Source organism: Streptococcus pseudopneumoniae IS7493 (assembly GCF_000221985.1).
Taxonomy (GTDB): Bacteria; Bacillota; Bacilli; order Lactobacillales; family Streptococcaceae; genus Streptococcus; species Streptococcus pseudopneumoniae.
The window spans coordinates 1,025,414-1,083,084 of record NC_015875.1; the positions used below are offsets into that span (position 1 = coordinate 1,025,414).

The 57,671-nt window shown below is 39.5% G+C and carries 43 protein-coding genes, 5 pseudogenes and 1 other annotated feature (2 of these 49 running past the window's edge); of the genes and pseudogenes, 32 read left to right on the plus strand and 16 right to left on the minus strand.

Features of this window, described 5'->3' with window-relative positions; genetic code table 11:
• Positions 1 to 494: the 3' portion of an RluA family pseudouridine synthase gene (locus SPPN_RS05405; RefSeq protein WP_001209994.1), read on the plus strand. It extends 403 nt beyond the left edge of the window; only the last 494 of its 897 coding nucleotides appear in the window; the start codon falls outside the window, past its left edge; its stop codon occupies positions 492 to 494.
• 43 nt (positions 495 to 537) lie between these two features.
• The gene (pta, locus tag SPPN_RS05410) at positions 538 to 1,509 is read left to right on the plus strand and encodes a phosphate acetyltransferase (protein WP_000451578.1); all 972 of its coding nucleotides are present in this window, start codon (positions 538 to 540) and stop codon (positions 1,507 to 1,509) included.
• 344 nt (positions 1,510 to 1,853) lie between these two features.
• Here the strand turns inward: pta and SPPN_RS05415 are convergent, their stop codons facing one another.
• Positions 1,854 to 2,153 (minus strand): YbaB/EbfC family nucleoid-associated protein, encoded by a 300-nt coding sequence (locus tag SPPN_RS05415; RefSeq protein WP_000981523.1) that lies wholly within the window; start codon positions 2,151 to 2,153, stop codon positions 1,854 to 1,856.
• A gap of 410 nt (positions 2,154 to 2,563) precedes the next feature.
• Between SPPN_RS05415 and SPPN_RS05420 the strand changes: the two genes are divergently transcribed.
• The 4 genes from SPPN_RS05420 to rpmA all read left to right on the plus strand — a co-directional run bounded on the left by SPPN_RS05420 (position 2,564) and on the right by rpmA (position 4,422).
• Positions 2,564 to 3,256, plus strand: coding sequence for a YoaK family protein (locus SPPN_RS05420; protein ID WP_044012402.1), 693 nt, complete (start codon positions 2,564 to 2,566; stop codon positions 3,254 to 3,256).
• Positions 3,257 to 3,314: 58 nt separating this feature from the next.
• Positions 3,315 to 3,402 (plus strand) — a sequence feature (ribosomal protein L21 leader region).
• 35 nt (positions 3,403 to 3,437) lie between these two features.
• Positions 3,438 to 3,752: a 50S ribosomal protein L21 gene (gene rplU, locus SPPN_RS05425; protein WP_000109141.1), complete on the plus strand. Its 315-nt coding sequence runs from the start codon at positions 3,438 to 3,440 to the stop codon at positions 3,750 to 3,752.
• Between the two features lie 15 nt (positions 3,753 to 3,767).
• Positions 3,768 to 4,112 (plus strand): ribosomal-processing cysteine protease Prp, encoded by a 345-nt coding sequence (locus tag SPPN_RS05430; RefSeq protein WP_000613699.1) that lies wholly within the window; start codon positions 3,768 to 3,770, stop codon positions 4,110 to 4,112.
• Between the two features lie 16 nt (positions 4,113 to 4,128).
• A complete protein-coding gene (gene rpmA / locus SPPN_RS05435; protein ID WP_000916509.1) occupies positions 4,129 to 4,422 on the plus strand; it encodes a 50S ribosomal protein L27 in 294 nt (97 codons plus the stop codon).
• Positions 4,423 to 4,688: 266 nt separating this feature from the next.
• Here the strand turns inward: rpmA and SPPN_RS14305 are convergent.
• A pseudogene (locus tag SPPN_RS14305) lies at positions 4,689 to 4,778 on the minus strand (TIGR03943 family putative permease subunit); the annotation flags it as partial.
• Positions 4,779 to 4,828: 50 nt separating this feature from the next.
• Positions 4,829 to 4,966: an SPJ_0845 family protein gene (locus tag SPPN_RS13425; protein ID WP_000268693.1), complete on the minus strand. Its 138-nt coding sequence runs from the start codon at positions 4,964 to 4,966 to the stop codon at positions 4,829 to 4,831.
• 307 nt (positions 4,967 to 5,273) lie between these two features.
• Here SPPN_RS13425 and SPPN_RS05450 point away from each other — a divergent pair, with 307 nt between their 5' ends.
• Positions 5,274 to 6,191: a bifunctional riboflavin kinase/FAD synthetase gene (locus SPPN_RS05450; RefSeq protein ID WP_000587436.1), complete on the plus strand. Its 918-nt coding sequence runs from the start codon at positions 5,274 to 5,276 to the stop codon at positions 6,189 to 6,191.
• An 87-nt stretch (positions 6,192 to 6,278) separates the two neighbouring features.
• On the opposite strand, the gene SPPN_RS05455 is transcribed toward SPPN_RS05450, so the two are convergent.
• Positions 6,279 to 7,127, minus strand: coding sequence for a YitT family protein (locus tag SPPN_RS05455; protein ID WP_000592068.1), 849 nt, complete (start codon positions 7,125 to 7,127; stop codon positions 6,279 to 6,281).
• A gap of 141 nt (positions 7,128 to 7,268) precedes the next feature.
• Between SPPN_RS05455 and SPPN_RS05460 the strand changes: the two genes are divergently transcribed.
• From SPPN_RS05460 to SPPN_RS05525, 14 genes and pseudogenes are all read left to right on the plus strand, one after another.
• Positions 7,269 to 8,108: a DegV family protein gene (locus SPPN_RS05460; protein ID WP_000161385.1), complete on the plus strand. Its 840-nt coding sequence runs from the start codon at positions 7,269 to 7,271 to the stop codon at positions 8,106 to 8,108.
• Between the two features lie 106 nt (positions 8,109 to 8,214).
• Positions 8,215 to 8,490 carry an HU family DNA-binding protein gene (locus SPPN_RS05465; RefSeq protein ID WP_001284639.1) on the plus strand — a complete coding sequence of 92 codons (276 nt, stop codon included), beginning with the start codon at positions 8,215 to 8,217 and terminating at the stop codon, positions 8,488 to 8,490.
• A gap of 421 nt (positions 8,491 to 8,911) precedes the next feature.
• Positions 8,912 to 10,813 (plus strand): ABC-F family ATP-binding cassette domain-containing protein, encoded by a 1,902-nt coding sequence (locus SPPN_RS05470; protein ID WP_000584859.1) that lies wholly within the window; start codon positions 8,912 to 8,914, stop codon positions 10,811 to 10,813.
• Between the two features lie 2 nt (positions 10,814 to 10,815).
• On the plus strand, positions 10,816 to 11,679 hold the full coding sequence (locus SPPN_RS05475) for an Rgg family transcriptional regulator (protein WP_000440277.1): 864 nt from the start codon (positions 10,816 to 10,818) through the stop codon (positions 11,677 to 11,679).
• A gap of 79 nt (positions 11,680 to 11,758) precedes the next feature.
• A complete protein-coding gene (locus tag SPPN_RS05480) occupies positions 11,759 to 12,937 on the plus strand; it encodes an MFS transporter (protein ID WP_001083042.1) in 1,179 nt (392 codons plus the stop codon).
• A gap of 92 nt (positions 12,938 to 13,029) precedes the next feature.
• Positions 13,030 to 14,988, plus strand: a complete 1,959-nt coding sequence (gene ligA, locus SPPN_RS05485) for an NAD-dependent DNA ligase LigA (RefSeq protein WP_001042579.1) — start codon at positions 13,030 to 13,032, stop codon at positions 14,986 to 14,988.
• Between the two features lie 2 nt (positions 14,989 to 14,990).
• Positions 14,991 to 15,950 carry a diacylglycerol kinase family lipid kinase gene (locus SPPN_RS05490; RefSeq protein WP_000134183.1) on the plus strand — a complete coding sequence of 320 codons (960 nt, stop codon included), beginning with the start codon at positions 14,991 to 14,993 and terminating at the stop codon, positions 15,948 to 15,950.
• A 22-nt stretch (positions 15,951 to 15,972) separates the two neighbouring features.
• Complete coding sequence (gene pulA / locus SPPN_RS05495) at positions 15,973 to 18,252, plus strand: type I pullulanase (RefSeq protein WP_000283051.1); 2,280 nt, start codon at positions 15,973 to 15,975, stop codon at positions 18,250 to 18,252.
• 381 nt (positions 18,253 to 18,633) lie between these two features.
• On the plus strand, positions 18,634 to 20,562 hold the full coding sequence (glgB, locus tag SPPN_RS05500) for a 1,4-alpha-glucan branching protein GlgB (protein WP_000375891.1): 1,929 nt from the start codon (positions 18,634 to 18,636) through the stop codon (positions 20,560 to 20,562).
• Complete coding sequence (locus SPPN_RS05505; RefSeq protein WP_000787253.1) at positions 20,552 to 21,694, plus strand: glucose-1-phosphate adenylyltransferase; 1,143 nt, start codon at positions 20,552 to 20,554, stop codon at positions 21,692 to 21,694. Before glgB ends, SPPN_RS05505 begins: the two co-directional genes overlap by 11 nt.
• Positions 21,684 to 22,823, plus strand: a complete 1,140-nt coding sequence (glgD, locus tag SPPN_RS05510) for a glucose-1-phosphate adenylyltransferase subunit GlgD (RefSeq protein WP_000687036.1) — start codon at positions 21,684 to 21,686, stop codon at positions 22,821 to 22,823. The genes SPPN_RS05505 and glgD overlap by 11 nt, the downstream gene beginning before the upstream one ends.
• Complete coding sequence (gene glgA, locus SPPN_RS05515) at positions 22,820 to 24,253, plus strand: glycogen synthase GlgA (protein WP_000697309.1); 1,434 nt, start codon at positions 22,820 to 22,822, stop codon at positions 24,251 to 24,253. The genes glgD and glgA overlap by 4 nt, the downstream gene beginning before the upstream one ends.
• A gap of 58 nt (positions 24,254 to 24,311) precedes the next feature.
• A complete protein-coding gene (gene serB, locus SPPN_RS05520) occupies positions 24,312 to 24,956 on the plus strand; it encodes a phosphoserine phosphatase SerB (RefSeq protein WP_000084487.1) in 645 nt (214 codons plus the stop codon).
• A gap of 8 nt (positions 24,957 to 24,964) precedes the next feature.
• Positions 24,965 to 26,080 (plus strand): annotated as a pseudogene (locus tag SPPN_RS05525) (glycerate kinase).
• On the opposite strand, the gene SPPN_RS05530 reads toward SPPN_RS05525, so the two are convergent.
• Complete coding sequence (locus SPPN_RS05530) at positions 26,077 to 26,523, minus strand: YueI family protein (protein WP_000131108.1); 447 nt, start codon at positions 26,521 to 26,523, stop codon at positions 26,077 to 26,079. The pseudogene SPPN_RS05525 and the gene SPPN_RS05530 sit on opposite strands and share 4 nt — an antisense overlap.
• A 163-nt stretch (positions 26,524 to 26,686) precedes the next feature.
• Here SPPN_RS05530 and eno point away from each other — a divergent pair, with 163 nt between their 5' ends.
• A complete protein-coding gene (gene eno, locus SPPN_RS05535) occupies positions 26,687 to 27,991 on the plus strand; it encodes a surface-displayed alpha-enolase (RefSeq protein ID WP_000022822.1) in 1,305 nt (434 codons plus the stop codon).
• Positions 27,992 to 28,835: 844 nt separating this feature from the next.
• Positions 28,836 to 29,298, plus strand: a pseudogene (locus SPPN_RS05540) (group II intron reverse transcriptase/maturase); the annotation flags it as partial.
• A 14-nt stretch (positions 29,299 to 29,312) separates the two neighbouring features.
• Here SPPN_RS05540 and SPPN_RS05545 read toward each other — a convergent pair.
• Positions 29,313 to 29,672 (minus strand): tyrosine-type recombinase/integrase, encoded by a 360-nt coding sequence (locus SPPN_RS05545; protein ID WP_078929799.1) that lies wholly within the window; start codon positions 29,670 to 29,672, stop codon positions 29,313 to 29,315.
• 105 nt (positions 29,673 to 29,777) lie between these two features.
• On the opposite strand from SPPN_RS05545, the pseudogene SPPN_RS12025 reads away from it, so the two are divergent.
• From SPPN_RS12025 to SPPN_RS12030, 5 genes and pseudogenes are all read left to right on the plus strand, one after another.
• Positions 29,778 to 29,933, plus strand: a pseudogene (locus SPPN_RS12025) (diacylglycerol/lipid kinase family protein); the annotation flags it as partial.
• Between the two features lie 200 nt (positions 29,934 to 30,133).
• On the plus strand, positions 30,134 to 33,409 hold the full coding sequence (gene rexB, locus SPPN_RS05550) for an ATP-dependent nuclease subunit B (RefSeq protein WP_014017256.1): 3,276 nt from the start codon (positions 30,134 to 30,136) through the stop codon (positions 33,407 to 33,409).
• Positions 33,406 to 37,056, plus strand: coding sequence for a helicase-exonuclease AddAB subunit AddA (addA, locus tag SPPN_RS05555; protein WP_000802637.1), 3,651 nt, complete (start codon positions 33,406 to 33,408; stop codon positions 37,054 to 37,056). Before rexB ends, addA begins: the two co-directional genes overlap by 4 nt.
• Before the next feature lie 17 nt (positions 37,057 to 37,073).
• A complete protein-coding gene (locus tag SPPN_RS05560; RefSeq protein WP_000174783.1) occupies positions 37,074 to 38,252 on the plus strand; it encodes a hypothetical protein in 1,179 nt (392 codons plus the stop codon).
• Between the two features lie 238 nt (positions 38,253 to 38,490).
• Entirely contained in the window at positions 38,491 to 45,126 is a 6,636-nt protein-coding gene (locus SPPN_RS12030) for a ZmpA/ZmpB/ZmpC family metallo-endopeptidase (RefSeq protein WP_014017257.1), read from the plus strand.
• A 209-nt stretch (positions 45,127 to 45,335) separates the two neighbouring features.
• On the opposite strand, the pseudogene SPPN_RS05570 reads toward SPPN_RS12030, so the two are convergent.
• Positions 45,336 to 45,551: pseudogene (locus SPPN_RS05570) on the minus strand (transposase domain-containing protein); the annotation flags it as partial.
• Between the two features lie 454 nt (positions 45,552 to 46,005).
• Here SPPN_RS05570 and ylqF point away from each other — a divergent pair.
• The 4 genes from ylqF (at position 46,006) to xerS (ending at position 50,825) form a co-directional block, all read left to right on the plus strand.
• Positions 46,006 to 46,857, plus strand: coding sequence for a ribosome biogenesis GTPase YlqF (ylqF, locus tag SPPN_RS05575; protein ID WP_000201328.1), 852 nt, complete (start codon positions 46,006 to 46,008; stop codon positions 46,855 to 46,857).
• Positions 46,844 to 47,623: a ribonuclease HII gene (locus SPPN_RS05580; RefSeq protein WP_000201103.1), complete on the plus strand. Its 780-nt coding sequence runs from the start codon at positions 46,844 to 46,846 to the stop codon at positions 47,621 to 47,623. The genes ylqF and SPPN_RS05580 overlap by 14 nt, the downstream gene beginning before the upstream one ends.
• 15 nt (positions 47,624 to 47,638) lie before the next feature.
• A complete protein-coding gene (locus SPPN_RS05585) occupies positions 47,639 to 49,201 on the plus strand; it encodes a ClC family H(+)/Cl(-) exchange transporter (RefSeq protein ID WP_000392563.1) in 1,563 nt (520 codons plus the stop codon).
• 553 nt (positions 49,202 to 49,754) lie between these two features.
• Entirely contained in the window at positions 49,755 to 50,825 is a 1,071-nt protein-coding gene (gene xerS / locus SPPN_RS05595) for a tyrosine recombinase XerS (RefSeq protein WP_000817848.1), read from the plus strand.
• Between the two features lie 214 nt (positions 50,826 to 51,039).
• Here the strand turns inward: xerS and pdrM are convergent, their stop codons facing one another.
• The 9 genes from pdrM to dhaL form a co-directional block, all read right to left on the minus strand.
• On the minus strand, positions 51,040 to 52,392 hold the full coding sequence (gene pdrM, locus SPPN_RS05600; RefSeq protein WP_000278528.1) for a sodium-coupled multidrug efflux MATE transporter PdrM: 1,353 nt from the start codon (positions 52,390 to 52,392) through the stop codon (positions 51,040 to 51,042).
• A gap of 10 nt (positions 52,393 to 52,402) precedes the next feature.
• The gene (locus SPPN_RS05605) at positions 52,403 to 52,663 is read right to left on the minus strand and encodes a hypothetical protein (protein WP_001105921.1); all 261 of its coding nucleotides are present in this window, start codon (positions 52,661 to 52,663) and stop codon (positions 52,403 to 52,405) included.
• Positions 52,664 to 52,676: 13 nt separating this feature from the next.
• Positions 52,677 to 53,945, minus strand: coding sequence for a dihydroorotase (locus SPPN_RS05610; RefSeq protein WP_000924496.1), 1,269 nt, complete (start codon positions 53,943 to 53,945; stop codon positions 52,677 to 52,679).
• 12 nt (positions 53,946 to 53,957) lie between these two features.
• On the minus strand, positions 53,958 to 54,422 hold the full coding sequence (locus tag SPPN_RS05615; RefSeq protein ID WP_001135773.1) for an NUDIX hydrolase: 465 nt from the start codon (positions 54,420 to 54,422) through the stop codon (positions 53,958 to 53,960).
• A gap of 9 nt (positions 54,423 to 54,431) precedes the next feature.
• Positions 54,432 to 55,085, minus strand: coding sequence for a uracil-DNA glycosylase (locus SPPN_RS05620; protein ID WP_000401332.1), 654 nt, complete (start codon positions 55,083 to 55,085; stop codon positions 54,432 to 54,434).
• A 137-nt stretch (positions 55,086 to 55,222) separates the two neighbouring features.
• Positions 55,223 to 55,870: a hypothetical protein gene (locus tag SPPN_RS05625; protein WP_049779887.1), complete on the minus strand. Its 648-nt coding sequence runs from the start codon at positions 55,868 to 55,870 to the stop codon at positions 55,223 to 55,225.
• Positions 55,871 to 55,883: 13 nt separating this feature from the next.
• Positions 55,884 to 56,597, minus strand: a complete 714-nt coding sequence (pynA, locus tag SPPN_RS05630) for a pyrimidine 5'-nucleotidase PynA (RefSeq protein WP_000120615.1) — start codon at positions 56,595 to 56,597, stop codon at positions 55,884 to 55,886.
• A gap of 562 nt (positions 56,598 to 57,159) precedes the next feature.
• Entirely contained in the window at positions 57,160 to 57,534 is a 375-nt protein-coding gene (gene dhaM, locus SPPN_RS05635; RefSeq protein WP_000534745.1) for a dihydroxyacetone kinase phosphoryl donor subunit DhaM, read from the minus strand.
• On the minus strand, positions 57,534 to 57,671 hold the end of the coding sequence (gene dhaL, locus SPPN_RS05640; RefSeq protein WP_001100265.1) for a dihydroxyacetone kinase subunit DhaL. Its footprint extends 438 nt past the window's final position; the window shows 138 of its 576 coding nt (coding positions 439-576); its start codon lies beyond the right edge, outside the window; the stop codon is at positions 57,534 to 57,536. Before dhaL ends, dhaM begins: the two co-directional genes overlap by 1 nt.

The following is a 57,671-nucleotide window of genomic DNA, read 5'->3' on the forward strand; positions in this document are numbered from 1 at the left end:
CTGGCTTGATGCTCTTCGCCAAGCACGGCTATGCCCACGCACGATTAGACAAGCAGTTGCAGAAGAAGTCCATTGAAAAACGCTACTTTGCCCTCGTTAAAGGAGATGGATATTTGGAGTCAGAGGGGGAAATTATTGCTCCGATTGCGCGTGATGAAGACTCTATTATCACTAGAAGAGTAGCTAAAGGTGGAAAGTATGCCCATACATCATATAAGATTGTCGCTTCCTATGGAAATATTCACTTGGTCGATATTCGCTTGCATACTGGTCGAACCCACCAAATCCGAGTCCATTTTTCTCATATTGGTTTTCCTTTGTTGGGAGATGACTTGTATGGTGGTAGTCTGGACGACGGCATCCAACGTCAGGCTCTGCATTGCCATTACCTATCCTTTTATCATCCATTTTTAGAGCAAGATTTGCAGTTAGAAAGTCCCTTGCCGGATGATTTTAGCAACCTTATTACCCAGTTATCAACTAATACTCTATAAAAACTGATTCAGAGTATAATTATTATTTTAAAGGAGAAAACTCATGGAAGTTTTTGAAAGTCTCAAAGCCAACCTAGTTGGCAAAAATGCTCGTATCGTTCTCCCTGAAGGGGAAGAGCCTCGTATTCTTCAAGCAACTAAACGCTTGGTAAAAGAAACAGAAGTGATTCCTGTTTTGCTTGGAAATCCTGAAAAAATTAAAATTTATCTTGAAATTGAAGGGATCATGGATGGTTATGAAGTCATTGACCCTCAACATTATCCTCAATTTGAAGAAATGGTTGCTGCCCTAGTGGAGCGTCGCAAGGGCAAAATGTCTGAAGAAGATGCACGCAAGGTTTTGGTTGAAGATGTAAACTACTTTGGTGTTATGTTGGTTTACTTGGGCTTGGTTGATGGAATGGTGTCAGGTGCGATTCATTCAACTGCTTCAACAGTTCGTCCAGCCCTTCAAATCATCAAAACTCGTCCAAATGTAACTCGTACTTCAGGTGCCTTCCTCATGGTTCGTGGCTCTGAACGTTACCTATTTGGAGACTGTGCTATCAATATCAATCCTGATGCAGAAGCCTTGGCTGAAATTGCCATCAACTCAGCAATCACAGCTAAGATGTTTGGAATCGAGCCTAAAATTGCTATGCTAAGCTATTCTACTAAAGGTTCAGGTTTTGGTGAAAGCGTTGATAAGGTTGTAGAAGCAACTAAAATTGCTCACGACTTGCGTCCTGACCTTGAAATCGATGGTGAGTTGCAATTTGATGCGGCCTTTGTTCCCGAAACTGCAGCTCTGAAAGCTCCGGGAAGTACAGTAGCTGGTCAAGCAAATGTCTTTATCTTCCCAGGTATAGAGGCAGGAAATATTGGCTACAAGATGGCTGAACGTCTTGGTGGTTTTGCGGCTGTAGGACCTGTTTTGCAAGGTTTGAACAAGCCAGTTAACGACCTTTCTCGTGGATGTAATGCAGATGATGTTTACAAGTTAACCCTTATCACAGCAGCCCAAGCTGTTCATTAATAGTGAAAACTATAAAGCGATATACTATGCTATACTGTAGTTATGAAACTATGTACGAAAAGCACTGCCATTAACTCCTGGGAACTAAATTACTGATTGGTGTCAAAAAGGACAACTTCCAAGCGATGATATCCTGTCTATATACGACCTATAGAAATCTGTAATATACATGTCCGTAAAACGATAAATTCCCTTTTTGATTTTAAATGAGTATGAAAAGAGAATTTTTTCATTAGAAAACGCATAATATTGAGTGTTTTGACACCTGCTATTATGCGTTTTTTATAATTTTTGCACCTTTCTTAGCCTTTGTTATCGACAAGTATTGTTCTAGCTCCTTGTTTTTAGAATGGCAATTTCCCAGCGAAAGCACCCAGTTTTTTCTTGGTAGTTTCATCGATTTGTTCAAGAGCAGAGTTGATGGCTTGAACGGTCATATCAGAAAGAGTTTCAAGGTCCTCTGGGTCAATGATAGCTGGATTGAAATCAATGCTGACAACTTTCTTATCTCCAGTTAAGGTCGCTTGGACAAGGTCTTGAGCAGATTTGCCAACAAATTGCATAGCTGCAAGTTCAGCTTGACTTTGTTCCATTTGTTTTTGAAGTTTTTGTGCTTGGCGCATCATGTTTTGCATGTTCATCATAAGATTTCTAAAGTTCCTTTCATCTCAAGGGGATAATCCTTGTTGTTAACAAGTGCCTGATTTTCTATCCTAATTGTTCTTAGTAGCATAGCCATCAAGCCCAAGTATTGATTTTATTATATCATTTTTTTAAGACATAGTCTTTTATTGGTAAGAGTTATTTATGTCAAGGAGTAATTAGAAATAAATTAAAATAATGATTTTTGCTAAGAGGGGCTCTATTCTAGTTTCATGGAAATGATTTTACTAAAGGTTCGTATGCTTTGTTTACCAATATGTTACCTCTATCTATTTTTGGAAAAATAGTTGTTTATTATTTTTATGCTAATAGTAAAATCTAAATGGTAGCCTACGATTTTTTAGAAAGAAAATGGTACAATATTCTAAGAGAAAATACAATGGGAGGGAAAATGAGGTTATTACCTATAAGAAAAATATCACGTCAGTCTAAAAGGTTAGCACTTTTTTTGACGTTTTGTGCTGGATATGTGGATGCTTACACTTTTATTGTTCGTGGGAATACCCTTGTAGCTGGACAAACTGGAAATGTTGTCTTTCTTTCGGTAGAGCTAATACAGAATAATGTTTCGGATGTTAGGGATAAGCTTTTAACCTTAATAGCGTTTATGCTGGGAGTTTTTTTACTAACCATTTATAAGGAAAAATTGAGAATTGTAAAAAAGCCAATTCTGTCACTGATTCCTTTGGCAATCCTATCAATCATTATTGGTTTTGTTCCGCAGACTGTAGATAATATCTATCTAGTGCCGCCCTTGGCCTTCTGTATGGGACTGGTGACAACTGCTTTTGGAGAAGTATCGGGTATTGCCTACAATAACGCTTTTATGACAGGGAATATCAAACGAACCATGCTAGCTTTTGGGGATTATTTCCGAACCAAGCACACACCTTTTTTGCGTGAAGGGTTCATATTTGTTAGCCTGCTTAGTAGTTTTGTCCTTGGTGTTGTCTTTTCAGCTTATTTGACGATTTTCTATCATGAAAAGACCATTCTTGGTGTTCCTATTATGATGAGCATTTTTTATCTCAGTATGCTTTTTGCCTCGTGGCGGAAAAAAGTAAAAGAAAAAGCTTCATTTTAGGTGTTATTACTTGTAAGAAAATAGGAGATATGCTATACTTAGAGAGTTGACTATGCACGTTCCTGTGCAACCGCACGAACATCGTTGCTTGATTATTCAAGTTTAAGTGGTTCGTCCCACGATGCTAGGCGAGTCTTCACAAAAAATCGGGGAAACCCATAAAAATCATAGGAGGTGCATAATGAGCACATACGCAATTATCAAAACTGGCGGAAAACAAGTTAAAGTTGAAGTTGGTCAAGCAGTTTACGTTGAAAAATTGAACGTTGAAGCTGGTCAAGAAGTTACTTTTAACGAAGTTGTTCTTGTTGGTGGTGAAAACACTGTTGTCGGAACTCCACTTGTTGCTGGAGCTACTGTAGTTGGAACTGTTGAAAAACAAGGAAAACAAAAGAAAGTTGTTACTTACAAGTACAAACCTAAAAAAGGTAGCCACCGTAAACAAGGTCACCGTCAACCATATACAAAAGTTGTCATCAACGCAATTAACGCTTAATTTTAAGGAGAACACATGATACAGGCAGTCTTTGAGAGAGCCGAAGATGGCGAGCTGAGGAGTGCGGAAATTACTGGACACGCCGAGAGTGGCGAATACGGCTTAGATGTCGTGTGTGCATCGGTTTCTACGCTTGCCATTAACTTTATCAATTCCATTGAGAAATTTGCAGGCTATGAACCAATCCTAGAATTAAACGAAGATGAAGGTGGCTATCTGATGGTTGAGATTCCAAAAGACCTGCCTTCACACCAGAGAGAAATGACCCAGTTATTCTTTGAATCATTTTTCTTAGGTATGGCAAACTTATCGGAGAACTCTTCTGAGTTCGTCCAAACCAGAGTTATCACAGAAAACTAACACGGAGGAAAACATTATGTTAAAAATGACTCTTAACAACTTGCAACTTTTCGCCCACAAAAAAGGTGGAGGTTCTACATCAAACGGACGTGATTCACAAGCAAAACGTCTTGGAGCTAAAGCAGCTGACGGACAAACTGTAACAGGTGGATCAATCCTTTACCGTCAACGTGGTACACACATCTACCCAGGTGTAAACGTTGGACGTGGTGGAGACGATACTTTGTTCGCTAAAGTTGAAGGCGTAGTACGCTTTGAACGTAAAGGACGCGATAAAAAACAAGTTTCTGTTTACCCAATCGCTAAATAAAAAGGTTCAGTGAACCTTTTTATCCTGAGCCTTGAAATGTAAAGGCGAGGAAGCTAGAAGTAGCATTAAATAAGGCTTTCCGAGTTTTTCGGAGAGCCTGTTTTTTTGTTTTGGTACCCATACTTTTTAATATGTATAGTGGATTGAATCTGGAATAGAACACTGCTAAAAATTGATTTGAGTTTCCTACTCGATTTCTTCAGATTTTATTTCAATTGACTATAAGAACTGGTATCTGGTTTCAAATATTGGCTTGTCGTCCCTTAACTTGTCTGAATGGCTTGAGCCGTTCCTTCTGATAAGGGAAAATGATATTCTTTAACTGAAACTGTCTGAGAATCCAAGCTAACAGACGGAGAGAAAAATAGCTCCAATCTGAAGCACACTGGATGGGAGTTGTTGAAAATCAGTCATCTAGTTTTTCTTTACTGCTTTGGCTTTTTTCTTTGTCATCAGGGAAAGTGACTTGCTTCAAATCAGGGAGTTTAGGAAACTCTTCAAATATCTTGCACAAGTTGTCTCGTTTTGTAAATTTTACAGCCATAGGTGTACCTCGATTCTAAATTCTACCTTTTCGGCACCAATTAGTAATTTAAAGTTCTCAGAAGTTAGTTGCATTGCTTTTTCATACATAAGCATAGTATGACACTTTAAGGTTACCTAACAAGTCTAATCACTCCTTTCAAACTTTTGAAGATGTCCTAAGAGTTTTTGAGAAGAATATTGCAAAGTTCATAGTTGAGCAACGATAGAATGAAGTGCTTTTTGAAAACAGCTACACTTCAGGTGAAAAAAACGACATTTCAGATTTTCTGTTCCAGAAATAGCTATCGCTATGATATAATTATTTTATGATTATTACTATTCCTATAAAAAACCAAAAAGATATTGGCACACCATCTGATTCAGTCGTTGTTCTCGGCTATTTTGATGGTATACACAAGGGGCATCAAGAATTATTTCGTGTTGCCAATAAGGCTGCGAGAAAGGATTTGTTGCCTATCGTGGTTATGACCTTTAATGAATCTCCAAAGATCGCTTTAGAGCCTTATCATCCTGATCTGTTTTTACATATTTTAAATCCTGCTGAACGTGAAAGAAAATTAAAGCGTGAAGGTGTAGAAGAATTATATCTCCTTGATTTTAGTAGTCAATTCGCTAGTCTCACGGCAGAAGAATTTTTTGCAACCTATATCAAGGCTATGAATGCCAAAATTATTGTTGCAGGTTTTGATTATACATTTGGTTCTGACAAAAAAACAGCAGAAGATTTAAAGGATTACTTTGATGGAGAAGTTATCATTGTTCCACCTGTAGAAGATGAGAAAGGAAAGATTAGTTCAACTCGTATCCGTCAAGCTATTTTAGATGGAAATGTGAAAGAAGCAGGAGAACTTTTGGGGGCACCGCTTCCATCAAGAGGTATGGTGGTTCATGGTAATGCTCGTGGTCGCACGATTGGTTATCCAACAGCTAATTTAGTGCTTTTAGACCGTACTTATATGCCAGCAGATGGCGTTTATGTCGTTGATGTTGAGATTCAAAGACAGAAGTATCGTGCTATGGCTAGTGTCGGGAAAAACGTGACCTTTGATGGAGAAGAAGCACGTTTTGAAGTCAATATTTTTGATTTTAATCAAGATATTTATGGGGAAACCGTCATGGTTTATTGGCATGATCGCATTCGAGATATGACCAAATTTGACTCAGTTAATCAATTAGTGGATCAGTTAAAGGCTGATGAAGAAGTAGCTCGGAATTGGTCTTAAGAGCTTGAGTAAACAAAAAAGAGGTTGTTTGTAACCCAAAAGATAGATGATTTAGTCTAACTTTTGAGGTCACGACATTACCTCTTTTTATTCTTTTTCAAAGGTAAATCCTTCTCCAAGGATTTCGTGGGCTTCTGTAATGGTTATAAAGGCTTGCGGATCGATTCGATGAATCATTTCCTTCATTTTCACAATCTCATTTCTGCCGACAATACAGTAGATAATCTTCAAATCTTTTTGACTATAGTAGCCTTGACCGGAAATAAAAGTAACACCTCTTCCTAGGTCATCATTGATCGCCTTAGCAAGTTGGTCAGGACGTTTTGTAATAATCATAAAGCCTTTACCAGCATAGCCACCTTCACCAATCAAATCAATGACACGAGAAACGATAAAATCAAATAAGAGCGTGTAGGAAACCAATCTCAAATCCTTGAAGATTAGGAGAATAAGCATGAGAATACAAAAATCTAAGATAAAAAGTAGTTTCCCCATTGATATATGAGTGTATTTGTTGAGAATACGAGCTAGAATATCAGTTCCGCCAGTTGTACCTCCAGCATTAAAGATAATTCCAAGGCCAATTCCCAATAGAATTCCCGCTATAAGGGCTGTGATTAGTAAATCACCTTGAAGATCAATATGAAGGGGAATACGCTCAAAAAAAGCCAACCAGGCAGACAAAGATAAGGTTCCAAGCAGACTAGAATAGAGAGATTTTGCTCCAAATATTTTCCAAGCTAGGATGAAAAGGGGAATGTTAATCAGCAAGTTCATGAGCGAAACAGGGATTTTAAAAAGATAAAAGGTGATGAGGGTAATACCTGTCGCCCCTCCTTCAAAGAGATGATGAGGAACTACAAAATAAGTCAGACCAAAAGCATAAATAGCAGCACCTAGTAAAATGGTTAAAATGGGGTAAATTTTTTTAATCATAGAACACCTCTTTTCTTATAAGTTGATTATATCAAATTTTTACGGAAAATTTGATTGACTCCATTAGGATTTTTAATCTTTTTTTGATATAATTAAAAGTAAGAAAACCAATCTGAATCCTAAAATAGAAAGATTGATACTATGACAAAAATTAAGATTGTAACCGATTCATCTGTTACTATTGAACCAGAACTCGTAAAACAATTAGATATTACAATTGTTCCATTATCTGTAATGATTGATAATGTTGTTTATTCTGATGCTGATTTGAAAGAAGAAGGTAAATTTCTTCAGTTGATGCAAGCAAGTAAGAATCTTCCTAAGACAAGTCAACCGCCTGTAGGTGTCTTCGCTGAAGTTTTTGAAGACCTATGTAAGGATGGCAGCCAGATTCTTGCTATTCATATGTCCCATGCTCTTTCGGGGACTGTAGAAGCAGCGCGTCAAGGTGCTAGCCTATCTACTGCCGACGTAACAGTTATTGACAGTTCCTTCACTGACCAAGCTTTGAAATTCCAAGTTGTTGAGGCTGCAAAATTAGCGCAAGAAGGCAAAGAGTTGGAGGAAATCTTATCTCATGTAGAAGAGGTTAAAAACCACACAGAACTCTATATTGGCGTTTCAACTTTGGAAAATCTTGTCAAAGGTGGACGAATTGGCCGTGTAACTGGATTGTTGAGCTCCCTTCTCAATATCCGTGTTGTCATGCAAATGAAAGACCATGAATTGCAGCCAATGGTTAAAGGTCGTGGAACTAAAACCTTTAAAAAATGGTTAGATGAGTTGACAACATCTCTCTCTGAACGTTCTGTAGCAGAGATTGGAATTTCATATTCTGGTAGTGCTGATTGGGCAAAAGAGATGAAAGAAAGCTTACAAGCTTATGTTGAAAAGCCAATTTCTGTTTTAGAAACAGGTTCCATTATTCAAACTCACACGGGTGAGAACGCTTGGGCTATTTTGGTACGTTACCACTCCTAAAAAAATAAAGAAAATGGGAAGAAATAGCGTTTTTAACTTGACCTAAAAGGGATTTTAGGATATGATTATATTTGTTAATTAGAAATTATTTGGAGGAATCATTAACATGGCAAACAAACAAGATTTGATCGCTAAAGTAGCAGAAGCTACAGAATTGACTAAGAAAGACTCAGCGGCAGCAGTTGAAGCTGTATTTGCAGCAGTAGCTGACTATCTTGCAGCTGGTGAAAAAGTTCAATTGATCGGTTTTGGTAACTTTGAAGTTCGTGAGCGTGCAGAACGTAAAGGTCGCAACCCACAAACTGGTAAAGAAATGACAATTGCAGCTTCTAAAGTTCCAGCATTCAAAGCTGGTAAAGCTCTTAAAGACGCTGTTAAATAATCAGCCTTTTAAAAGCCTATTGTATCAAGCTTTCTAGCTTGGTCAGTAGGCTTTTTAATTATGAAATCTAGTAATAAATAGAGTTAAAAAGTTGAATGCTCCGAAAATATTGTATATATAGTAGTTGAATCTAAAATAGTACGAAACAATTTCTAAAACATTTATAGAAATTAATTTTACTTCCTCAATCGATTTGTTCTCATCTTATTTCAATCTGCTATACGTACGTATATAATGAAAAGAATTAAATAATAGACTTGTGCGATAACTATTTGAAGCAAGATTGGCTGGTTAGAAAATCCAACAAGATAGCGAAGGAATCTAACATAAAATATACATAATTTATTTTATGTTATAAACCCTTCGCTAAAATACTTACCATTATCTTGAATGCCTTAGGGAAACATGCTATACTACTTGTATGATTATTTTACAAGCTAATAAAATTGAACGTTCTTTTGCAGGAGAGGTTCTTTTCGATAATATTAACCTGCAGGTTGATGAACGAGACCGGATTGCTCTTGTTGGGAAAAATGGAGCAGGTAAGTCTACTCTTTTGAAGATTTTGGTTGGAGAAGAGGAGCCAACTAGTGGAGAAATCAATAAGAAAAAAGATATTTCTCTATCTTACCTAGCCCAAGATAGCCGTTTTGAATCTGAAAACACTATCTACGATGAAATGCTTCATGTCTTTGATGATTTGCGTCGGACTGAGAAACAACTGCGTCAGATGGAGTTGGAGATGGGAGAAAAGTCTGGTGCTGATTTGGATAAACTGATGTCAGATTACGACCGCTTATCTGAGAATTTTCGCCAAGCAGGTGGCTTTACCTATGAAGCTGATATACGAGCGATTTTAAATGGATTCAAGTTTGACGAATCTATGTGGCAGATGAAAATTGCTGAGCTTTCTGGTGGTCAAAACACCCGTCTGGCTCTAGCCAAAATGCTACTTGAAAAGCCCAATCTTTTGGTATTGGACGAACCAACCAACCACTTGGATATTGAAACCATTGCCTGGCTAGAGAATTACTTGGTAAACTATAGCGGTGCCCTCATTATTGTCAGCCACGACCGTTATTTCTTAGACAAGGTTGCGACAATTACGCTAGATTTGACCAAGCATTCCTTGGATCGCTATGTGGGGAATTACTCTCGTTTTGTTGAGTTGAAGGAGCAAAAACTAGCTACTGAGGCAAAAAACTATGAAAAGCAACAGAAGGAAATTGCTGCTCTGGAAGATTTTGTCAATCGCAATTTAGTCCGTGCTTCGACGACCAAACGTGCCCAATCTCGCCGCAAACAACTGGAAAAAATGGAACGTTTGGACAAGCCTGAAGCGGGTAAGAAATCAGCCAATATGACCTTCCAGTCTGAAAAAACGTCGGGCAATGTTGTTTTGACTGTTGAAAATGCGGCTATTGGCTATGATGGGGAAGTCCTGTCACAACCGATTAACCTAGACCTTCGTAAGATGAATGCTGTTGCCATCGTTGGTCCCAATGGTATTGGCAAGTCAACCTTTATCAAATCTATCGTGGATCAGATTCCGTTTATCAAGGGTGAAAAACGCTTTGGCGCTAATGTTGAGGTTGGTTACTATGATCAGACTCAAAGCAAGCTGACACCAAGTAATACTGTACTGGATGAACTTTGGAATGATTTCAAATTGACACCGGAAGTTGAAATCCGTAACCGCCTAGGTGCTTTCCTTTTTTCTGGAGATGATGTCAAAAAATCAGTCGGCATGCTGTCTGGTGGCGAAAAAGCTCGCTTACTTTTAGCTAAACTGTCTATGGAGAACAACAACTTCTTGATTCTGGATGAGCCAACTAACCACTTGGATATTGATAGCAAGGAAGTGCTAGAAAATGTCTTGATTGACTTTGATGGAACTCTTCTATTCGTCAGCCACGACCGTTACTTTATCAATCGTGTGGCAACTCATGTACTGGAATTGTCAGAGAATGGATCAACTCTCTATCTTGGAGATTACGATTACTATGTTGAGAAGAAATCAGAAGTAGAAATGATTCAAACTGAGGAAGCTTCAACCAGCAATCAAGCAACAGAAGCAAGCCCAGTTAATGACTATCAAGCTCAGAAAGAAAGTCAAAAAGAAGTTCGTAAGCTCATGCGACAAATAGAAAGTCTAGAAGCTGAAATTGAAGAGTTAGAAAGTCAAAGTCAAGCCATTTCTGAACAAATGTTGGAAACAAACGATGCCGACAAACTGATGGAATTGCAGGCAGAGCTGGACAAAATCAGCCATCGTCAGGAAGAAGCCATGCTTGAGTGGGAAGAATTATCAGAGCAGGTGTAAAGATGGAACGTCTTGGAAAAGTACTTCGTGAATTTCGGACAAGTGGAAATTATTCTTTAAAGGAGGCTGCAGGCGAGTCCTGCTCTACCTCTCAGTTATCTCGCTTTGAGCTTGGGGAGTCTGACCTAGCAGTCTCACGTTTCTTTGAGATTTTGGATAACATTCATGTCACAATCGAAAATTTCATGGACAAGGCTAGGGATTTTCAAAATCATGAACATGTTGCTATGATGGCGCAGATTATTCCGCTTTACTACTCAAATGATATTGCAGGTTTTCAAAAGCTTCAAAGGGAACAACTTGAAAAGGCTAAGAGTTCGATCAATCCCCTTTATTTTGAGCTGAACTGGATTTTGCTACAAGGTTTGATTTGTCAAAGAGATTCGAGTTATGATATGAAGCAAGATGATTTGGATAAGGTAGCAGATTATCTCTTTAAAACGGAAGAATGGACCATGTATGAGTTGATTCTTTTCGGAAACCTCTATAGTTTCTACGATGTGGACTATGTAACTCGGATTGGTAGAGAAGTTATGGAGAGGGAGGAATTTTACCTAGAGATTGGTCGCCATAAGAGATTAGTATTGATTTTGGCCCTCAATTGTTACCAGCATTGTTTAGAGCATCTTTCTTTTGACAATGCAAGCTATTTTGAGACTTATACAGAGAAGATTATTGGTAAAGGTATTAAGCTTTATGAGCGTAATATTTTCCATTATCTAAATGGTTTTGCCTTATATCAAAAAGGACAGTGTAAAGAAGGTTGTAAGCAGATGCAAGAGGCCATGCATATTTTTGATGTGCTAGATCTCCCAGAGCAAGTAGCCTACTATCAGGAACATTACGAAAAATTTGTCAAAGATTAATTTTCCCAAATAAGGGAAAAAATAAAAAGCACCTTTCAGTTTTGATACAATAGTTTCAAAATTTGAGAGGAGTTTTTATATGAATCGCTATGCCGTACAGTTGATTAGCCGTGGAGCTGTTAACAAGATAGGAAATATGCTCTATGATTATGGAAATAGTGTCTGGTTGGCTTCCATGGGGACTATCGGGCAGACTGTTTTAGGAATGTATCAGATTTCTGAACTCGTCACATCTATTCTCGTAAATCCCTTTGGTGGAGTCATTTCAGACCGTTTTTCTCGTCGCAAAATTTTGATGACGACAGACCTTATTTGTGGGATTCTTTGTCTGGCTATTTCTTTTATAAGGAATGACAGCTGGATGATTGGAGCTTTGATTGTTGCTAACATTGTGCAGGCTATTGCTTTTGCCTTTTCTCGTACAGCCAATAAAGCTATTATAACTGAAGTGGTGGAGAAAGATGAGATTGTGATCTATAACTCTCGCTTAGAGCTGGTTTTGCAGGTTGTAGGTGTTAGCTCTCCTGTTCTTTCCTTCCTTGTTTTACAGTTTGCAAGTCTCCATATGACGCTACTGCTAGACTCGCTGACTTTTTTCATTGCTTTTGTTCTAGTGGCTTTCCTTCCGAAAGAGGAAGCAAAAGTTCAAGAGAAAAAGGCTTTTACTGGGAGAGATATTTTTGTAGATATCAAGGATGGGTTACACTATATCTGGCATCAGCAAGAAATTTTTTTCCTTTTGCTGGTAGCTTCCAGCGTCAATTTCTTTTTTGCAGCTTTTGAATTTCTCCTCCCCTTTTCGAATCAGCTTTACGGGTCAGAAGGAGCCTATGCAAGTATTTTAACTATGGGGGCTATTGGTTCCATCATTGGGGCTCTTCTAGCTAGTAAAATTAAAGCTAATGTTTATAATCTTTTGATTTTACTGGCTTTGACAGGTGTCGGAGTTTTTATGATGGGATTACCACTGCCAACTTTTCTTTCCTTTTCTGGAAATTTAGTTTGTGAATTGTTTATGACGATTTTTAATATTCACTTTTTTACTCAAGTACAAACCAAGGTTGAGAGCGAATTTCTTGGGAGAGTACTAAGTACGATTTTTACCTTAGCTATTCTATTTATGCCTATTGCAAAAGGATTTATGACAGTCTTGCCAAGTGTACATCTCTCTTCTTTCCTGATAATTGGAAGTGGTGTTATCATCTTGTCTTGTATATCGTTTATTTATGTTCGAACTCATTTTGAAAAATTGATATAAGGCTGCTTGAGTTTCAAAAATAATTTCAAACTAAGTATTTTTTCCGCCCTTCTCGTTTGTGAGGAGGGCTTAGTTTATGGTAAAATGGTCTTATGAATAAAAGAATGAATGAGTTAGTCGCCTTGCTCAATCGCTATGCGACTGAGTACTATACCAGCGATAATCCATCGGTTTCAGACAGTGAGTATGACCGTCTTTACCGAGAGTTGGTTGAGTTAGAAACTGCCTATCCAGATCAAGTATTAGCAGACAGTCCGACCCATCGTGTTGGTGGTAAGGTTTTAGATGGTTTTGAAAAATACAGTCATCAGTATCCTCTTTATAGTTTGCAGGATGCTTTTTCACGTGAGGAGCTTGAAGCTTTTGATGCGCGTGTTCGTAAGGAAGTGGCTCATCCAACCTATATTTGTGAGCTGAAAATCGATGGCTTATCTATCTCGCTGACTTATGAAAAGGGGATTTTAGTTGCAGGTGCAACACGTGGAGACGGTTCTGTTGGGGAGAACATCACAGAAAATCTTAAGCGTGTTAAAGACATTCCTTTAACTTTGCCAGAAGAACTAGATATCACAGTTCGTGGGGAATGTTATATGCCACGCGCTTCTTTTGACCAGGTTAATCAAGCTCGCCAAGAAAATGGAGAGCCTGAATTTGCCAATCCCCGTAATGCGGCGGCAGGCACACTACGTCAGCTGGATACAGCAGTAGTTGCCAAGCGCAATCTTGCAACGTTTCTCTATCAAGAAGCCAGCCCGTCAACTCGTGACAGCCAAGAAAAGGTTTTGAAGCACCTAGAACAACTTGGTTTTGTAGTCAATTCTAAACGAATTCTGGCTGAAAGCATGGATGAGATTTGGAATTTTATCCAAGAAGTAGGAGAGGAACGGGAAAATCTGCCTTATGATATTGATGGAGTTGTAATCAAGGTCAATGACCTAGCAAGCCAAGAAGAACTCGGTTTTACCGTCAAGGCTCCAAAGTGGGCAGTAGCCTACAAGTTTCCTGCTGAAGAAAAAGAAGCTCAACTCTTATCAGTTGATTGGACAGTTGGTCGTACCGGTGTTGTAACCCCAACTGCAAATCTGACACCTGTTCAGCTTGCTGGTACAACTGTTAGCCGTGCGACCCTGCACAATGTGGATTATATTGCTGAAAAAGATATTCGCAAAGACGACACGGTCATCGTCTATAAGGCCGGGGACATCATCCCTGCCGTTTTACGTGTGGTAGAGTCCAAACGGGTTTCTGAAGAGAAACTAGATATTCCTACAAACTGTCCAAGTTGTAACTCTGACTTGTTGCACTTTGAAGATGAAGTGGCTCTCCGTTGTATCAATCCGCGTTGCCCTGCTCAAATCATGGAAGGTTTGATCCACTTTGCCTCTCGAGATGCCATGAATATTACAGGCCTTGGACCATCAGTAGTTGAGAAATTATTTGCTGCAGATCTAGTCAAGGATGTGGCAGATATTTACCGTTTGAAAGAAGAAGATTTTCTCCTTTTAGAGGGGGTCAAGGAAAAGTCCGCTTCTAAACTATATCAGGCTATCCAAGCATCTAAGGAAAATTCAGCCGAGAAACTCTTGTTTGGTTTGGGAATTCGTCATGTCGGCAGTAAGGCCAGTCAGCTTTTACTTCAACATTTTCTCTCAATCGAAAATCTGGCTCAGGCAGATCCAGAGGAAGTGGCTAGTATTGAAAGCCTGGGTGGTGTGATTGCCAAGAGTCTTCAGACTTACTTTGCTACAGAAGGCTCTGAAATTCTTCTCAGAGAATTAAAAGAAGCTGGGGTCAATCTGGACTATAAAGGTCAGACAGTAGTAGCGGATGCAGCCTTGTCAGGTTTGACAGTGGTATTGACTGGAAAATTGGAACGGCTCAAGCGCTCAGAAGCTAAAAGTAAACTCGAAAGTCTGGGGGCCAAAGTGACAGGCAGTGTGTCTAAAAAGACCGACCTCGTCGTGGCAGGAGCAGATGCTGGAAGTAAACTTCAAAAGGCGCAAGAACTTGCTATCGAAGTTCGAGATGAAGCTTGGCTAGAAAGTTTGTAACAATGACAGAAGAAAGAAAACGTGCGCGTTTAATTTATAACCCAACCTCAGGGCAGGAAATTATCAAGAAAAATATAGCAGAAGTGCTGGATGTTTTGGAAAATATTGGCTATGAAACCAGTGCCTTTCAAACGACTACAGAACCTCTTTCGGCACAAAAAGAAGCTGAGAGAGCAGCCAAAGCTGGTTTTGATTTGATTATTGCTGCAGGTGGTGATGGAACAATTAATGAGGTAGTCAATGGGGTTGCCTCGCTCGATAAGAGACCTCGGCTTGCTATCATCCCAACAGGTACGACTAATGATTATGCGCGTGCCCTAAAAATTCCAATGGGTGATCCTGTTGCGGCTGCTCAGATTATTGCTAAAAATGAGACCATTCATATGGATATTGGACGAGCTTTTGGCGACAAATATTTTATTAATATTGCCGCTGCTGGAACCTTAACCGAATTGACTTACAGTGTTCCAAGTGAAGTCAAGACGCGTCTTGGTTATTTTGCCTATGTTGCTAAAGGCATTGAAATGTTTCCTAAGACCAAGGTTCGTCCAGTGAGAATCACACACGATCAGGGGGTCTTTGAAGGAGAGGTGTCCTTGATTTTTGTTGCCTTGACCAATTCCATTGGAGGTTTTGAGCAGTTAGCGCCTGATACCAAGTTAGACGATGGTAATTTTACTCTGATTTTGGTCAAGACAGACAAGCTATTTGATATGTTGGGCTTATTGATACAGGCCATTAATGGTGGTCAGCATGTCTCAGACGTCAATATCGAATACCTTAAAACTAGCAAACTACGTTTAGAAGTTTTAGATGACCAAGAACCATTTATGCTGAACCTAGATGGGGAATATGGAGGAGATACCCCAGTTGAACTTCAAGTCTGCCATCATCACATCGAATTTTTTGTCAATCGAGACGAGATTAGTCAAGAATTTATTAGTGAAATAGAAACGAATTAAAAAGTAAAAAGGAAAAATAAAAATGTATAACTACCCTATGCGCATTCATTACCATCGCAAGAATGGTGAATACGACACTTGCTCTTTTGTAAAGAGTAAGGATCAACGAATTGATTTACTAACTTACCAAGAAGATTATTTTGGAGCCTTATTTAGCTTTGAACACCCAAGTGCTCATCCCTTAGAAAGCTTGAATTTTGTGGTTCACACAGGCCAAACTAGTAAAGAATATGCTATCCGTTTTAATCACTATCCCCTCTTAACAGAGGTCTGGATTTTGGAAGGCGATGATAGAATTTATTATTCTGAAAATCCTGCAATTGCAAGTCCTTTCTATAAAAATCAAAATCCTTTTGCTTTTGACAAGGCTATCAATAGCGCTAGTTTCGACCACCACTGGGGCTACCAAGGGGAATTGGGTTGCCGTGTAGAGGACAATCAGGCTCGTTTTGCTCTCTGGGCTCCAACAGCGACAGAAGTGCAGGTTGTCGTTTATGAATCAGCTGCTAATGATGCTCCTGTTTGGAAGACCTTTGAGATGGAGAGAGGCAATAGCTACTCTTATAATCACAAGGACAATACAATCGGTGTCTGGAGTTTGGATGTTGAGGAAGATTTGACTGGTAAGGCTTATCAGTATCAAGTCCAATTCCCTCACCACCAAACAGTGACACGCGATCCCTATACCATCGCGACCAGTCCTGATGGCAAACGTTCAGCTATCCTGAGCCATGAAGAAAAGCAAGTTGCAAACTTCGAGGTCAAGCACGGTTCAGAGGCTACTTGGCGCTTGGCAAATCCATGTAAGGCAGTTATTTGTGAAATGCACATTCGTGATTTGACCAAATCACCGACCTCAGGTGTGGATGAACATCTTCGAGGAACTTTCTTAGGTGCTGCACAGACTGGAACAGTTAACCAGTACGGCCAAGCAACTGCTTTTGATTACATCAAGAAGCTGGGCTACAATTATGTTCAGTTGCAACCAATTGCAGACCGTCACAAAGAATACGATGAGGATGGGAATGTAACCTACAACTGGGGTTATGACCCACAAAACTATAACGCGCCAGAAACTAGTTTTTCAACTAATCCAGACGACCCAGCTCAGGTTATTCGTGATTTGAAGACCATGGTTCAAGCTTACCACGATGCGGGTATTGGTGTTATTATGGATGTGGTCTATAACCATACCTTCTCAGTTGTTGATGCACCTTTCCAAACAACTGTCCCTGATTACTATTATCGTATGAATCCAGACGGTACCTTCCAGAATGGAACAGGCGTTGGAAATGAAACAGCCAGTGAACACGAAATGTTCCGCAAGTATATGATTGATTCTCTTCTATACTGGGTTCAGGAATACAATATTGACGGCTTCCGTTTTGACTTAATGGGGATTCATGATGTCAAGACTATGCAGATGATTCGTCAAAGCTTAGATGAAATCGACCCTAACATTATCCTCTATGGAGAAGGATGGGATATGGGAACAGGTCTTGCCCCTTATGATAAGGCCAAGAAGGACAATGCCTACCAGATGCCAAATATTGGTTTCTTTAATGACAATCAGCGCGATGCTGTCAAAGGGGGAGAAGTTTATGGTGCTATCAAGTCAGGTTTTGTCAGTGGTGCTGCGACAGAGCCAATTCTTGCTAAAGCAATCCTAGGAAGTCGTGAATTAGGAAGCTATACACATCCAAATCAGGTGCTTAACTATGTAGAAGCCCATGACAATTACAATCTTCACGATTTATTGGCAACCCTTCATCCAGACCAAAGTTCAGAGCAAATCATGCGCAAGGTCGAGACAGCCACAGCCATGAATCTGCTCATGCAGGGGATGGCCTTTATGGAAATCGGTCAAGAATTTGGTCGTACCAAACTGGTTGCGACTGGTGAAAATGGTGAGTTGACCCATGATGATAGAGAGCGTGCGATGAATAGCTATAATGCTCCTGACAGTGTGAACCAAGTGAACTGGAACTTGATTAATGAGCGTCAAGACAGTATTGAGTTTATCCGTCAAGTCATCCGATTGAAGACAAAAACTGGTGCCTTTTCTTACTCTAGCTATGATGAAATTTACCATCATGTCTTTGTGCATTCTGCAATTGAACATAGCGGCTGCCTTATCTATGAAGTTCATGGGAAAGAACACCTCTTGGTGGTTGTGAATGCTAAATCAGAACCCTATCCATTTGAAAATGCAGGAAATTTAGCTATGTTGGTAACCAACAGTCGCTCAAAAGAAGACAATGTGTTAGATGATATTAGTCTAGCTGTCTTGAGTGTTTTATAAAGACCATCTATCTCGCTATTCTAACAGATCATTGGAAGTGAACGAATAGAAAGAACTTAGTTGATAACTCACTCGTATAGAAAATTTGATATATATTTTCATCAAACGTGTAAAATCAGGAAATTGTTTTCCTGGTTTTATTTTTTTGCTATAAAATAATAATAATCATAGAAAAAATACGAACTTTTTGGTATTGTAGTAGAAAAAGAAATGCATTTTCGCAATTTTTTTGAAAAAATATTAATTTACAATTGAACAACTAAGTGAACTTTTTGTAGATTTTCAAAATAATTTTAAAGAAGTATAGTAATTTACTTGAATCTTCTCTAAAAAAGTAGTATAATAAAAACACAGAAAACGCTTACAGCAGAAAGGGAGTATATGGATAGAAGAGAAGCATTGCGCACCTTTATGACAGGTGAGAATTTTCACCTCCAGCATTATCTGGGAGCGCATAGGGAAGAAAAAGATGGTGAGTCTGGCTATACTTTCCGAGTTTGGGCACCCAATGCTCAGGCAGTTCACTTGGTAGGGGATTTTACCAATTGGGTAGAAAATCAGATTCCGATGGAACGGAATGAATTTGGAGTCTGGGAAGTCTTTACCAGTTTTGCTCAAGAAGGCCAAATTTACAAGTACCATATCACACGTGCAAATGGTCATCAGCTTATGAAGATTGATCCTTTGGCTGTACGGTATGAGGCACGACCTGGTACTGGAGCGATTTTAACAGAGATTCCAGAGAAAAAATGGAAGGATAGACTCTGGCTAGCCCGTAGAAAACGCTTAAGCTTTGAAGAGCGTCCTGTCAATATTTACGAGGTTCATGCTGGCTCTTGGAAGAGAAATCCAGACGGTAGTCCCTATAGTTTTGCTCAATTGAAAGATGAACTCATTCCTTACCTAGTTGAGATGAACTATACTCACATTGAGTTTATGCCCTTGATGTCTCACCCTCTCGGTTTGAGTTGGGGCTATCAGCTTATGGGTTACTTTGCTTTAGAGCATGCCTATGGTCGTCCTGAAGAGTTTCAAGATTTTGTTGAGGAATGTCACTTAAACAATATTGGGATTATTGTGGACTGGGTACCTGGTCACTTCACTATTAATGATGATGCCTTAGCCTATTACGATGGGACACCGACTTTTGAGTATCAGGACCATAATAAGGCTCATAACTATGGTTGGGGAGCACTCAATTTCGACCTTGGGAAGAATGAAGTCCAGTCCTTCTTGATTTCTAGCATTAAGTTTTGGATTGACTTTTACCATTTGGACGGTATTCGCGTGGATGCGGTTAGCAACATGCTCTATCTAGATTACGATGATGCCCCATGGACACCGAATAAAGATGGCGGTAATCTCAACTATGAAGGATATTATTTCCTTCAACGCTTGAATGATGTCATTAAACTAGCTCATCCAGATGTGATGATGATAGCTGAGGAAAGTTCATCAGCTACTCAGATTACTGATACAAAGGATTCAGATGGTCTTGGCTTTGACTACAAATGGAATATGGGCTGGATGAATGATATTCTCCGTTTCTATGAAGAAGATCCGATTTATCGTACATACGACTTTAACCTAGTGACTTTCAGCTTTATGTATGTCTTCAAGGAGAATTATCTCCTACCATTCTCACACGATGAAGTTGTTCATGGCAAGAAGAGTATGATGCACAAGATGTGGGGAGATCGCTATAATCAATTCGCAGGCTTGCGCAATCTCTATACGTACCAAATTTGTCACCCTGGTAAGAAATTGCTCTTCATGGGTAGTGAATACGGCCAATTCCTAGAATGGAGATCTGAAGAGCAGTTGGAATGGTCTAATCTAGAAGACCCTATGAATGCTAAGATGAAGTATTTCACTTCTCAGCTAAACCAGTTTTACAAAGATCATCGCTGTCTGTGGGAAATCGATACCAGCTATGATGGTATTGAAATCATTGATGCGGATAATCGAGACCAGAGTGTTCTTTCCTTCATCCGTAAGGGTAAGAAGGGCGACATGCTAGTCTGCGTCTTTAATATGGCACCTGTTGAACGAAAAGATTTTACAATCGGTCTGCCTGTTGCAGGGATTTATGAAGAAGTCTGGAATACTGAGTTAGAAGAGTGGGGAGGCGTTTGGAAAGAACATAATCAAACTGTTCAAACGCAAGAAGGACTATGGAAAGATTATGAGCAGACCTTGACCTTTACCCTACCGGCTATGGGAGCAAGTGTTTGGAAAATCAAACGCCGCTTGAAATCTGATAAAACTGTCACAAGTAAAAACCAAAAAGGAGTAGAAAATGAAGAATGAAATGTTAGCTTTGATTCTTGCTGGTGGGCAAGGAACTCGTCTCGGTAAACTCACTCAAAGCATCGCAAAACCAGCTGTGCAATTTGGTGGGCGCTACCGTATCATTGACTTTGCCCTATCAAACTGTGCCAACTCAGGGATTCATAATGTTGGGGTCATTACACAGTATCAACCTCTTGCTCTCAACAATCATATTGGGAACGGTTCAAGCTGGGGACTAGATGGTATCAATTCTGGTGTTTCTATTCTTCAACCTTATTCTGCCAGTGAAGGAAATCGTTGGTTTGAAGGGACTAGTCACGCTATTTACCAAAATATCGACTATATCGACAGTGTCAACCCTGAGTATGTCTTGATTTTGTCTGGGGACCACATCTACAAAATGGACTATGATGATATGCTCCAGTCTCATAAGGATAATAATGCCAGCTTGACAGTAGCCGTTTTAGACGTCCCTCTTAAAGAAGCAAGCCGTTTTGGTATCATGAACACAGATGCTAACAATCGTATTGTTGAATTTGAAGAAAAACCAGCTCAACCTAAATCTACAAAAGCTTCTATGGGAATCTACATTTTTGATTGGCAACGCCTTCGTAATATGTTAGTCGCTGCTGAAAAGAGCAATGTAGATATGTCAGATTTTGGTAAAAATGTCATTCCAAATTACCTTGAGTCAGGTGAAAGTGTTTATGCTTACGAATTTAGCGGTTACTGGAAAGATGTTGGTACGATTGAGTCTCTTTGGGAAGCGAACATGGAGTACATTTCTCCAGAGAATGCCTTGGATAGTCGTAACCGTCAATGGAAGATTTACTCAAGAAACTTGATTTCACCACCAAACTTCCTCGGAGCAAATGCTGATGTGGAAGACTCATTAGTTGTAGACGGATGTTTCGTTGATGGAACTGTTAAACATTCTATCCTTTCAACAGGCGCGCAAGTTCGCGAAGGAGCGGAAGTTGTTGATTCAGTTATCATGAGTGGAGCTATCATTGGTCAAGGAGCTAAGATTAAACGTGCCATTATTGGTGAAGGTGCGATTATTTCTGACGGTGTCGAAATTGATGGAACAGATGAAGTACAAGTTGTAGGATATAATGAAGTAGTGGGGGTAGCAACAGATGAAGATTGATAAATATTCTGCCATTTTAGGAAACACAGTTGGTTTTCACGATATGTCGACATTGACAGACCACCGTCCAGTAGCAAGTTTGCCATTTGGTGGGAAATATCGTTTGATTGACTTCCCACTTTCAAGCCTTGCTAATGCAGGTGTTCGTAGTGTCTTTGGTATTTTCCAGCAGGATAATATCAGCTCAGTCTTTGACCATATCCGTTCAGGACGCGAGTGGGGCTTATCAACCCTTCTCAGTCACTATTATCTAGGTATTTACAATACTCGTGTGGAGAGTAGCACAGTAGGAAAAGAATACTACCAACAGCTTCTTACTTATTTAAAACGCTCTGGATCAAACCAAACGGTTGCCCTCAACTGCGATGTCTTGATTAACATTGATTTGAACCAAGTTTTCCATCTACATAGTACAACAAAAGGGCCTATCACTGTAGTTTATAAAAAACTAGCTAAGAAAGATATTTCAGAAGTAAATGCAATCTTAGAAGTGGATGAAACAGACCATGTTCTTTCTCATAAACTCTTTGATAGCAAGTCAACAGCTGAAACGTTCAATATGTCTACAGATATCTTTGTCGTTGATACACCGTGGTTGATTGAACGCTTGGAAGAAGAAGCTAAAAAAGAACATCCAGAGAAATTGCGTTATGTTTTACGTGATTTGGCTGCAAAAGAGGGAGCTTTCGCCTACGAGTACACAGGCTACCTAGCCAATATTCACTCTGTAGAGTCTTATTACCAAGCTAATAAAGATATGCTTGAATCACAGAAATTCTATTCTCTCTTCTCACCAAACCAAAAGATTTATACAAAGGTTAAGAACGAAGAACCAACTTACTATGCTAATACATCTAAGGTAAGTACTTCTCAGTTTGCGTCTGGTAGTATCATTGAAGGTCAAGTGGCTAATTCTGTTCTATCACGTAATATTCATATCCATAAGGATAGCCTGGTTAAAGATAGCCTACTCTTCCCTCGTGTTGTGATTGGAGAAGGAGCTCAGGTAGAATATGCTATCTTGGACAAGGGTGTTGAAGTTGAGCCTGGTGTTGTGATTCGAGGAACTGCAGAACATCCAGTTGTCGTTAAGAAAGGTAGCAAAGTAACAGAGGATATTCATTCATGAAAATTTTATTTGTAGCAGCAGAGGGTGCACCCTTTTCAAAAACAGGTGGTTTGGGAGACGTCATTGGCGCTCTTCCTAAATCACTTGTAAAAGCGGGACATGAAGTTGCAGTGATTTTACCCTACTATGACATGGTAGAGGCTAAATTTGGAAATCAGATTGAAGATGTTCTTCATTTTGAGGTGAGCGTCGGTTGGCGCAGACAGTATTGTGGAATTAAGAAAACAGTATTAAATGGTGTAACCTTCTACTTTGTTGACAGCCAATATTATTTCTTCCGTGGTCATGTTTACGGTGATTTTGACGACGGAGAGCGCTTTGCCTTTTTCCAACTTGCTGCCATTGAGGCTATGGAAAGGATTGACTTTATTCCTGACCTTCTCCATGTTCATGATTACCATACAGCCATGATTCCTTTCTTGTTAAAGGAAAAATACCGTTGGATTCAAGCCTATCAAGGAATAAAAACTGTTTTAACCATTCATAATTTGGAATTCCAAGGACAATTTTCAGAAGGAATGTTATGGGACTTGTTTGGAGTTGGCTTTGAACGTTATGCTGATGGTACCCTTCGCTGGAACAACTGTCTGAACTGGATGAAGGCAGGTATTCTCTATGCGGATCGTGTTTCAACCGTCTCACCTAGTTATGCTCAGGAAATTATGACCAGTAAATTCGGATGTAACTTGGATCAGATTCTTAGAATGGAGTCTGGTAAAGTATCTGGTATCGTGAATGGGATTGATGCTGATTTTTATAATCCTCAGACGGATGCTCTTTTAGACTATCATTTCAATCAGGAAGATTTGTCTGGGAAAGCCAAAAACAAGGCAAAATTGCAAGAAAGAGTTGGCTTGCCAGTTAGAGCTGACGTTCCACTGGTGGGAATTGTTTCTCGTTTGACACGTCAAAAAGGTTTTGATGTGGTGGTCGAAAGTCTTCACCATATCTTGCAAAATGATGTTCAGATTGTTCTTTTGGGAACTGGAGATCCAGGCTTTGAAGGAGCTTTCTCATGGTTTGCTCAGATATACCCAGACAAGCTATCAGCAAATATCACTTTTGATGTCAAACTTGCTCAAGAAATCTACGCTGCTTGTGACCTCTTCCTCATGCCAAGTCGTTTTGAACCATGTGGCTTGTCTCAAATGATGGCTATGCGTTACGGAACCTTGCCATTGGTCCATGAAGTTGGAGGCTTGCGAGATACCGTTAAAGCATTTAATCCAATCGAAGGAAGCGGTACTGGCTTTAGCTTTGACAATCTATCTCCTTACTGGTTAAATTGGACTTTCCAAACAGCATTGGACTTGTATAGAAACCATCCAGACATTTGGAGAAACCTACAAAAACAAGCTATGGAGAGTGACTTCTCATGGGATACAGCCTGCAAGTCATACCTTGACTTGTACCATAGTTTAGTTAATTAATAGATAAAATCGTATGATGACTTCATACGATTTTTAGGCTATTTAGAGAGGAGAACTGATGTCTCAAGTAAAAGGCTTGTGTGTTTTGGATGTAGATGGAACCTTAATCCTAGAAGAAGTGATTAATCTTTTAGGGAGAGAGGCAGGTCATGAGGCGGAAATTTCGCAGATTACAAGTCGGGCAATGCGAGGAGAGTTGGTCTTTGAAAGCAGTTTAAGAAAAAGAGTGTCCTTGTTGGAAGGTCTTCCTATTTTGGTCTTTGATAACGTCTTCAACTCAATTCATCTATCGCTAAATGCCCAGGAATTCATTTCCATTCTCCAAAAGAATGGCATCCTAGTTGGTCTGGTGTCCGGTGGATTTACACCAATAGTTGAGAGATTATCAAAATCTCTAGGGATTGCCTATTTCTCTGCAAACCAAGTTGAAGTCAAAGACGGTCATCTAACAGGGAAATTAGTTGGACAAATTATCAGTCCCCAGATTAAAAAAGAGACTCTGGAACAATGGAGAGAGGAACTAAAACTTTCTAAAGAAAGAACGATTGCAATCGGTGACGGGGCCAATGATTTATTGATGTTGAGATCAGCAGGACTGGGAATCGCTTTTTGTGCCAAAGAAGTACTCAAAAAAGAAATACCACATCATGTTGACAAGAGGGATTTTTTAGAAGTTCTTCCTTTGATTGACTGTTTAGAATGAGGGAAAATATGAAGATTGTAATTGCACCGGATTCGTTTAAGGAAAGCTTGACAGCTCAACAGGTAGCTGAAGCAATAAAAAGAGGCTTCCAGTAATCGATAGCAGATGTAGAATGTCTCCTCTGCCCTGTTGGTGATGGGGGAGAAGGTACTGTAGATGCTATCCGACATTCTCTTGACCTAAAAGAAAAATGGATCCAAGTGACAGACCCTTTTGGACAAAAAGAAGCCATGCGCTATTTTCAAAAAAGTCAACTGGCACTATTTGAAGTAGCTGACTTGGTTAGTCTTGGAAAAATTCCGCTAGAGAAACGAAATCCACTTCAAATCCAAACTTGTGGTATCGGAGAGTTGATTCTCCATCTCATTTCTAAAGGGATTAAAGATATTTATATCGGTGTTGGTGGCACGGCCAGTAATGATGGAGGACTGGGGATTGCTGCTGGTTTAGGTTATCAATTTTATGATAGGGACGGAAATGTCTTGCCTGCTTCCGGTCAATCCTTATTAAACTTAGCTTCTGTTTCAACAGAAAATCGCTATAAAATTCCTGAAGGTGTTCAAATTCATATTTTATCAGATGTCGTGAGTCCCTTATGTGGTCATCAAGGTGCGACTTACACTTTTGGCAAGCAAAAAGGCCTAAATCTTACTATGTTTCCAGTCCTAGATCAAGCAATCCAAGACTTTTATGAAAAAGTCTCACCTGCAATATTGCAAATTAAAGGAGCAGGAGCTGGTGGAGGCATTGCTGGCGGTTTGTGTGCCTTTGCTCAGGCAAATATCGTGTCTGGAATTGATACCTGCTTGAACTTAATCAACTTTGATAAGAAAGTTTCAGATGCTGACTTGGTTGTTGTTGGAGAAGGAAGACTTGACAGTCAAAGCTTTGCTGGGAAAGCGCCTATAGGTGTTGCAAAAAGAACCCCTGTTGGAGTTCCTGTTATTGCTATTTGCGGTAGTCTTGCTGAAGATTTACCTCCCCTACCATTTGAAAATATCCAAGCTGTCTTTTCTATTTTGGAGAAAAGTGAACCTTTAGAAGATAGTTTGAAAAATGCCAGTCTCTATCTGGAGCACACGGCTGCCAATATTGGGCACTTATTAACTATGCGCAATATTTAGCCAAACCATTTTTTCCATAAGGATGTTTTGGATGGTTCTTCCTTTTTAACTTCCCAAAGTTTTGGAAAAGCAAGTCGAAGATCCTTTTCTTCTACTTGAACGGGTGCATTGCTATGGATAACCAGACCGAAGGGAGAAGTAATATGCTCTTCAGATACTATGGTAGCTTGACTATCAGTTTCTTTTGCTTCTTTTAAGTAGAAAACTTGCTTGTCAAATTCGATAGTTGGTGAAATCTTCACAAATAGTGGCTCTGCTTTTTCCTGAAGGTTTTCTAAAATAGATAAAAATCCTTTTTCTAACTGAGGGCTATTTGCTGTATCAATATCTGCATATCCAAGAACTCTTTCCTCAAAAGTACCAAGATAGCGTCTTTGCTCATCCGGATTTAATTTTGCTCCACCATGAGCTTGTTCAAGTAATTGTTTTGATAAATCTGTCATGAAAACAGTATATCATAAAAGTTAGAATAAAACAGACAAAAGAAAGCGATTACTTTATAAAGTTAAGGAAAAGTTGCACAAAGATAACGTTTTTTCTTGAAAAAGGAGGGGTTTTAAGGTATTATAGAGGTGTAAAAAATTTAACTCATAAGGAGAGTAAAAAATGTCAATTATTACTGATGTTTACGCTCGCGAAGTCCTAGACTCACGCGGTAACCCAACACTTGAAGTAGAAGTTTACACTGAATCAGGTGCTTTCGGACGTGGTATGGTTCCATCAGGAGCTTCTACTGGTGAACACGAAGCAGTTGAACTTCGCGACGGTGACAAATCTCGTTACGGTGGTCTTGGTACACAAAAAGCTGTTGACAACGTAAACAACATCATTGCTGAAGCTATTATTGGCTACGATGTACGTGATCAACAAGCTATCGACCGTGCTATGATCGCTCTTGACGGTACTCCTAACAAAGGTAAATTGGGTGCAAACGCAATCCTTGGTGTGTCTATCGCTGTAGCTCGTGCTGCTGCTGACTACCTTGAAATCCCACTTTACAGCTACCTTGGTGGATTCAACACTAAAGTTCTTCCAACTCCAATGATGAACATCATCAACGGTGGTTCTCACTCTGACGCTCCAATCGCTTTCCAAGAATTCATGATCGTACCTGCTGGTGCGCCATCATTCAAAGAAGCTCTTCGTTGGGGTGCTGAAATCTTCCATGCTCTTAAGAAAATCCTTAAATCTCGTGGTTTGGAAACAGCCGTAGGTGACGAAGGTGGATTTGCTCCTCGTTTTGAAGGAACTGAAGATGGTGTTGAAACTATCCTTGCTGCGATTGAAGCTGCTGGATATGTACCAGGTAAAGACGTATTTATCGGATTTGACTGTGCTTCATCAGAATTCTACGATAAAGAACGTAAAGTTTACGACTACACTAAATTTGAAGGTGAAGGTGCTGCTGTTCGTACATCTGCAGAACAAATCGACTACCTTGAAGAATTGGTTAACAAATACCCAATCATCACTATTGAAGATGGTATGGATGAAAACGACTGGGATGGTTGGAAAGCTCTTACTGAACGTCTTGGTAAGAAAGTACAACTTGTTGGTGACGACTTCTTCGTAACAAACACTGACTACCTTGCACGTGGTATCCAAGAAGGTGCTGCTAACTCAATCCTTATCAAAGTTAACCAAATCGGTACTCTTACTGAAACTTTTGAAGCTATCGAAATGGCTAAAGAAGCTGGTTACACTGCCGTTGTATCACACCGTTCAGGTGAAACTGAAGATTCAACAATCGCTGACATCGCAGTTGCAACTAACGCAGGACAAATCAAGACTGGTTCACTTTCACGTACAGACCGTATCGCTAAATACAACCAATTGCTTCGCATCGAAGACCAACTTGGTGAAGTAGCAGAATACCGTGGATTGAAATCATTCTACAACTTGAAAAAATAAAGTAGTTCAGTAAACTATTTTATCCCGAACCTTGAAATTCAAAAGTTCGGCCGTTGATTTAACAACGTTTCTAGCCCCTCGGATTTTTTCCGAAGGGCTATTTTTGGTACGACGGGCATGTCGTGCATCTGAGGTGTAAGTCCTCGGTGGGCACCTGCTACCGGTGAACCCAATAGCGATTCCCAAGCCTGACTATCGTGAGGTAGCGGATTAAAACGGTCTGGGGATAGACCGTTTTAAGTCTGACACTGGAAATAAGAATCGTCAGAGGAAGGGATAGCGAAATCGTGGCTCTACGAACAGGAACGTGATAGTAAGGCGTATATAGCGGATAAGGGGGGCAGAAACTCTAAAGTCCAAAAAGGTAGTCGTAACCTATATGCGTAAATCACGAGAGTAATTGAATTCAGACTAAGGTTTGTGTGAAAAAGATAAATCTTTCTAGAGTCTAAAGACTCTGCGTCAGATTTCCTATTTTCACTCTAACCTTTTAACGTCCTCATATCTTGTATAAACGAGGAAAGATGTAGGACTTATCCCGTGAGGTCTCATGAGCGCTGAAAGCGTAGTAACAAGGAATCATGAGAAGTCAGCCGAACCCATAGTAGTGAGGAAACTTCTGTAATGGAAGTGGAGCGAAGGGGTGAATACTCAAACAGTCTGGGGAGAGACTGTTTGAGGTCTGTCGCTAGAAAGAGAAAACGACAGATCGAAGTAATCCTACTTCACTTGTGTCTGTAAAACGAACGGTCTGATAGAACTGGACTCTGTCACGTATTGACTAGATGAAGGTTCACCAATATAAGATGTCCCTCAGGCACCAAAACAAGAAAGGAATAGGCACATGTCAAAATTGCTAGATAAGATAGTATCACGCGAAAATATGCTGGAAGCCTACAATCAAGGAAAATCCAATAAGGGCTCAGCTGGGATTGATGGAATGACTATAGAAGAGATGGATAATTATCTCAGACAAAACTGGCGCCTGACTAAAGAACTGATAAAACAGAGGAAATACAAACCTCAATCAGTCCTGCGAGTTGAAATCCCCCAACCCAATGGAGGTGTCCTTCAGCTTGGGATTCCGACAGTGATGGATAGGATAATCCAACAAGCCATTGTCCAAGCTCTTAGAGTACTTAAATGACGGCTATGAGTGGATAGTGGATATAGACCTAGAGAAATTTTTCGATAGGGTTCCTCAAGATAGATTGATGTCCTTAGTACATAATATTATCGAAGACGGAGATAGGGAATCCTTGATTCGTCAGTATCTTCATTCAGGTGTTATCATTAACGGTCAGCAGAGAGGCAAAACTTTTTAAAAAATCTTTTTCATAACTTTATCCAGTACATTGATTGCTTCATCTTTCATGTTCTTTGTGACGTGGGTGTAGATGTAAGTAGTGACTTCAGAGTCGGAATGACCAACCCCGTCCGTGATTGTTTTTAAAGGAATTTTATTTTCTGCTAAGATGCTAATAGTGGTGTGTCTGAAGATGTGAGGGGACAGATGTTTGGGAATTGGTTTTTTAAGGCGTTCGTTTGCTCGCTGGAGAGACTTGCTCAAGACGGAACTATGAACTGGTTTTCCTGTATTGGTAACAAAAATACGGTCGCTTTTGTGCCAATTCTTATCGGTTGTTTCTCTTAGACGATTTATAGTAGGTTGAAATAATATACGAACAGCTTGATTAGGGAAATCAAATTAATTTCTAGAAATATTTTAGCATCCACGGTGTACTATTCTAGTTTCAATTTACTATAGTTCAATCATTCTATCAAGAATATTGAATATATAAAAGCACCTACTATTAAAATTTCTTCTGATATCGAATTAGAGTCGGATGTTGATGGCGATAAATCAGATAATCTACCAGTCGACATCAAGGTACTAGGACAACACATTGAAGTGTATTCCGTACCTAAGAAACAATCATAGAACTCAAAGCCTTGTTACCGAGGCTTTTTTCATTATGTGATTTTCAGTAGGCAGATTTATTCTATCTAATACAAGTAAAGCTAAGTATTTAAGATTTAGCAGATGATGAAGAAAAGAAAGGATGGCCTAAATATTTTAACGGATTTACGAGGCTAATCATGGTATAATAAAAGGTAATGAAAAATTCCAACGAGGCAGAGATGAAATTACTTTATACTGATATTCGGACTTCTTTGACTAAAATTCTAACCAGAGAGGCGGAGGAGCTAGTTGTTGCGGGCAAGCGGGTCTTCTACATCGCCCCCAACTCTCTTTCTTTTGAAAAGGAACGCGCCGTGCTGGAATGCTTGTCCCAGTATGCTTCTTTTGAGATTACTGTTACGCGCTTTGCTCAAATGGCTCGATACCTAGTCTTGAATGACTTGCCTGCTAAGACCAGTCTAGATGACATTGGTCTTGGGATGGCCTTTTACAAATGTCTTGCCGAACTTGATCCCAAAGACTTACGAGTATACGGCGCCATCAAGCAGGATCCTCAATTTATCCAGCAGTTGATAGAGCTTTACCACGAGATGACCAAGGCTCAGATGAGTTTTTTGGACTTGGAGAGTTTGACGGATGAGGACAAGAGGGCCGATTTACTCTTGATTTTTGAGAAAGTAACGGCCTATCTTAACCAAGGGCAGTTAGCTCAGGGAAGTCAGTTATCCCATTTGATTGAGGCTATTGAGAATGATAAAGTTAGTAGTGATTTTACTCAAATCGCCTTGGTTATTGATGGATTTACCCGTTTTTCTGCCGAAGAAGAGAGAATTGTGGACCTACTTCATGGCAAGGGTGTTGAGATTGTCATTGGAGCCTATGCTAGTAAGAAAGCTTATGCCAGTCCATTCTCTGAAGGCAATCTCTATCAAGCTAGTGTGGAGTTTCTCCATCATCTAGCCTCTAAATACCAAACGCCTGCTCAGGACCGTTCTCAGTCTCATAAGAAGATGGATAGTTTTGACAAGGCCTCTCGTTTGCTAGAAGCGTCTTATGACTTTACAGAGCTCACTTTGGATGTCGATGAGAAGGACCGTGACAACTTACAAATCTGGTCTTCCTTGACGCAAAAGGAGGAGTTGGAGCTAGTAGCCCGTAGCATCCGTCAGAAATTGCATGAGAACTCAGACCTGAGTTACAAGCATTTCCGTATTCTCTTGGGGGATGTAACTTCTTACCAGTTATCTCTCAAAACTATTTTTGACCAGTATCAGATTCCTTTCTATCTAGGCAAAAGCGAATCCATGGCGCACCACCCTTTGACACAGTTTGTTGAGTCTATTTTAGCTTTAAAACGCTATCGTTTCCGTCAAGAAGATTTGATAAATCTTCTCAGAACAGGTTTGTATACTGATCTTAGCCAAGCGAATATTGATGCTTTTGAGCAATATATCCGTTATCTTGGTATCAATGGCTTGCAAGCCTTTCAGCAAACCTTTACCAAATCCCACCATGGAAAATTTAATCTGGAACGTTTAAATGCTCTTCGTCTGCGTATTTTAACACCTCTTGAAACCCTCTTTGCCAGTCGAAAACAAAAGGCTGAAAATCTCTTGCAAAAGTGGAACTCTTTTCTAAAAGAAGGAGCTGTGACCAAGCAGTTACAAGATTTGACAGCCACTATGGAAATTCTTGAACAGGGAAGACAGGACGAAGTTTGGAAGGCATTCTGTCATGTTTTAGAACAATTTGCGACCGTTTTTGCTGGTTCGCAAGTTAATCTAGAGGACTTCCTTGCCTTGCTTCATTCTGGGATGAGCCTATCTCAGTATCGCACCATTCCAGCAACAGTGGACACCGTTCTGGTGCAGAGTTACGATTTGATTGCTCCTCTGACAGCTGACTTTGTTTATGCTATTGGGCTGACTCAGGACCATTTACCAAAAATCGCGCAAAATACTAGCCTTTTGACAGACGAAGAAAGACAAAATTTAAACCAAACGACTGAAGAGGGAGCACAATTGCTGATTGCCAGCAGTGAGAACCTCAAGAAAAATCGCTATACTATGCTTTCCTTGGTCAATTCTGCCCGTAAGCAGTTGGTTTTGTCGGCTCCAAGCCTTTTTAATGAAAGTGAAAGCAAGGAATCAGCCTATCTTCAAGAGCTAGTCCATTTTGGATTTAGTCGGAGAGAGAAGAGGATGAATCACAAAGGGCTGTCTAAGGAAGATATGGGGTCCTATCACAGTCTTTTGTCCAGTCTGGTTGCCTATCACCAGCAGGGCGAGATGAGTGAGACTGAGCAAGATTTGACATTTATTAAGGTTCTGGCGCGTGTCATGGGTAAAAAGTTAGATCAGCAAGGTCTGAAAAATCCTGCCCTTCCAACCAGTCCAAGCAGTAAGCCCTTGGCCAAGGACACCTTGCAAGCTCTCTATCCAACTGATCAGGAGTTTTACCTGTCTACCTCCGGTTTGACGGAGTTTTACCGCAATGAATACAGTTATTTTCTTCGCTACGTGTTAGGCTTGCAGGAGGAATTGCGCCTGCGTCCAGATGCCCGTAGTCACGGGAATTTCTTACACCGTATTTTTGAACGAGCCTTGCAGTTGCCTGACGAAGATTCTTTTGACCAACGTTTAGAACAAGCTATTCAAGAAACCAGTCAAGAACGCGAATTTGAAGCTATTTATCAAGAAAGTTTGGAAGCCCAGTTTACTAAAGAAGTTCTGCTTGATGTGGCGCGGACGACTGGACATATTCTCCGACACAATCCAGCCATCGAAACCATCAAAGAAGAGGCGAACTTCGGGGGTAAAGAGCAGGCCTTTATTCAATTGGATAATGGGCGCAGTGTCTTTGTACGAGGTAAGGTTGACCGGATTGACCGTTTGAAAGCTGATGGAGCGATTGGAGTGGTAGACTACAAGTCGAGTTTAACTCAGTTCCAGTTTCCTCATTTCTTTAATGGGCTCAATTCCCAGTTACCAACCTATCTTGCTGCCCTAAAAAGAGAGGGGGAACAGAACTTTTTCGGTGCCATGTACTTGGAAATGGCTGAGCCTGTCCAATCTCTGATGGCCGTTAAAAGTCTGGCAGGTGCAGTAGTAGAAGCTAGCAAGTCTATGAAATACCAAGGCCTCTTTTTAGAAAAAGAAAGCAGTCATTTGGGCGAATTTTATAACAAAAACAAGGCTAATCAGCTGACGGATGAGGAATTCCAGCTCCTACTAGACTACAATGCCCATCTATACAAGAAAGCAGCAGAGAAGATTTTATCAGGCCAGTTCGCTATCAATCCTTATACCGAAAATGGTAGAAGCATTGCCCCCTACGTTCAGCAGCATCAGGCTATTACTGGCTTTGAAGCTAATTACCACTTAGGTCAAGCCCGTTTCCTAGAAAAGTTGGACTTGGCTGACGGCAAGCGCCTGGTCGGAGAGAAACTCAAGCAAGCTTGGTTTGAAAAAATAAGAGAGGAGTTGAATCGATGAAGCCCATCCCCTTTTTAACTGAGGAGGAAATTCAAAAACTGCAAGAAGCAGAAGCAAATTCGAGCAAGGAACAAAAGAAAACTGCCGAACAAATCGAAGCCATCTATACTTCTGGTCAGAATATCCTTGTCTCAGCGTCAGCTGGCTCTGGTAAAACCTTTGTCATGGCAGAGCGCATTCTAGATCAATTGGCGCGTGGTGTCGAAATTTCTCAACTCTTTATCTCAACCTTTACCGTCAAGGCTGCGACAGAGCTTAAGGAGCGTTTGGAGAAAAAAATCAGCCAACAAATCCAAGAAAGTGGCGATGTCGAGCTCAAACAACACTTAGGACACCAGTTGGCAGACCTACCCAACGCAGCCATCGGAACCATGGACTCCTTCACACAAAAATTCCTTGGTAAACACGGTTATCTGATTGATATTGCGCCTAATTTCAGGATTTTACAAAACCAGAGCGAGCAACTTCTTCTCAAAAACGAAGTCTTCCATGAGGTCTTTGAAGCGCATTACCAAGGTAAACAGAAAGAGACCTTTAGTCATTTGCTGAAAAACTTTGCTGGGCGAGGCAAGGATGAACGGGGACTGCGCCAGCAAGTCTATAAAATCTATGACTTCCTACAATCCACCAGTAATCCTCAGAATTGGCTGAGTAAATCTTTCCTCAAAGGCTTTGAAAAAGCTGATTTTACCAGTGAAAAAGGAAAACTAACTGAGCAAATCCAGCAAGCTCTCTGGGATTTGGAAAGCTTTTTCCGTTATCATCTGGATAATGATGCCAAGGAGTTTCCCAAGGCTGCCTATTTAGAAAATGTCCAGCTGATTCTGGATGAAATTGGCTCCCTAAATCAGGAGTCCGATAGTCCGGCTTATCAGGCAGTGCTTACACGTGTTATCGCCATTTCGAAAGAGAAAAACGGTCGGGCACTGACTAATGCCAGTCGTAAGGCTGATTTGAAGCCACTGGCCGATGCCTACAACGAAGAGAGAAAGACCCAGTTTGCTAAACTAGGACAACTAGCAGATCAGATAACCATTCTCGACTATCAAGAACGTTACCATGAAGACTCCTGGGAACTAGCTAAAACCTTCCAAGCCTTCATGAGTGATTTTGTGGAGGCTTATCGTCAGAGAAAACGACAGGAAAATGCCTTTGAATTCGCTGATATTAGCCATTACACCATTGAGATTTTAGAGAATTTCCCACAAGTTCGTGAGGCTTATCAGGAGCGCTTCCACGAAGTTATGGTCGATGAGTATCAGGATACCAACCATATTCAAGAACGGATGTTGGAATTGCTGTCTAATGGTCGCAATCGCTTTATGGTGGGAGATATCAAGCAGTCCATCTATCGTTTCCGTCAGGCAGATCCGCAGATTTTCAATGAGAAATTCCAACGCTATGCGCAAAATCCCCAAGAAGGCAAGCTGATTCTCCTGAAGAAAAATTTCCGTAGTAGTTCAGAAGTGCTATCAGCAACCAACCATGTCTTTGAACGTCTCATGGACCAAGAGGTCGGCGAAATCAACTATGATAACATGCACCAACTTGTTTTTGCCAATACCAAACTGACTCCCAATCCAGACAACAAGGCAGAATTTCTCCTCTACGATAAGGACGACACAGGTGAGGAAGAAGAGGGCCAAGCTGATACTAAACTAACAGGCGAAATGCGCTTAGTTATTAAGGAAATCCTTAAGCTTCATCAGGAAAAAGGTGTTTCCTTTAAGGAAATTGCCCTTCTGACCTCCAGTCGCAGTCGTAATGACCAGATTCTTCTCGCCCTGTCTGAGTATGGAATTCCTGTCAAAACTGACGGAGAGCAAAACAATTATCTCCAATCTCTAGAAGTGCAAGTCATGTTAGACACCCTTCGTGTCATTCACAATCCCCTGCAAGACTATGCCTTGGTTGCCCTTATGAAGTCTCCAATGTTTGGTTTTGATGAGGACGAGTTAGCACGTTTGTCCCTTCAGAAAGCAGAGGATAAAGTCCAAGAAAATCTCTATGAGAAACTGGTCAATGCACAAAAAATGGCAAGTAGTCAAAAAGGCTTGATTCACACGGCTCTAGCTGAGAAACTAAACCAATTCATGGATATCTTGGCTTCTTGGCGCTTGTATGCCAAAACCCACTCCCTCTATGACCTGATTTGGAAGATTTACAACGACCGTTTTTATTATGATTATGTTGGGGCTTTACCAAATGGTCCTGCTAGACAGGCCAATCTCTATGCCCTAGCACTGCGTGCTGACCAGTTTGAAAAGAGCAATTTCAAGGGCTTGTCTCGTTTTATTGGTATGATTAACCAAGTTTTAGAAGCCCAGCACGATTTGGCAAGCGTGGCCGTCGCACCGCCCAAGGATGCTGTAGAGCTCATGACCATCCACAAGAGTAAAGGGCTGGAGTTTCCTTACGTATTTATCCTCAATATGGATCAGGATTTTAACAAGCAAGACAGCATGTCAGAGGTCATTCTCAGCCGTCAGAATGGTCTTGGTATCAAATATATTGCCAAAATGGAGACAGGAGCAGTGGAAAATCACTATCCTAAAACTATCAAACTCTCCGTTCCTAGCTTGACCTATAGACAGAACGAAGAAGAATTACAGCTGGCAAGCTATTCTGAGCAGATGCGTCTACTGTATGTTGCTATGACACGGGCTGAGAAAAAGCTCTACCTTGTCGGTAAGGGGTCTCGTGAAAAGCTGGAAGCCAAGGAATACCCAGCAGCTAAAAATGGAAAACTAAATAGCACTACTAGACTTCAAGCAAGGAATTTCCAAGATTGGATTTGGGCTATCAGTAAAGTATTTGCCAAGGATCATCTCAACTTTAGCTATCGTTTTGTTGGTGAAGATCAGCTGACTAGAGAAGCTATCGGTCAGTTGGAAACTAAAAGCCCTCTCCAAGATAGCTCCCAAGCAGACAATCGCCAATCAGAAACCATTAAGGAAGCTCTTGAAATGCTGAAAGAGGTGGAAGTTTATAATACTCTTCACCGCGCAGCCATTGAACTTCCTAGTGTTCAAACCCCAAGTCAAATCAAGAAATTCTACGAACCTGTTATGGATATGGAAGGTGTTGAGATTGCAAGTCAAGGACAGTCAGTAGACAAGAAAATCAGCTTTGATTTACCAGATTTTTCAAGCAAAGAAAAGATAACAGGAGCTGAGATTGGTAGTGCTACCCACGAACTCATGCAGAGAATGGATCTCAGTCAGCTACCAACGCTTGCTAGCCTGACAGAAACTCTCCAACAAGTTCAAACCAGCCCAGCTGTCAGAGACAAGATTAATCTTGCTAAAATTCTTGCATTCTTTGACACAGCACTCGGTCAGGAAATTCTCGCTAATACCAACCATCTCTATCGTGAGCAACCTTTCTCCATGCTCAAACGAGACCAAAAGAGTCAGGAAGACTTCGTTGTCCGTGGTATCCTTGATGGCTATCTGCTTTACGAAAACAAAATTGTTCTGTTCGACTATAAGACAGACCGCTATGATGAACCAAGTCAACTCATAGACCGTTATCGTGGTCAGTTAGCCCTATACGGAGAGGCTTTATCTCGAGCCTATTCGATTAAAAATATTGAGAAATACTTGATTTTACTAGGTAAAGATGAGGTTCAAGTTGTAAAAGTATAATTTAGAAAGGAGACCTCATGACACTTCCAGTTAGAAAATCCCTGCATGATGCGGTTTTACAGGCTTCAAAAGCGGATACTTGGGAACAAGCTACCAAGGAATGGAATGAAGTTTCCTTGATTTTTAACGGTATCGGCCGTAGCAATTGTGTCTGTGGAAATGCCATCAAATACGCTTATGAACTCTTTAACGGTGTCACAGGCCAACGCCTCTTTCCGATAGGTAGCGACTGTGTTCGTCATTTTCATCGATTGACCCTTGACCAGCAACTGGAAGAGGAAGAAAAACTACTCAGAAAGGTTGAAAATCTGACCAGAAAAATCCAGAAAAGGGAAAAAATCAAGGTCAATAAAAGTGACTTTGACGAGCGACTTCTAAAATGGCTCTGGGAAAAAGGTGTTTTTAAACCCAATCGTGGAAATCAGTTCTCACCTGAGAAAGACTACCATCTCTTCCTAGAAGTCTTTCAAGGAGGAAGTTGGACCAAGGCAGAGCCCAAGAAGAAGGCTCGTATGGAAGAAGTTCTTGAAAAGTGTATCAAACCCTTTTTACTTGGAAAACCAGATGACCAACTCTACCTTGTCAAGCTAGGTAAGGAGAAAATTGACTACGAACAAGAACTCCGTATTCAGGCAGAGAAAGAGCGCAAGAAGAGGGATAAAATCGCCAAGCAATATGCAGACAATCTGGTTCTAGCTATGGGCCCAGCAGAGCGTGCTTATCAAGATTACTTTGGCTTTACAGAGACCCTGACTCAAGAAGAACGCAAGTGGGAGAAAATTCTTTTTGGTAAAAATCGGACAGAACGGGCTATCAAGGCCAAACAATACCAAAAAGAGCTGGAAAAAGACCAACGAATTGCTAGTCAGGATCCAATTGAAAGAAAGCAGAAGCAGACCTGGCTCCTCAATTCCTATTTTCGTGAGCTTCCTGAAGAAAAAGCCCGCTTTGCTCGGCTCTTATTAGAATATCGAAAAAGTGGAGAAGTGCCTTTTTCAACTGAATACTTATCAGACCATCTGCTAGACTTTTTCTATAAAATGAAAGCCTTTGAGTTTGAAATCGCACCAGAACAAGTCCGAGACTTTTTAAAAGAAAGCCTTCAGACAGAACATCTATCCTCAGCACAAGAAAGCTGGATAGAAGGAGTTCTCCTCAACTGCATCAAACCATTTTTAGAACGATTAGTGATATGAGTAACACCTGCCGTGGAAATTTCATGGTAGGTTACATTTTATCCAAAAAATAATAGGGAATTGCAAAACTACTACTTGGTATTTTATATATAAAAAAAGTATGAAAACGCAACTCAATTTTAAGACTTTTTGCTAAATAAAGAGTATAATTAAAGTATGTTCCCTTTTTTATAGATAGTACACTAATATAAAAAAGTTAGGCTTACATATTTTTAAAATTTTATTTCAAGGAGGAATAATGGAAAAGTATTTTGGTGAAAAACAAGAACGTTTTTCATTTAGAAAATTATCAGTAGGACTTGTATCTGCAACGATTTCGAGTTTATTTTTTATGTCTGTATTAGCTAGTTCATCTGTGGCTGCTCAAGAGACTAAAGGTGTTCACTACAAATATGTGACAGAGTCAGAGCTATCATCAGAAGAAAAGAAGCAGCTTGTATATGATATTCCGACATACGTGGAGAATGATGATGAGACTTATTATCTTGTTTATAAGTTAAATTCTCAAAATCAACTGGCGGAATTACCAAATACTGGAAGCAAGAATGAGATGCAAGCCTTAGTTGCTGGTGCTAGTTTAGCAGCTCTGGGGATTTTAGTTTTTGCTGTTTCCAAGAAAAAAATTAAGAATAAAACGGTATTACATTTAGTATTGGTTGCAGGGATAGGAAACGGTATCCTAGTATCAGCCCATGCTTTAGAAAATAATCTTTTACTGAATTACAATACTGACTATGAGTTGACCTCTGGAGAAAAATTACCTCTTCCTAAAGATATTTCAGGTTACACTTATATTGGATATATCAAAGAGGGAAAAACGACTTCTGATTCTAAGGTAAGTAATCAAGAGAAATCAGTAGCCACTCCAATAGATCAACAAAAGGTAGATTATACGATTGCACCGAATTTTATAGAGAATCCATCAAAAATACAAGTGATTAACGGACAGTATGAGGCTGTTCCAGAATTTAGGGATGGACAAGTTGGAACTGTAGCTACAGAGTCCGCTGAAACTAAAGCTGATACATTATCTAGTGATATGAACTCAGAAGTGGAAAGTCACTCTACACCTCCAACCGTAGATTCTTCTCAGAACGGAGAGAATCTTGGAAAACAGAAAGAAGATGCAACTCCAGTCGAGAAGCCAAAAGAAGTAGAAGAAACAAACAAACCTGAAAAAGATGAGTCAAAAGACGAAACTTCAACAAAACCTGAAAATTCTGGTAATGCAATAACAGAAGAGAATGGGCAAACAGTACCAACTGAATCTAATCAAGGTGATACAAATAAAGTTGGAGAGTCAAATAAACCAGAAAATAATGACTCCAAAAATGAAACTTCAGAAAAAACTGTAGAAGAAGTTCCAGTAAATCCAACAGAAGGCTCTACAGAAGGAACCTCAAATCAAGGAACAGAAAATCCAGTTCAATCTGCAGAAGAATCAACAACGAATTCAGAGAAAGTATCACCAGATACATCTAAAGAAAATACTGGGGAAGTGTCCAGTAATCCTAGTGATTCGACAACCTCAGTTGAAGAAACAAACAAACCTGAAAAAGATGAGTCAAAAGACGAAACTTCAACAAAACCTGAAAATTCTGGTAATGCAATAACAGAAGAGAATGGGCAAACAGTACCAACTGAATCTAATCAAGGTGATACAAATAAAGTTGGAGAGTCAAATAAACCAGAAAATAATGACTCCAAAAATGAAACTTCAGAAAAAACTGTAGAAGAAGTTCCAGTAAATCCAACAGAAGGCTCTACAGAAGGAACCTCAAATCAAGGAACAGAAAATCCAGTTCAATCTGCAGAAGAATCAACAACAAACTCAGGAGAAGATGCAACTCCTAAGTCAGGAGAAAAATCAGGAGAGACTAAAGAAGAATCTACAGACGCTTCAGAAGTTCCTTCTGCAACTCCAGTCGAGAAACCGAAAGAAACTGATAAGGTCAAAGAAGAGGGTTCACTAGAATCAAATGTTTCTAAAATGGAAACCCCCAACACAGAAGACGCTTCGGAAGGGAATACTTCATCTACAATGAGCAGTCCTCAGACGGATGAAGAATCCAAGATAAATGCTCCAAAGGATGAGCTTCCTAAGACAGAACTGGAGGAAAGTGAACATCCTAATAGTAGTAATGTAGCTACAGAGTCCACTGAAACTAAAGCTGATACATTATCTAGTGATATGAACTCAGAAGTGGAAAGTCACTCTACACCTCCAACCGTAGATTCTTCTCAAAACGGAGAGAATCTTGGAAAACAAGGAGAAGATGCAACTCCTAAGCCAGGAGAAAACTCAGGAGAGACTAAAGAAGAATCCACAGACGCTTCAGAAGTTCATTCTGCAACTCCAGTCGAGAAGCCGAAAGAACAAGAACCAGAAAAAACTGTAGAAGAAGTTCCAGTAAATCCAACAGAAGTCACTACAGAAGGAACCTCAAATCAAGGAGTAGAAAATCCAGTTCAATCTGCAGAAGAAACAACAACGAATTCAGAGAATGTATCACCAGATACATCTAAAGAAAATACTGGGGAAATGTCCAGTATTCCTAGTGATTCGACAACCTCAGTTGAAGAAACAAACAAACCTGAAAAAGATGAGTCAAAAGACGAAACTTCAGAAAAAACTGTAGAAGAAGTTCCAGTAAATCCAACAGAAGGCTCTACAGAAGGTACCTCAAATCAAGAAGCAGAAAATCCAGTTCAACCTGCAGAAGAAACAACAACGAATTCAGAGAATGTATCACCAGATACATCTAAAGAAAATACTGGGGAAATGTCCAGTATTCCTAGTGATTCGACAACCTCAGTTGAAGAAACAAACAAACCTGAAAATTCTGCTCATCCAATAACAGAGAGCGGACAAACAGAACCAGAACAATCAAACGGAAATTCAACTGAGGATGTTTCAAGCGAATCAAACACAGCCAATTCAAATGGAAACGAAGAAATTAAACAAGAAAATGAAGTAGAACCTGATAAAAAAGTAGAAGTTCAAGAGAAAACAATAGAACTAAGAAGTGTTTCTGATGTGGAGCTCTATAGTTATGAAGATAATCAATCAAAACAACATACAAGTTTGGATAAAGTACCAGATAATAAATCTGCTTATTTCATTAAGGTGAAGTCAGCTAAATTTAAAGATGTACTGCTTCCAGTTTCAAACATTGAGGATACTACAAAAGATGGCAAACCAGTCTATAAAATCACAGCTAGATTGGAACACTTGAAGCAATCTGTAGACAATCAATACCAAGACAATTTTACATATTATCTTCCAAAACTTGTTCAAAATGATGGCCCTATCTACACATCATTTAAAAAATTAATAACTGATATGAATAGTAGACCAAGTGGAACATTCACACTTGGTGCAACAATGAATGCTCGCGAGTTTGAGTTAAATGAAAACCAAGAAAGTTATGTTACAAATAACTTTACAGGGACATTGATTGGTAGTCATCAAGGTAAACATTATGCTATCTATAATTTGAAAAAGCCATTATTCAATACATTAAATAGAGCTACTGTTAAGGATCTCACCTTAAAAGATGTTAATATTTCTGGTAAGAATCATGTCGCATCAGTTGCTAAGGAAGCCACAAATTCTTCAACTTTAGATAACGTTCACGCAAATGGAATCATTGCTGGTGAGCTAGGTATCGGAGGACTTGTCCAAAAAGTTGATAATTCTACAGTAAGAAATAGTAGCTTCACCGGAAGAATAACAAATACCTTTGTTACAAAGTCTCAGTATGCAATTGGTGGCTTAGTAGGACAATTAACTGGATCTAATTCTGTAGTAGATCATTCTATTTCAACAGTAACCATTTCAAGTAATGGAGAACATTCTAATCAAACAATTGGTGGAATTGCAGGTATCGTAGAAAATAATGCAACTGTAAAAAATAGTTATGCTGAAGGTGAAATAAATAATGCTAAACCATTCGCTAGAGTTGGTGGAGTTGCAGGTTCCCTTTGGACAAATGGCTCTAGCACGGAGGACAATTCTGGGATTCTACAAAATGTCCTAAGCGATATGAATATTACAAATGGGAATGCGATTTCTGGTTACCACTTCAATGGTATGAAGAAAACAGCAGTTTACAGTAATAAAGACAATAAGGTAGTTAATGTTCAAGCAGTTGGAGATGAGGTAATGTCAGTTGATTCCACTGTAGAACGTGGTACTGAGATTGAAAAAGAAGCAGTTCAAGCCAAGAAAGACCAGATTACTACAAAGAAAACTATAACCGTGGAAGATTTCACAAATTCTGCTAAACAGGATGTAGATTATACCAAGGCCACTCATTATCAAGCGGCAAGAGAAGTTGCATATAAAAATATAGAAAAATTATTGCCTTTCTATAATAGAGACACCATTGTGAAGTATGGAAATCAATTGTCAGCTGATAATAATCTATTTAAGAAAGAATTGTTATCTGTTGTCGCTATGAAAAATGAGGAAGTGGTTTCAGATATTACTTCAGACAAGCACTCTATCAATCACTTATTACTACATTACAAAGATGGAACATCTGAGAAAGTAAACGTAACCTACCATAGTGATTTTGCAAATCTGGCTGAGTATACTATTGGAACTACAGGTCTAGTATACACACCAAATGCTTTCCTAAAAGATTATTCATCTATAATAGACAGAGTTAAAAACGACTTAAATACAGTGCAGTATAATCCATCTGCTCTTAAGAATTTGTTAGGAATCTCTGATAATGTTAAATTAACAGAACTCTATCTAGATGAACAATTCGCTAAAACCAAAGAGCACTTGACTGAGACTCTTAAAAAATTACTTTCAGCTGATGCTGCTGTTACTGGAAATAATAGTGCTATTGACAATTACATGGTTGATAAAATCAAGCGAAACAAAGAAGCCTTGATGCTAGGATTAACCTATCTAGAACGCTGGTATGATTTCAAATTTGATAAGGCTAGCGCAAAAGATTTGCTTATGTTCCATATGGATTTCTTTGGTAAGGGAAATACCTCTCCGCTAGATACAATTATTGAACTAGGTAAATCTGGCTACAACAATCTCTTGGCAAAAAATAATGTGGTTACTTACAATGCCTTGCTGACGAATAACTACGGTACAAAAGACCTGTTTAGTGCTTTAGAAGGCTATCGTAAAGCATTTGCACCTACTCAAACTAACAATGACTGGTTTAAATCACAGACCAAGGCTTATATCGTTGAAGAAAAATCTAATATTCCAGAAGTGAGGGCTAACCAGGAAAAAGCTGGTAGCAAGTACTCTATCGGTGTCTATGATCGAATCACTAGCGACAGCTGGAAATATCGTAACATGGTACTACCTCTACTTACCTTGCCAGAAAAATCAGTATTTGTCATTTCAACTATCTCTAGTCTAGGCTTTGGTGCTTATGATCGTTATCGCAATAGTGACTATAAGGCTGGTGATAAGCTCAATAAGTTTGTTGAAAAGAGTGCTCACGAAACAGCAGAGCGTCAACGAGATCACTATGATTATTGGTATCGTATTCTAGATGAAAAAGGGCGTGAAAAGCTTTATCGAAATATCTTGCTTTATGATGCCTATAAATTTGGAAATGATAATACTGAAGGAAAGGCTAAAAAAGTAGCAGATTTTGATGATCCAAATCCTGCTATGAAACATTTCTTTGGACCTGTTGGAAATAATGTTGGACATAATCAACACGGTGCTTATGCTACAGGGGATGCCGTTTATTATATGGGTTATCGTATGTTGGATAAGGATGGAGCTATCACTTATACTCATGAAATGACGCACGATTCAGATCAGGACATTTATCTTGGAGGATATGGTCGAAGAAGTGGTTTGGGACCAGAGTTCTTCGCCAAAGGCTTATTACAAGCGCCAGACCATCCAAATGACGCAACCATCACCATCAACTCGATCTTGAAACATTCAAAATCTGATAGTACAGAAGGACAACGATTACAAGTACTTGATCCAACCACGAGATTTAAAGACGCAACAGATCTTCAGAACTACGTCCACAATATGTTCGATGTCGTTTACATGTTGGAATATCTCGAAGGAAAATCTATTACAGAGAACCTTACCAATTATCAGAAAATGGAAGCTCTTAGAAAAATTGAGAACAAGTATGTAGAAGATCGTGAAGATGGAAATAAGGTTTACGCAACAAATGTAGTCAAAGATTTGACAGTAGAAGATGCTAAAAAACTGACAAGCTTTGAGAGTTTGATTGATAATAACATCCTTTCAGCTCGTGAATACAAGTCTAAAGAATACGAAAGAAATGGCTACTTCACTATTAAGTTATTTGCACCAATTTATGCAGCATTAAGTAGTGATATAGGAACACCAGGTGACCTGATGGGACGTCGTATAGCCTATGAACTACTAGCTGCTAAAGGCTTTAAAGATGGTATGGTACCATATATCTCAAACCAATACGAAGAAGAAGCCAAACAAAATGGTAAAAAGATAACTATTTATGGTAAAGAACGCGGATTGGTGACAGATGACTTGGTTTTGAAAAAGGTATTTAACGGTCAATATAAAACTTGGACAGAATTCAAGAAAGCTATGTACAAAGAACGCCAAGATAAGTTTGGACAATTAAATACAGTGTCATTTAAGGATCCATCAATTCCTTGGTATATTCGCGAAACAAAAACTATCAATAGCGTGACTGAATTACAGAAATTAATGGATGAAGCTGTTCGTAAGGATGCAGAAGATAATCGTTATTCTTGGTATAACTATAATCCAGAATATGATAGTGCGGTTCATAAGTTGAAGAGAGCAATCTTTAAAGCCTATCTTGACCAAACCGATGATTTTAGAAGTTCAATTTTTGAGAATAAAAAATAGTGTTTACTATTAGGAAATAAAAAGTGAATGTAGAGAATTAGAATTGTCATTATTAAAAAAGATAAATTTTCCATTCGGAAAATAAAATGTATTGTTGGTTCGGTGTTACTCGGAAGTGTCTTGGTTGCACCGTAACCGCCCAATAACGAAGTATATTGAAAAATCTCCAGACTAGAGAACTCACGGATAGTTCCTAATCTGGAGATTTCTTATTTGCACTTTTCTTGTACAACTTTAGTCCATGGTAAATAAGCCTCTAAAACCTCTTTGTTTACGAGAGTTTCCTCGTTTGGAAGACATTCTAGAAGATAGGATAGATATTTTTCACTATTTAGTTGATGACGTTTAGCTGTTTCCAACAAACTCATAATAATAGCTCTTGCTTTAGCTCCTTCAAAACTTTGAGAAAACAACCACCCTCGCTTTTTAAAATTTAGCTTAGGCTAAAAGAGTCCACCGGACTCTTTTACTCAAGGTGAACTTGACCTAAATCGTTTAGTTGAATCATCATAGTACACTACCTTTCCTCCGATAACTATTTTTATCTAGTATACCGGAAGTTGGGGAATTAGGATAGATACGATACCTTGTTATGACGCACTTACTTTAGAATAGTACGTTATAGATGTTAAAATATTTCTAGAAATTAATTTGACTTTCCTAATCGATTTGTTCACATCTTGTTTTAATCTACTATATATAGGGTACTTGAAAGGCTATCATCGGACAAAATAAAGAAGGCATGATATAATATAAAGTAGATTTCTATGTCATAAAACAAGAACTGTTTGGACATCATCCATTTGAAAACTCTATGTGTTCAAACGATAGTAAAATAAAATAGGGTATCTAAATCCTCGCTATGAAAGGAAAAACTCAATGGCTACTATTCAATGGTTTCCTGGTCACATGTCTAAAGCGCGTCGGCAGGTGCAGGAAAATCTAAAATTTGTTGATTTTGTAACGATTTTGGTGGATGCACGCTTACCTCTATCTAGTCAAAATCCTATGTTGACCAAGATTGTTGGTGATAAACCGAAACTCCTGATTTTAAACAAGGCGGACTTGGCCGATCCAGTAATGACCAAAGAATGGCGTCAGTATTTTGAATCACAGGGAATCCAGACGCTGACTATCAATTCCAAAGAGCAAGTGACTGTAAAAGTTGTAACAGATGCGGCCAAAAAGCTCATGGCCGATAAGATTGCTCGTCAGAAAGGACGTGGTATTCAGATTGAAACCTTGCGTACCATGATTATTGGGATTCCAAATGCTGGTAAATCAACTCTGATGAATCGTTTGGCTGGTAAGAAAATTGCTGTTGTTGGAAACAAGCCAGGGATTACCAAGGGGCAACAATGGCTCAAAACCAATAAAGACCTGGAAATCTTGGATACACCGGGGATTCTCTGGCCTAAGTTTGAGGATGAAACTGTTGCACTGAAACTGGCCTTGACTGGAGCTATCAAAGACCAGTTGCTTCCTATGGATGAGGTAACTATTTTTGGCCTCAATTATTTCAAAGAACATTATCCAGAAAAGTTGGCTGAACGCTTCAAACAAATGAAAATTGAAGAGGAAGCGCCTGTGATTATTATGGATATGACCCGTGCCCTCGGTTTCCGTGATGACTATGACCGTTTTTACAGTCTCTTCGTGAAGGAAGTCCGTGATGGCAAACTCGGTAACTATACCTTAGATACATTGAAAGACCTCTATGGCGACGATTAAAGAAATAAAAGAACTTCTTGCAACGGTCAAGGACTTAGATAACCCTCTTTTTTTACAACTCGAACAGGATAGTCGCTCTGGAGTTCAAAAGGAAATCAGCAAGCGTAAAAAAGCCATTCAGGCTGAATTGGATGAGGATTTTCGTTTGGAATCCATGCTTTCCTATGAAAAAGAACTTTACAAGCAAGGATTGACCTTGATAGCAGGTGTTGACGAGGTCGGCCGAGGTCCTCTTGCTGGTCCTGTAGTCGCTGCAGCCGTTATTTTACCTCAAAATTGTAAGATTAGAGGCCTCAATGACAGCAAGAAAATTCCTAAAAAGAAACATCTGGAGATTTTCCAAGCAGTTCAAGACCAAGCCTTGTCAATTGGTGTTGGTATCATGGATAATCAGGTCATCGACCAAGTCAATATCTACGGAGCAACTAAACTGGCCATGCAGGAAGCAATCTCCCAGCTCAGTCCTCAACCTGAGCACCTTTTGATAGATGCCATGAAACTGGAGTTGCCCATTTCACAAACCTCCATCATCAAAGGTGATGCTAATTCCCTCTCTATCGCAGCAGCTTCTATAGTAGCCAAGGTGACCCGTGATAAATTGATGAAGGAATTCGATCAGCAGTTCCCTGGCTATGATTTCGCTGCTAATGCAGGATATGGAACTGCTAAACACCTGGAAGGACTTGACAAACTAGGAGTTACCCCAATTCACCGAACCAGCTTTGAACCCGTTAAATCACTGGTTTTAGGTAAAAAAGAAAGTTAATTGAAAGGAAATACCATGGAGGAACAGTCGGAAATAGTCCGTTCTAAGAAAGAATTCGCCTTTGCATCCAGCACTATACTATCCCAAGTTGGTCGAGGAATCATTGTCGGCCTCGTCGTTGGAATTATCGTCGGATCCTTTCGTTTCTTAATTGAAAAGGGCTTCCACCTGATACAAGGACTTTATCAAGATCAAGGACACCTATTTGTTAACCTATTTGTTAATTTATTTATTATCGGCCTGTTTTATCTAATCATCTGTTGGCTCAGTGCTAAATTAACTCGATCAGAAAAAGATATCAAAGGCTCAGGAATTCCGCAAGTCGAAGCCGAACTGAAAGGTCTCATGACCCTCAATTGGTGGGGAGTTCTTTGGAAAAAATATATTCTAGGAATTCTTGCTATTGCAAGTGGCCTTATGCTGGGGCGTGAAGGGCCAAGTATCCAACTGGGAGCAGTTGGTGGTAAAGGAATTGCCAAGTGGCTCAAATCCAGTCCAGTAGAGGAACGTTGCTTAATTGCCAGTGGAGCTGCAGCAGGTTTAGCCGCAGCCTTTAATGCACCAATAGCAGGCCTCCTCTTTGTAGTAGAAGAAGTTTATCACCATTTTTCGCGCTTTTTCTGGGTTTCTACACTAGCAGCCAGCATCGTAGCAAACTTTGTGTCTCTGCTCATGTTCGGTTTGACACCAGTATTGGATATGCCAGATAACATTCCTCTCATGACCCTAGATCAATACTGGATTTATCTTGTGATGGGAATTTTCCTTGGATTTTCCGGTTTTCTCTATGAAAAAGCTGTGCTCGATGTCGGTAGACTTTATGATTGGATTGGTCAAAAAATCCATTTGGATAGAGCTTATTATCCAATTCTGGCCTTCATTCTCATCATACCAGTCGGAATTTTTTTACCCCACGTCCTTGGTGGTGGAAATCAGCTTGTTCTTTCCTTAACTGAGCAAGATTTTAGTTTCCAAGTTCTATTAGCTTACTTTTTAATTCGCTTTATCTGGAGCATGATTAGTTATGGAAGTGGTCTTCCAGGAGGCATTTTCCTACCAATTTTGGCGCTTGGTTCCTTACTTGGTGCCCTAGTTGGTGTTATCTGCGTCAATCTTGGACTTGTCAGTCAAGAGCAATTCCCTATATTTGTCATTCTAGGAATGAGTGGCTATTTTGGAGCAATATCAAAAGCTCCCTTAACTGCCATGATCCTCGTAACTGAGATGGTAGGAGATATTCGCAACCTCATGCCACTTGGTCTTGTCACTCTTGTTTCTTATATTATCATGGATTTGCTCAAGGGTACACCAGTCTATGAAGCCATGCTGGAAAAAATGCTTCCAGAAGAAGTATCCAGTGAAGGAGAAGTTACCCTTATCGAAATACCAGTTTCTGATAAGATTGCTGGAAAACAAGTACACGAACTCAACTTACCACACAACGTCCTCATCACTACCCAAGTCCATAATGGAAAGAGCCAAACAGTTAACGGCTCAACCAGAATGTATCTGGGTAATATGATTCACCTGGTTATTCCAAAAAGCGAAATTGGGAAAGTCAAAGATTTGTTGTTGTAGAGTTTGTTTACATAATTTATATTATGCAAACAGCTGACCTGATTTATTTAGAAAACCGATTCTCAGCAATGAGATCGGTTATTTTTTACTGATGAGGAATTTTACATACAAATAATTGAACTTTGGTAAAATAAGACTATAATTAAGTTAGAAATGATAAAGCATAAAGCTAGAAAGGAGTTTACTGTATCAAATCTGTACAGTAAGATTAAAATCATGAAAAAGAAAACAATAGCAATTATACAATGTATTTTGTATCTCATAGCTCCTTATATAGCTCTTCAGTTGTGTAGTATTAACAGAAGTTTAATGGGTGAGTTCTTTATGATTTTCTTTATTCTGTTGACTATTTCATTCTGGTTTAGTATTTGGAAACTAGAAAAAGCACTAGCTAATGATTCTCAATAGAAACTCCAAAGACTTAGATCTGTTTTACTCAGGTCTAAGTCTTCTTTAAAAAGCTCTATATCATCTTTCCGAAAAACTATAATTTTCTTGAAAAATAAATAAGTCCATGCTATACTACTAATAGACTTATTTATGGAGAAAATACATGAAACGTGAGATTTTACTGGAACGAATCGACAAACTAAAACAAATCATGCCCTGGTATATTCTTGAATACTACCAATCTAAGCTTGCTGTTCCTTACAGTTTTACAACCTTGTACGAATACCTCAAGGAATATGATCGATTTTTCAGCTGGGTTTTGGAGTCTGGTATCTCAAACGCTGATAAAATGTCTAATATTCCTTTATCTGTCTTGGAAAACATGTCAAAGAAAGATATGGAGGCTTTTATCCTTTATCTTCGAGAACGTCCTTTGCTGAATGCCAATACAAGCAAACAAGGTGTTTCTCAGACAACCATCAATCGGACCTTATCAGCGCTTTCCAGTCTTTACAAGTATCTGACCGAGGAGGTTGAAAACGACCAGGGCGAACCTTATTTCTATCGTAATGTAATGAAGAAAGTTTCAACAAAGAAAAAGAAAGAGACCCTTGCTGCCAGAGCTGAAAACATCAAGCAAAAACTCTTTTTAGGTGATGAAACAGAAGGTTTTCTAACTTATATTGACCAAGAGTACCCACAACAGCTTTCAAATCGAGCTCTCTCATCATTCAACAAAAATAAAGAACGAGATTTAGCCATTATTGCCCTTCTCTTGGCATCGGGTGTTCGCTTATCTGAAGCTGTTAATCTGGATTTAAGAGATCTCAATCTAAAAATGATGGTTATTGATGTCACTCGAAAAGGTGGCAAACGCGATTCGGTCAATGTTGCTGCCTTTGCTAAGCCTTATTTAGAGAATTATCTGGCCATTCGAAATCAACGCTATAAGACGGAAAAAACAGACACAGCCCTCTTTTTGACACTCTATAGAGGTGTTCCCAATCGTATTGACGCTTCCAGCGTTGAGAAAATGGTTGCTAAATACTCAGAGGACTTCAAAGTCCGTGTAACACCCCATAAACTGCGCCATACCCTAGCAACTAGGCTCTATGATGCTACTAAATCGCAAGTTTTGGTCAGTCACCAGCTAGGACATGCCAGTACACAAGTCACTGACCTCTATACCCATATCGTCAATGATGAACAAAAAAATGCCTTGGATAGTTTATAATTTTACGTAATATAACTTATGTAAAATATTTATCAAAAAAAGAAGCTGCTAAAAATAAGCAACTTCTTTTTCTTTATATCTGATCCCAGTAAAGTGGTGTGGAATATCAATTGTTTCTATATTTTTGAAGTTCTCATTTTCCTACTACTAATTTAACTATAGCAAAAATAATGCAGATAAGGATTGATATTTTTGCTTGTAGGAATTCTAAAAATCAAGCTTTTCTGGATTCAAATCTCTTCATAATCACAGTTAAACGCCAACGGTAGAGAGCCCCACTTACAATTAGACTAATAATCAAACCGATCCAGTAAGAATAAGCTCCAAAATCTGTTAGAGAGTCGAATACCATAGCTACCGGGAGTGTCACCCCCCAATAACCAACCAAACCAAGGTAAAAAGGAATAACGGTATCCTTATACCCCCGTAAAATTCCCTGAAGAGGTGCTGCAAAGGTATCTGCTAACTGGAAGAAAAGACTGTAAGTCAAAAAACGTGCTGTCAAATCGATAAATTCTGGGTTGTTACCATAAAGACTAGCCACACTTCCCCTAAAAATGTAAAGGAAGGATAAGGTGAAGACCGCAAAAATGAGGGCTGTCCATCTTCCTAGACCAATATAGGTTTTCGCATCATCAAATCGCTTGGCTCCCACTTCATAGGAAACGACAATAGCCATAGCAGATGAGATACTCATAGGAAAGGCGTACATGAGACTTGAAAAGTTCATAGCTGACTGGTGACTAGCGATAATCAAGGACGAGAACTTAGCCATAATCAAGCCAACCACGGAAAAGATAGCCACCTCAGCAAATACAGTCCCCCCAATAGGCAGACCTAAACGAACTCCTTCCTTGATTTTATCCATATTAAGCGGAATTCGTTTCTCAAGATGTAGAGCCTTGAGCTTCTCCTGTTTAAATAGAACCAGAACAGAAATCCCCAGCAAGACCCAGTAGGCCAAGGATGTTCCTAAACCAGCACCAGCACCTCCCAGTTCTGGAACACCAAAGGCCCCGTAAATCAAGAGATAGTTAAATCCACTATTGAGAGGAAGTAACAAAAGCATGAGGTACATGGACAGTTTGGTCAAGCCCAGCGAATCCAGCAAGGAACGAATGACACTAAAGAGCAACAAGGGGATAATCCCGATAGATAAAAACCAAAGATAGCGAACCGCTACTGCTGCCACTGGTGCTTCTAGTCCAATATGATTCAAGATTGGTGGTGCCAAGAAAAGCACCATCCCCAGCAAGACCACAGATAGACCCAAGGCTAGATAGATGAACTGGTAAAAATCAGATGCAACTTCTTCCTTTTTGCCTCGACCAAGATGATGACCAATGATGGGTACCAAGGCCGACACAATTCCTGTTAGAAAGGTAAAGAAAGGATTCCAGATACTGGTTGCCATAGACACACCAGCCAAGTCCATAGTATTGTATTGACCTGTCATTGCAGTGTCAACAAAAGAGGCAGAATAATTGGCAAATTGGTAGATCAGGATTGGGAAAAATATCTTTAAAAATAATACTAACTTCTCTCGTAAACACTTTGTCTTATACATACTTCTCTTTCTATTCTGATTTATCTAAACCAAAGAGTTTCAGACCATATTTTTTCAAACTTAGCGGAGGATTATTAGATTTTGAAGTAGTATGCCAACACGCACATGTACGACAATAATAGCTTCTAACTAAACCTCCATTATCATATTGAACCGCATGGTCAGCTTTTTCTTTAGTTTCATATTGAATTTTAGAACGATTAGCTGCGGGACAGCAAATTCCACTATTAGATTTTGCTTGTCTTTCCCTACGTTTTCGAAAATAATTCATATTCCAACTCCTATCAAGCTTGATAAACGATTTGTCCCTTACAGATGGTATATTTAACTTGCCCTTTTAAGGTTTCACCGATGAATGGTGAATTAGCTGCTTTGGAAGCAAAATGGGAGTCCACAAGGCGGTCAGCCTTGGCATCAAAAATAGTGATATCTGCTGGACCATTCTCAGCCAAGTAACCTGCTTCAAAGTTGTAAAGCTTGGCTGGGTTGTATGTCATTTTTTCAAGTAATTCCATCAAGATCAACTCACCAGCTTCTACTAAATAGGTCAAGCCGAGAGACAGGGATGTTTCTAAGCCAGTCATACCAGATGGCGCTTTGGTAATATCCTCAACATTTTTTTCATCTACATGATGAGGCGCGTGGTCAGTCGCAATGACTGTGATGACACCTGATTTGAGACCTTCAATAACAGCACGACGGTCTGACTCCAAACGAAGTGGAGGATTCATCTTGGCATTACCTCCTTGTGTCAAGAGGAGTGCTTCGGTCTTAGAAAAATGCTGTGGCGCTACTTCTGCTGTGACTTGCGCACCTAGCTCCTGAGCAAACTCCACTACTTTAACACTTTCTTCCTTAGACAAATGCTGAATATGAACATGGGCCTTGGTTGCATAGGCAATCATGACATCACGCGCCATCATAGCATACTCAGCCACCCCAGTCGCACCGCAGATATGGAAATGTTCTTTAGCAATATTTTCGTTAAACCCAAGAATCCCATTCAAACCTGGATCTTCCTCATGAAGACTAATAAAGGTATTAAGCTTTTTAGTTTCCTCCATGGCTTCCTTGACAACTTTACTACTTTCAAGCGGAATACCATCATCAGAAAAACCAACAGCTCCAGCTTCTAAGAGTGCTTTAAAGTCAGTCAAATCTTGCCCATTAAAATTCTTAGTAATGGTCGCAACCGTCTTAACATGAATCTTTTCCTTAGCAGCTGACTGGAGAACTTCTTGCAGGGTTTCTACATCTGAAATGGTTGGACTAGTATTAGCCATCATGACAACAGTTGTAAAACCGCCTGCAGCGGCTGCTAGGGCACCTGTATGAATATCTTCCTTGTGGGTTTGACCAGGTTCACGGAAATGAACATGAATATCGACCAAGCCAGGAGCAACTACAAGACCAGTAGCATCAATCGTTTCTGCTCCTTCTTCCGTGATCTCAGGCGCAATTTTGATAATTTTCCCATCTTGAACTAAGACATCACAAACTTGATCCAAACCAGACTTGGGATCCATTACACGACCATTTTTGATTAGTAGCATCTGCTTTCTCCTTTATTCATAGAAATCAACTTGGGTATCCAACAATTTATCCCCATCATAAACAAACTTGGCTGAAAAGAAGGGTTTGTCCTCTAAAAGCCACTCAACAAAGGTATGGTCACCTTCCCAAGTCGGCTTGCTCAAAACCTCATCATAGGGAACCCATTCTAGCGTCCCCTCATAGCAGTCAATCAAGTCGCCCTCAAACTCTGTCACCTTAAAAACATAGGTGTACCAGTCTAAATCTGGCGTAAATTCAGGAAAAGTGATAACACCTTTTAGAACTGGCTTGGCTTTGAGCCCTGTTTCTTCAAGGATTTCACGCGCTGCACATTCCTGAGGTGTCTCACCACGCTCTAGCTTACCACCCACACCAATCCATTTCCCTTCATGGACATCATTGGGTTTCTTATTACGGTGGAGCATGAGCAGTTCTTTCCCGTTATCAATGTAGCAAATTGTCGCTAACTGAGGCATATTTTCTCCTTATCTAAGCCAATCGATTGGCTCTTGTCCTGTTTCTTTTAAGAATGCATTGGCCTTGGAAAAAGGCTTGGAACCCCAAAATCCTCTATAAACTGACAAAGGACTGGGATGGGCTGATTCGATAATCAGATGGTGAGGATTGGTAACTAAGGCCTTCTTCTTACGAGCATAGGCTCCCCAGAGTACAAAGACAACTGGTCTATCTAGTTGATTGACCACCTGAATCACAGCGTCTGTAAAGGGCTCCCATATCTGACCAGCATGACCATTGGCCTGTCCAGCAGGAACTGTCAAACAAGCATTAAGAAGCAAGACTCCTTGTTCAGCCCAAGCTGTCAAATCATGAGATTTCTTAACTCCGATATCATCTGACAATTCTTTCAAGATATTTTGCAAGGAAGGCGGAGCTGGGATAGAGTCAGGTACAGAAAAACTCAGACCCTGCGCTTGACCTGACCCGTGATAGGGGTCTTGCCCTAGAATCACCACCTTAACTTCTTCAAGCGGTGTTGTCAAGAGAGCCTGAAAAACCTTTTCTTTGGGCGGATAAACAGTCCCCTGAGCATAGACCTGCTCCATAAACTGATTGATTTTTCTAAAATAACCCTCAGGTAATTGCGCCTTAATCAAAGCATGCCAAGACGAGTGTTCCATAGCCGACTCCTTCATTTTTACTGCCTCTATTATAGCAAAAAGTGGTTATCTAAACCACTTTTTACAGTTTATCTAAAGATTTAATAAATCGACTATATATACGATTTGAATACGTGAATACAGTTTATAAAGACTGGCTATTTTTTATAATTACTTTTTAAATCATTAAGCATTTTACTACCTCTTTCGAAGATTATCTTTTCTGAAATATTTTTAAACATATTAAAATCCATTTCAGAAAAAGGAGTTTCTTTAGAAACTTGCCATATAGTTTTTAAATAATTTTTTTCTAAAAAGTCGTCAAAATTAGAAAACAATCGAAAATACAATGCATTCTCTTGGTGTAAAATCGCTCTTTTTAAAGGATAATACTCTTTAATATTATTAACTTTTTGTTCGTAGGCATACTTTGCTACATGATCTAGGTATATATCAAAAAAATCATGAGGAAAATCTCCCATACAGCCATTACGATTCATATTGAGGCTATATTTTCGATTAGTAAGATAATTCGGAAATATATTTCCTATTACTCTAAGATTATCTACTTGTGAATCCCTTCTCCCAATATAATCCCCTTCTTTGACTAATGATGAAGATTTCCAAGTAAAAATTAAATCGCCAGAGAAATTTTTCTTATCAAAAAACTTAAAAAGAGATTGATAAATACTATTTGCTAATTGACAAGTGTCAGATGTAAATTCATAATTAACAGCTTCATTAAAATCAACTTCAGACATTTCAATGTACTCTTCAATAGTAATATTAGCTTTTTTTGTAATCATTAGCTCGTCTCCTTTAAAATGTGATCTTTGCAAGAATATTTTTATCCAAACAATCCAGCAAGTCTTGGTAAGAATGGACTTCGTAAGTTGGCTGGGCTTGTGTGTGATTTTCGAGGTGATGAGGGTTGTACCAGATCGTGTCAATTCCAGCATTATTGCCACCTTGAATGTCGGCGGTTAGAGAATCTCCAATCATCAGCGTCTTTTCTTTACTAAATCCAGCAATCTGCTGACCGATTTTTTCATAAAATAGAGCATCCGGCTTTTGAGTTTGCAATTGCTCAGAGATAAAGACTTGATTGAAATAAGGTCCTAGACCAGATTGAGCCAAACGTCCTGTCTGAATGGCAGTAATGCCATTTGTCGCAGCATACAAGTCATAATCACGATCAATGAGGCTGTCCAAGAGATCATGAGCGCCCGATAGTGTTTGTCCCTGCTGGGCGAGGTAAAATTGGTAACGTTGGGCAAGAAAACTACCGTCTTTTTCCTGTCCAAAATGAGCAAATAAACGAGAAAAGCGCGTGTTAACCAGCTCTTGTTTACTGATTTTCTTCAGCTCCAAGTCTTTCCAGAGAGCCTTGTTCATAGGAACGTAATAATCTTTATAAGCCTGAATATCCGCAACTCCTTCTTCTTTTAGAAGTTGGGTCAAAGCCACATCCTCAGCAGCATCAAAATCAAGAAGAGTGTGGTCGAGGTCGAAGAGTAGAAATTTGTAGGACAATTTGAGGTTTTCCTTTCTGAAAATTCATTAAGAACATTATATCATAAAGCACCTCATACAATTAACTAATTTAATCACTTGAAAAAAATTCGAACACTTTCTATACAATTGACAGCTCAAATCGTTCAGAATAGAACAATCCTAACTATCGAATACCCTAACTTCATAAATATCCATGTGATTCTAGGTCTAGAATTCCTATAAACTAAATGTTTTCGTACTCTTCTAAGTAATTGATTGCCTTAAACTTTAATTTTTGAAGGATTCTAAAGCTAGAATAGTCCTATCACAATCAGTTTTGAATGATGAACAATTTAGAAACACTATAATTCTACTCCTTTTAAACAAAAAGGAACTGCCCAAGCAATCCTTTTCTGATTTTGAAATCATTTACTTATACTCTTCGAAAATCAAATTCAAACCACGTCAGCTTCACCTTGCTGTACTCAAGTACAGCCTGCGGCTAGCTTCCTAGTTTGCTCTTTAATTTTCATTGAGTATTAAACTTTGATAGTTGAGATAATCAATAGCCCACCTATAAAAAGAGTTATAGTAAGATTCCTTATTTATTGATTTCAAGCTCCGACAACTGTGTGTGAATAACTGACAGTTCTGCACCAGCCTGAAGAAGAGCAGCTGCAGTATAGGCACCTTCTACAATTGGAACCCTATTTATCATGATACTTTTATCACTGAAATCAGCCACCATTTCTAAGTTCATTTTAGCAGAACCTAGGTCAAAAAAGGCTAATAAAGTATCTGCTGGATTTTCGGAAACAACCCTATCTACTTGATCAAAACTTGTTCCAATTCCTCCATCTTCGGTTCCTCCTACATAAGTAATCGGGACCTCTTTAGCTACTTCACTAATCAGTTCAACGACACCTTGTGCAATGTTTTTGGAATGTGAAACGATAACAAGACCAATACTTCCCATTAAAACACCCCAGTTTCTAAAAGAGCAGTAAAGAGTAATCCTGATGAGAATGATCCAGGATCAATATGTCCAAGAGAACGTTCTCCTACATAAGATGCCCTTCCTTTAGTTGCAAGTAAATCTTTGGTAGCATTCAC

Bases quoted from the DNA above. Each gene is read 5' to 3' on its own strand.
- eno (WP_000022822.1), top strand. From the start codon at position 26,687: ATGTCAATTATTACTGATGTTTACGCTCGCGAAGTCCTAGACTCACGC.
- addA (WP_000802637.1), top strand. From the start codon at position 33,406: ATGAAGCCCATCCCCTTTTTAACTGAGGAGGAAATTCAAAAACTGCAA.
- rpmA (WP_000916509.1), top strand. From the start codon at position 4,129: ATGTTAAAAATGACTCTTAACAACTTGCAACTTTTCGCCCACAAAAAA.
- SPPN_RS05465 (WP_001284639.1), top strand. From the start codon at position 8,215: ATGGCAAACAAACAAGATTTGATCGCTAAAGTAGCAGAAGCTACAGAA.
- SPPN_RS05610 (WP_000924496.1), bottom strand. From the start codon at position 53,945: ATGCTACTAATCAAAAATGGTCGTGTAATGGATCCCAAGTCTGGTTTG.
- pdrM (WP_000278528.1), bottom strand. From the start codon at position 52,392: ATGTATAAGACAAAGTGTTTACGAGAGAAGTTAGTATTATTTTTAAAG.
- SPPN_RS13425 (WP_000268693.1), bottom strand. From the start codon at position 4,966: ATGGCTGTAAAATTTACAAAACGAGACAACTTGTGCAAGATATTTGAA.
- ligA (WP_001042579.1), top strand. From the start codon at position 13,030: ATGAATAAAAGAATGAATGAGTTAGTCGCCTTGCTCAATCGCTATGCG.
- SPPN_RS05475 (WP_000440277.1), top strand. From the start codon at position 10,816: ATGGAACGTCTTGGAAAAGTACTTCGTGAATTTCGGACAAGTGGAAAT.
- xerS (WP_000817848.1), top strand. From the start codon at position 49,755: ATGAAACGTGAGATTTTACTGGAACGAATCGACAAACTAAAACAAATC.
- glgA (WP_000697309.1), top strand. From the start codon at position 22,820: ATGAAAATTTTATTTGTAGCAGCAGAGGGTGCACCCTTTTCAAAAACA.
- SPPN_RS05560 (WP_000174783.1), top strand. From the start codon at position 37,074: ATGACACTTCCAGTTAGAAAATCCCTGCATGATGCGGTTTTACAGGCT.
- SPPN_RS05450 (WP_000587436.1), top strand. From the start codon at position 5,274: ATGATTATTACTATTCCTATAAAAAACCAAAAAGATATTGGCACACCA.
- SPPN_RS05625 (WP_049779887.1), bottom strand. From the start codon at position 55,870: ATGATTACAAAAAAAGCTAATATTACTATTGAAGAGTACATTGAAATG.
- glgB (WP_000375891.1), top strand. From the start codon at position 18,634: ATGGATAGAAGAGAAGCATTGCGCACCTTTATGACAGGTGAGAATTTT.
- SPPN_RS05420 (WP_044012402.1), top strand. From the start codon at position 2,564: ATGAGGTTATTACCTATAAGAAAAATATCACGTCAGTCTAAAAGGTTA.
- SPPN_RS05585 (WP_000392563.1), top strand. From the start codon at position 47,639: ATGGAGGAACAGTCGGAAATAGTCCGTTCTAAGAAAGAATTCGCCTTT.
- ylqF (WP_000201328.1), top strand. From the start codon at position 46,006: ATGGCTACTATTCAATGGTTTCCTGGTCACATGTCTAAAGCGCGTCGG.
- SPPN_RS05615 (WP_001135773.1), bottom strand. From the start codon at position 54,422: ATGCCTCAGTTAGCGACAATTTGCTACATTGATAACGGGAAAGAACTG.
- rplU (WP_000109141.1), top strand. From the start codon at position 3,438: ATGAGCACATACGCAATTATCAAAACTGGCGGAAAACAAGTTAAAGTT.
- SPPN_RS05415 (WP_000981523.1), bottom strand. From the start codon at position 2,153: ATGATGAACATGCAAAACATGATGCGCCAAGCACAAAAACTTCAAAAA.
- SPPN_RS12030 (WP_014017257.1), top strand. From the start codon at position 38,491: ATGGAAAAGTATTTTGGTGAAAAACAAGAACGTTTTTCATTTAGAAAA.
- pta (WP_000451578.1), top strand. From the start codon at position 538: ATGGAAGTTTTTGAAAGTCTCAAAGCCAACCTAGTTGGCAAAAATGCT.
- dhaM (WP_000534745.1), bottom strand. From the start codon at position 57,534: ATGGGAAGTATTGGTCTTGTTATCGTTTCACATTCCAAAAACATTGCA.
- SPPN_RS05490 (WP_000134183.1), top strand. From the start codon at position 14,991: ATGACAGAAGAAAGAAAACGTGCGCGTTTAATTTATAACCCAACCTCA.
- glgD (WP_000687036.1), top strand. From the start codon at position 21,684: ATGAAGATTGATAAATATTCTGCCATTTTAGGAAACACAGTTGGTTTT.
- SPPN_RS05455 (WP_000592068.1), bottom strand. From the start codon at position 7,127: ATGATTAAAAAAATTTACCCCATTTTAACCATTTTACTAGGTGCTGCT.
- rexB (WP_014017256.1), top strand. From the start codon at position 30,134: ATGAAATTACTTTATACTGATATTCGGACTTCTTTGACTAAAATTCTA.
- pulA (WP_000283051.1), top strand. From the start codon at position 15,973: ATGTATAACTACCCTATGCGCATTCATTACCATCGCAAGAATGGTGAA.
- SPPN_RS05480 (WP_001083042.1), top strand. From the start codon at position 11,759: ATGAATCGCTATGCCGTACAGTTGATTAGCCGTGGAGCTGTTAACAAG.
- SPPN_RS05460 (WP_000161385.1), top strand. From the start codon at position 7,269: ATGACAAAAATTAAGATTGTAACCGATTCATCTGTTACTATTGAACCA.
- SPPN_RS05530 (WP_000131108.1), bottom strand. From the start codon at position 26,523: ATGACAGATTTATCAAAACAATTACTTGAACAAGCTCATGGTGGAGCA.
- SPPN_RS05470 (WP_000584859.1), top strand. From the start codon at position 8,912: ATGATTATTTTACAAGCTAATAAAATTGAACGTTCTTTTGCAGGAGAG.
- SPPN_RS05605 (WP_001105921.1), bottom strand. From the start codon at position 52,663: ATGAATTATTTTCGAAAACGTAGGGAAAGACAAGCAAAATCTAATAGT.
- SPPN_RS05505 (WP_000787253.1), top strand. From the start codon at position 20,552: ATGAAGAATGAAATGTTAGCTTTGATTCTTGCTGGTGGGCAAGGAACT.
- SPPN_RS05430 (WP_000613699.1), top strand. From the start codon at position 3,768: ATGATACAGGCAGTCTTTGAGAGAGCCGAAGATGGCGAGCTGAGGAGT.
- SPPN_RS05620 (WP_000401332.1), bottom strand. From the start codon at position 55,085: ATGGAACACTCGTCTTGGCATGCTTTGATTAAGGCGCAATTACCTGAG.
- SPPN_RS05580 (WP_000201103.1), top strand. From the start codon at position 46,844: ATGGCGACGATTAAAGAAATAAAAGAACTTCTTGCAACGGTCAAGGAC.
- serB (WP_000084487.1), top strand. From the start codon at position 24,312: ATGTCTCAAGTAAAAGGCTTGTGTGTTTTGGATGTAGATGGAACCTTA.